The sequence below is a fragment of the Bradyrhizobium sp. LeoB3 genome (assembly GCF_055456055.1).
In genome coordinates this window covers 1-57,248 of the sequence record NZ_JBVBEF010000056.1, presented here as the reverse complement: position 1 = coordinate 57,248, position 57,248 = coordinate 1, and the positions used below count along the sequence as shown (strand labels likewise).

Annotated in this window: 49 protein-coding genes and 2 pseudogenes (1 of these 51 running past the window's edge); 20 read left to right on the top strand and 31 right to left on the bottom strand. The window is 63.7% G+C overall.

What is annotated here, in order from left to right; translation table 11 throughout:
• A protein-coding gene (gene hppD, locus ACZXDY_RS29190) for a 4-hydroxyphenylpyruvate dioxygenase (protein WP_464347879.1) crosses the window boundary here: on the bottom strand, nt 1-558 show its 5' end (the start). Its footprint begins 558 nt before the window's first position; 558 of the gene's 1,116 nt are visible here — the first part of the coding sequence; the start codon lies at nt 556-558; the stop codon falls past the left edge of the window.
• Nucleotides 559-679: 121 nt separating this feature from the next.
• Between hppD and ACZXDY_RS29185 the strand changes: the two genes are divergently transcribed.
• Both ACZXDY_RS29185 and ACZXDY_RS29180 read left to right on the top strand, forming a co-directional pair.
• Nucleotides 680-1,156, top strand: coding sequence for an Lrp/AsnC family transcriptional regulator (locus tag ACZXDY_RS29185; protein ID WP_456644055.1), 477 nt, complete (start codon nt 680-682; stop codon nt 1,154-1,156).
• Between the two features lie 85 nt (nt 1,157-1,241).
• Nucleotides 1,242-1,553: a DUF1272 domain-containing protein gene (locus tag ACZXDY_RS29180; RefSeq protein WP_028162348.1), complete on the top strand. Its 312-nt coding sequence runs from the start codon at nt 1,242-1,244 to the stop codon at nt 1,551-1,553.
• 42 nt (nt 1,554-1,595) lie between these two features.
• Here the strand turns inward: ACZXDY_RS29180 and fahA are convergent, their stop codons facing one another.
• The 5 genes from fahA to ACZXDY_RS29155 all read right to left on the bottom strand — a co-directional run bounded on the left by fahA (nt 1,596) and on the right by ACZXDY_RS29155 (nt 7,192).
• A complete protein-coding gene (fahA, locus tag ACZXDY_RS29175; protein ID WP_464347878.1) occupies nt 1,596-2,867 on the bottom strand; it encodes a fumarylacetoacetase in 1,272 nt (423 codons plus the stop codon).
• Nucleotides 2,868-3,022: 155 nt separating this feature from the next.
• Complete coding sequence (gene hmgA, locus ACZXDY_RS29170) at nt 3,023-4,369, bottom strand: homogentisate 1,2-dioxygenase (RefSeq protein ID WP_028162350.1); 1,347 nt, start codon at nt 4,367-4,369, stop codon at nt 3,023-3,025.
• Nucleotides 4,370-4,371: 2 nt separating this feature from the next.
• Entirely contained in the window at nt 4,372-5,328 is a 957-nt protein-coding gene (locus ACZXDY_RS29165; protein WP_028162351.1) for an MBL fold metallo-hydrolase, read from the bottom strand.
• Between the two features lie 12 nt (nt 5,329-5,340).
• Complete coding sequence (locus tag ACZXDY_RS29160) at nt 5,341-5,571, bottom strand: DUF2783 domain-containing protein (RefSeq protein WP_028162352.1); 231 nt, start codon at nt 5,569-5,571, stop codon at nt 5,341-5,343.
• A 7-nt stretch (nt 5,572-5,578) separates the two neighbouring features.
• On the bottom strand, nt 5,579-7,192 hold the full coding sequence (locus tag ACZXDY_RS29155) for an FAD-dependent oxidoreductase (protein WP_464347877.1): 1,614 nt from the start codon (nt 7,190-7,192) through the stop codon (nt 5,579-5,581).
• 132 nt (nt 7,193-7,324) lie between these two features.
• Here ACZXDY_RS29155 and ACZXDY_RS29150 point away from each other — a divergent pair, with 132 nt between their 5' ends.
• Nucleotides 7,325-7,858, top strand: a complete 534-nt coding sequence (locus ACZXDY_RS29150; protein ID WP_028162354.1) for a MarR family winged helix-turn-helix transcriptional regulator — start codon at nt 7,325-7,327, stop codon at nt 7,856-7,858.
• A gap of 218 nt (nt 7,859-8,076) precedes the next feature.
• Here ACZXDY_RS29150 and ACZXDY_RS29145 read toward each other — a convergent pair.
• The 4 genes and pseudogenes from ACZXDY_RS29145 to ACZXDY_RS29130 form a co-directional block, all read right to left on the bottom strand.
• Nucleotides 8,077-9,012: pseudogene (locus ACZXDY_RS29145) on the bottom strand (sensor histidine kinase); the annotation flags it as partial.
• Between the two features lie 427 nt (nt 9,013-9,439).
• On the bottom strand, nt 9,440-10,132 hold the full coding sequence (locus tag ACZXDY_RS29140; protein WP_028162685.1) for a response regulator transcription factor: 693 nt from the start codon (nt 10,130-10,132) through the stop codon (nt 9,440-9,442).
• Between the two features lie 203 nt (nt 10,133-10,335).
• Nucleotides 10,336-10,917, bottom strand: coding sequence for a hypothetical protein (locus tag ACZXDY_RS29135; protein ID WP_464347876.1), 582 nt, complete (start codon nt 10,915-10,917; stop codon nt 10,336-10,338).
• A 149-nt stretch (nt 10,918-11,066) separates the two neighbouring features.
• Nucleotides 11,067-13,388 carry a Tex family protein gene (locus ACZXDY_RS29130; RefSeq protein ID WP_464347875.1) on the bottom strand — a complete coding sequence of 774 codons (2,322 nt, stop codon included), beginning with the start codon at nt 13,386-13,388 and terminating at the stop codon, nt 11,067-11,069.
• 291 nt (nt 13,389-13,679) lie between these two features.
• Here ACZXDY_RS29130 and ACZXDY_RS29125 point away from each other — a divergent pair, with 291 nt between their 5' ends.
• The 3 genes from ACZXDY_RS29125 (at nt 13,680) to ACZXDY_RS29115 (ending at nt 17,531) form a co-directional block, all read left to right on the top strand.
• The gene (locus ACZXDY_RS29125) at nt 13,680-15,404 is read left to right on the top strand and encodes an ATP-dependent Clp protease adaptor ClpS (protein WP_028162688.1); all 1,725 of its coding nucleotides are present in this window, start codon (nt 13,680-13,682) and stop codon (nt 15,402-15,404) included.
• A 123-nt stretch (nt 15,405-15,527) separates the two neighbouring features.
• Entirely contained in the window at nt 15,528-16,094 is a 567-nt protein-coding gene (locus ACZXDY_RS29120; protein WP_464347874.1) for an alpha-ketoglutarate-dependent dioxygenase AlkB, read from the top strand.
• 180 nt (nt 16,095-16,274) lie between these two features.
• Nucleotides 16,275-17,531 carry a DUF763 domain-containing protein gene (locus tag ACZXDY_RS29115; RefSeq protein ID WP_464347873.1) on the top strand — a complete coding sequence of 419 codons (1,257 nt, stop codon included), beginning with the start codon at nt 16,275-16,277 and terminating at the stop codon, nt 17,529-17,531.
• An 11-nt stretch (nt 17,532-17,542) separates the two neighbouring features.
• On the opposite strand, the gene ACZXDY_RS29110 is transcribed toward ACZXDY_RS29115, so the two are convergent.
• From ACZXDY_RS29110 to ACZXDY_RS29100, 3 genes and pseudogenes are all read right to left on the bottom strand, one after another.
• Nucleotides 17,543-19,048, bottom strand: coding sequence for a CYTH and CHAD domain-containing protein (locus ACZXDY_RS29110; RefSeq protein ID WP_464347872.1), 1,506 nt, complete (start codon nt 19,046-19,048; stop codon nt 17,543-17,545).
• Nucleotides 19,049-19,159: 111 nt separating this feature from the next.
• Nucleotides 19,160-19,698, bottom strand: a pseudogene (locus ACZXDY_RS29105) (AAA family ATPase).
• A gap of 199 nt (nt 19,699-19,897) precedes the next feature.
• Complete coding sequence (locus tag ACZXDY_RS29100; RefSeq protein ID WP_464347871.1) at nt 19,898-20,371, bottom strand: Hsp20/alpha crystallin family protein; 474 nt, start codon at nt 20,369-20,371, stop codon at nt 19,898-19,900.
• A gap of 160 nt (nt 20,372-20,531) precedes the next feature.
• On the opposite strand from ACZXDY_RS29100, the gene ACZXDY_RS29095 reads away from it, so the two are divergent.
• Together ACZXDY_RS29095 and ACZXDY_RS29090 are read left to right on the top strand one after the other, a co-directional pair.
• Nucleotides 20,532-21,515 carry a zinc-dependent alcohol dehydrogenase family protein gene (locus ACZXDY_RS29095; RefSeq protein ID WP_464347870.1) on the top strand — a complete coding sequence of 328 codons (984 nt, stop codon included), beginning with the start codon at nt 20,532-20,534 and terminating at the stop codon, nt 21,513-21,515.
• Nucleotides 21,512-23,062: a bifunctional aminoglycoside phosphotransferase/ATP-binding protein gene (locus tag ACZXDY_RS29090; RefSeq protein WP_464347869.1), complete on the top strand. Its 1,551-nt coding sequence runs from the start codon at nt 21,512-21,514 to the stop codon at nt 23,060-23,062. Before ACZXDY_RS29095 ends, ACZXDY_RS29090 begins: the two co-directional genes overlap by 4 nt.
• Nucleotides 23,063-23,258: 196 nt before the next feature.
• Here ACZXDY_RS29090 and ACZXDY_RS29085 read toward each other — a convergent pair whose 3' ends face one another.
• Nucleotides 23,259-25,076, bottom strand: coding sequence for a PHA/PHB synthase family protein (locus tag ACZXDY_RS29085; protein WP_464347868.1), 1,818 nt, complete (start codon nt 25,074-25,076; stop codon nt 23,259-23,261).
• Nucleotides 25,077-25,210: 134 nt separating this feature from the next.
• On the opposite strand from ACZXDY_RS29085, the gene ACZXDY_RS29080 reads away from it, so the two are divergent.
• Nucleotides 25,211-25,759 (top strand): hypothetical protein, encoded by a 549-nt coding sequence (locus ACZXDY_RS29080; RefSeq protein ID WP_464347867.1) that lies wholly within the window; start codon nt 25,211-25,213, stop codon nt 25,757-25,759.
• Between the two features lie 112 nt (nt 25,760-25,871).
• On the opposite strand, the gene ACZXDY_RS29075 is transcribed toward ACZXDY_RS29080, so the two are convergent.
• Both ACZXDY_RS29075 and phbB read right to left on the bottom strand, forming a co-directional pair.
• Nucleotides 25,872-26,264: a hypothetical protein gene (locus ACZXDY_RS29075; RefSeq protein WP_130228145.1), complete on the bottom strand. Its 393-nt coding sequence runs from the start codon at nt 26,262-26,264 to the stop codon at nt 25,872-25,874.
• A 35-nt stretch (nt 26,265-26,299) separates the two neighbouring features.
• Complete coding sequence (gene phbB / locus ACZXDY_RS29070) at nt 26,300-27,025, bottom strand: acetoacetyl-CoA reductase (protein ID WP_464347866.1); 726 nt, start codon at nt 27,023-27,025, stop codon at nt 26,300-26,302.
• Between the two features lie 167 nt (nt 27,026-27,192).
• Between phbB and ACZXDY_RS29065 the strand changes: the two genes are divergently transcribed.
• The 7 genes from ACZXDY_RS29065 (at nt 27,193) to ACZXDY_RS29035 (ending at nt 38,543) form a co-directional block, all read left to right on the top strand.
• The gene (locus ACZXDY_RS29065) at nt 27,193-28,029 is read left to right on the top strand and encodes a universal stress protein (protein ID WP_464347865.1); all 837 of its coding nucleotides are present in this window, start codon (nt 27,193-27,195) and stop codon (nt 28,027-28,029) included.
• A 79-nt stretch (nt 28,030-28,108) separates the two neighbouring features.
• A complete protein-coding gene (locus ACZXDY_RS29060) occupies nt 28,109-28,831 on the top strand; it encodes a CBS domain-containing protein (RefSeq protein WP_464347864.1) in 723 nt (240 codons plus the stop codon).
• 293 nt (nt 28,832-29,124) lie between these two features.
• The gene (locus ACZXDY_RS29055) at nt 29,125-29,832 is read left to right on the top strand and encodes a hypothetical protein (RefSeq protein WP_464347863.1); all 708 of its coding nucleotides are present in this window, start codon (nt 29,125-29,127) and stop codon (nt 29,830-29,832) included.
• Between the two features lie 377 nt (nt 29,833-30,209).
• Nucleotides 30,210-31,265, top strand: coding sequence for a helix-turn-helix domain-containing protein (locus ACZXDY_RS29050; RefSeq protein WP_464347862.1), 1,056 nt, complete (start codon nt 30,210-30,212; stop codon nt 31,263-31,265).
• Nucleotides 31,266-31,635: 370 nt separating this feature from the next.
• Nucleotides 31,636-34,569, top strand: coding sequence for an ATP-binding protein (locus ACZXDY_RS29045; RefSeq protein WP_464347861.1), 2,934 nt, complete (start codon nt 31,636-31,638; stop codon nt 34,567-34,569).
• 341 nt (nt 34,570-34,910) lie between these two features.
• Nucleotides 34,911-37,754: an ATP-binding protein gene (locus ACZXDY_RS29040; protein WP_464347860.1), complete on the top strand. Its 2,844-nt coding sequence runs from the start codon at nt 34,911-34,913 to the stop codon at nt 37,752-37,754.
• Nucleotides 37,755-37,835: 81 nt separating this feature from the next.
• Nucleotides 37,836-38,543 (top strand): hypothetical protein, encoded by a 708-nt coding sequence (locus ACZXDY_RS29035; RefSeq protein WP_464347859.1) that lies wholly within the window; start codon nt 37,836-37,838, stop codon nt 38,541-38,543.
• Nucleotides 38,544-38,583: 40 nt separating this feature from the next.
• Here the strand turns inward: ACZXDY_RS29035 and ACZXDY_RS29030 are convergent, their stop codons facing one another.
• From ACZXDY_RS29030 to ACZXDY_RS28990, 9 genes are all read right to left on the bottom strand, one after another.
• Nucleotides 38,584-39,486: an alpha/beta fold hydrolase gene (locus ACZXDY_RS29030; RefSeq protein WP_028162705.1), complete on the bottom strand. Its 903-nt coding sequence runs from the start codon at nt 39,484-39,486 to the stop codon at nt 38,584-38,586.
• Nucleotides 39,487-39,636: 150 nt separating this feature from the next.
• On the bottom strand, nt 39,637-40,578 hold the full coding sequence (locus ACZXDY_RS29025) for an acyltransferase domain-containing protein (protein WP_464347858.1): 942 nt from the start codon (nt 40,576-40,578) through the stop codon (nt 39,637-39,639).
• Nucleotides 40,579-40,635: 57 nt separating this feature from the next.
• Nucleotides 40,636-41,523, bottom strand: coding sequence for a triphosphoribosyl-dephospho-CoA synthase MdcB (gene mdcB / locus ACZXDY_RS29020; RefSeq protein ID WP_464347857.1), 888 nt, complete (start codon nt 41,521-41,523; stop codon nt 40,636-40,638).
• Complete coding sequence (gene mdcG, locus ACZXDY_RS29015) at nt 41,520-42,200, bottom strand: malonate decarboxylase holo-[acyl-carrier-protein] synthase (RefSeq protein WP_464347856.1); 681 nt, start codon at nt 42,198-42,200, stop codon at nt 41,520-41,522. Before mdcG ends, mdcB begins: the two co-directional genes overlap by 4 nt.
• On the bottom strand, nt 42,175-42,897 hold the full coding sequence (gene mdcE, locus ACZXDY_RS29010; protein ID WP_464347855.1) for a biotin-independent malonate decarboxylase subunit gamma: 723 nt from the start codon (nt 42,895-42,897) through the stop codon (nt 42,175-42,177). Before mdcE ends, mdcG begins: the two co-directional genes overlap by 26 nt.
• A complete protein-coding gene (locus tag ACZXDY_RS29005; RefSeq protein ID WP_464347854.1) occupies nt 42,884-43,822 on the bottom strand; it encodes a biotin-independent malonate decarboxylase subunit beta in 939 nt (312 codons plus the stop codon). The genes mdcE and ACZXDY_RS29005 overlap by 14 nt, the downstream gene beginning before the upstream one ends.
• A complete protein-coding gene (gene mdcC / locus ACZXDY_RS29000; protein ID WP_028162711.1) occupies nt 43,819-44,136 on the bottom strand; it encodes a malonate decarboxylase acyl carrier protein in 318 nt (105 codons plus the stop codon). The genes ACZXDY_RS29005 and mdcC overlap by 4 nt, the downstream gene beginning before the upstream one ends.
• 13 nt (nt 44,137-44,149) lie before the next feature.
• A complete protein-coding gene (mdcA, locus tag ACZXDY_RS28995; protein ID WP_464347853.1) occupies nt 44,150-45,796 on the bottom strand; it encodes a malonate decarboxylase subunit alpha in 1,647 nt (548 codons plus the stop codon).
• Between the two features lie 129 nt (nt 45,797-45,925).
• Nucleotides 45,926-46,711 carry an alpha/beta hydrolase gene (locus ACZXDY_RS28990; RefSeq protein WP_464347852.1) on the bottom strand — a complete coding sequence of 262 codons (786 nt, stop codon included), beginning with the start codon at nt 46,709-46,711 and terminating at the stop codon, nt 45,926-45,928.
• A 197-nt stretch (nt 46,712-46,908) separates the two neighbouring features.
• Between ACZXDY_RS28990 and ACZXDY_RS28985 the strand changes: the two genes are divergently transcribed.
• Entirely contained in the window at nt 46,909-47,745 is an 837-nt protein-coding gene (locus ACZXDY_RS28985) for an alpha/beta hydrolase (RefSeq protein WP_464347851.1), read from the top strand.
• Nucleotides 47,746-47,752: 7 nt separating this feature from the next.
• On the opposite strand, the gene ACZXDY_RS28980 is transcribed toward ACZXDY_RS28985, so the two are convergent.
• Complete coding sequence (locus ACZXDY_RS28980) at nt 47,753-48,343, bottom strand: cytochrome b (protein WP_028162715.1); 591 nt, start codon at nt 48,341-48,343, stop codon at nt 47,753-47,755.
• A complete protein-coding gene (locus ACZXDY_RS28975; protein ID WP_464347850.1) occupies nt 48,340-49,398 on the bottom strand; it encodes a catalase family peroxidase in 1,059 nt (352 codons plus the stop codon). Before ACZXDY_RS28975 ends, ACZXDY_RS28980 begins: the two co-directional genes overlap by 4 nt.
• A gap of 192 nt (nt 49,399-49,590) precedes the next feature.
• On the opposite strand from ACZXDY_RS28975, the gene ACZXDY_RS28970 reads away from it, so the two are divergent.
• The 3 genes from ACZXDY_RS28970 (at nt 49,591) to lon (ending at nt 53,783) form a co-directional block, all read left to right on the top strand.
• Nucleotides 49,591-50,679: a mandelate racemase/muconate lactonizing enzyme family protein gene (locus tag ACZXDY_RS28970; RefSeq protein ID WP_464347849.1), complete on the top strand. Its 1,089-nt coding sequence runs from the start codon at nt 49,591-49,593 to the stop codon at nt 50,677-50,679.
• Between the two features lie 314 nt (nt 50,680-50,993).
• Nucleotides 50,994-51,398, top strand: coding sequence for an Hsp20/alpha crystallin family protein (locus ACZXDY_RS28965; RefSeq protein ID WP_464347848.1), 405 nt, complete (start codon nt 50,994-50,996; stop codon nt 51,396-51,398).
• Nucleotides 51,399-51,407: 9 nt separating this feature from the next.
• Entirely contained in the window at nt 51,408-53,783 is a 2,376-nt protein-coding gene (gene lon / locus ACZXDY_RS28960) for an endopeptidase La (RefSeq protein WP_464347880.1), read from the top strand.
• Between the two features lie 51 nt (nt 53,784-53,834).
• Here lon and ACZXDY_RS28955 read toward each other — a convergent pair whose 3' ends face one another.
• The 4 genes from ACZXDY_RS28955 to ACZXDY_RS28940 all read right to left on the bottom strand — a co-directional run bounded on the left by ACZXDY_RS28955 (nt 53,835) and on the right by ACZXDY_RS28940 (nt 57,170).
• Nucleotides 53,835-54,167, bottom strand: coding sequence for a c-type cytochrome (locus ACZXDY_RS28955; RefSeq protein WP_464347847.1), 333 nt, complete (start codon nt 54,165-54,167; stop codon nt 53,835-53,837).
• Nucleotides 54,168-54,176: 9 nt separating this feature from the next.
• Nucleotides 54,177-55,463: a molybdopterin-dependent oxidoreductase gene (locus ACZXDY_RS28950; protein ID WP_464347846.1), complete on the bottom strand. Its 1,287-nt coding sequence runs from the start codon at nt 55,461-55,463 to the stop codon at nt 54,177-54,179.
• Between the two features lie 159 nt (nt 55,464-55,622).
• Nucleotides 55,623-56,117: a YciE/YciF ferroxidase family protein gene (locus tag ACZXDY_RS28945; protein WP_028162721.1), complete on the bottom strand. Its 495-nt coding sequence runs from the start codon at nt 56,115-56,117 to the stop codon at nt 55,623-55,625.
• A 309-nt stretch (nt 56,118-56,426) separates the two neighbouring features.
• Entirely contained in the window at nt 56,427-57,170 is a 744-nt protein-coding gene (locus ACZXDY_RS28940) for a Crp/Fnr family transcriptional regulator (protein ID WP_028162722.1), read from the bottom strand.
• Nucleotides 57,171-57,248 lie beyond the last annotated feature (78 nt).

Below are 57,248 nucleotides of genomic sequence, written 5' to 3'. Positions count from 1 at the left end.
GCCGGTCCAGACATCCATGCGGCCGCGATGGACGTTATGGGTGAGGTGATCGATGTAATAGAGCCCCGAGCCCTCAGGCCGCGGGTTCTTCTCGCCGAGCCATTCGAACTCGAGATCATAGGCCGAGCCCTTCGCGCCATAGCGATCGACCAGATAGAGCAGGCTGCCGCCGATGCCCTTGATCGCGGGAACATCGAGCGTCTTCTGCGCGGCATTGTCGGCCGGCTCCGCGCCGAGCGACAACGCGCGCTCATAGGCACGCCTGGCATCGACCACGCGGAACGCCATCGACGGCGCGCACGGCCCATGCGCGGCGACGAAGTCATGGCCGTGGGTATCAGGCTCCTCATTGACGAGATAGCTGATGTCGCCCTGGCGATAGACCGTGATCTTCTTCGTCTTGTGGCGGGCGACCGCCACATAGCCCATCAGCTTGAACAGGCGGTGCAGCTCTTCCGGATGCGGATGGGCGTATTCGACGAACTCGAAACCATCCGTGCCCATCGGGTTGTCGGCGCTGATTTCGGCCGGCGGCGCATCGTGCGGAAATGGACCCATTGGCGATTCTCCCTACTTTGGTTGACGGAATCTCCGCCGACCGGGCCACAAGGTGCATGCAAAATGGCGCGCGATGGGCTAGCATCATGCACACTCTGTGCATCGTAACGGCAAATGGCGCATGATTCAGCTGGACACGTTCGATCTCAAGATCCTGGCCGCATTGCAGGACGACGGCCGGCTGACCAACCAGCAACTCGCCGATCTCATTGGTCTGTCGGCCTCGCAATGCTCGCGGCGACGGATGCGACTGGAAGAGGAGAAAGTGATCTCGGGCTATCACGCCGACCTCGCCGGCGAGGCGCTCGGCTTCGAGCTGATCGCCTTCATCCAGATCACGCTGGCGACGCACTCGCCTGACAACGCGAAGAAATTCCGGGAACTGGTCAACCGCGTCGACGCGATCCAGGAAGCCTATTCGCTGACCGGAGACGCCGACTATCTCTTGAAGGCCGTGCTGCGCGACCTCAAGAGCCTGTCCGACATCGTCAACAATGTGCTGATGCCGCACCAGAGCGTCGCCCATGTGCGCTCTTCGATCGTGCTGGACCGGCTGAAGGAGAGCGCGAAATTGCCGTTGAGGGCGTTAGGCACGTAGCATGGCGCAAACCGAGGGAATTCCGTCATTCGAATTGCGGGCCTAGTTTGCGATGATCCGTCCCGCTTCAGCCTGAGAAACGACCATGGCGCTGCAACTGCGACCGAACTGTGAATATTGCGACAAGGATCTGCCGCCGAACGCGACGGAGGCGATGATCTGCTCCTATGAATGCACCTTCTGCGCTGATTGCGTGGAGCACAGACTGTTCAACGTCTGCCCGAACTGCGGCGGCGGCTTCGCGCCGCGGCCGATCAGGCCTTTGCAGGAATGGCGCGCCGGCGTGTGCGTGGTCAAGCAAACGCCATCGGAGAAGCGGGTGCATTTGAAGTACAGTGTCGAGGATGTGGCGGCGCATTCGGTACGGCTACGCGATATTCCGCCGGAACAGCGGTGACTGGTCACACTCCGTGATTGCTAGCTGCCCACCCTACCAAGTTCACTCCACCGCCACGATCGTGCCCTCGACCTCACCGAAGCCGACGCGATAGCCGTCGCCCTGGCACCAGCCGCGCATGACGAGCGAATCGCCGTCTTCGAGGAAGGAGCGCTTGATGCCGCCTGCAAGTTCGACGGGCTCGGTGCCATTCCAGCTTATCTCGAGCAGGCTGCCGCGCTGGTCCTTCTCTGGCCCGGAGATGGTGCCACTCCCCAAGAGATCGCCGATATTCATGGCGCAGCCAGAGGAGGCGTGGTGCAGCAATTGCTGCACCGAGGACCAGTACATGTATTTGAAATTGGTGCGGCAGATCCGCGCCGGCTCGTTCATCCCGGCCGCATGCAGGCTTACGTCGAGCGTGAGATCATAATTGTTCGGCTGCGTCTGGCGCAGATACGGTAAGGGCGCGGGCTCCTGTATCGGCCCTTGCAGGCGGAACGGCTCCAGCGCCTCGCGCGTCACCACCCATGGGCTGATCGAGGTCGCGAACGCCTTGGCCTGGAACGGACCGAGCGGAACATACTCCCATTGCTGGATGTCCCGCGCGCTCCAGTCGTTCAGGATCACGAAACCGAAGATCATCTCTTCGGCTTGTTGCTCGCCCAGCATCTCGCCCATCGTTGACGGCTGGCCGACCACGACGCCCATCTCGAGCTCGAAATCGAGGCGCTTGCACGGACCGAAGCTCGGCGCGTCCACATTTGGCGGCTTCAACTGGCCGCGCGGCCGGCGCACTTTCGTGCCGCTCACGACGACAGTCGAAGCGCGGCCGTTGTAGGCGATCGGCATGTGCAGCCAGTTCGGCTGCAATGCGTTGTCCTTGCCGCGGAACATGACGCCGACATTGGTGGCGTGCTCCTTGGACGAATAGAAGTCGGTGTAGCCGGCGACCGTGATCGGCAGGTGCAGCTTCACGTCGGCCATCGGCACCAGCGCACGCTGGCGCAGGCGCTCATTGTCGCGCAGCTCGGGATGGTCGTGGCGCAAGAGTTCACTGATCCGCGCGCGGGTGCGCGACCAGACCTTTGGACCAAGAGCCATGAACGGGTTGAGCGAGGACGCGGCGAATACCGCGGGTTCGACCACATCGATGCGGCAGTCCTGCGCGAGCTGCCAGAGATCGAGCACGTAATCGCCGATCGCAACGCCGATGCGCGGAGCCAGACCGTCCTTGGACGAGAACACGCCGTAGGGCAGATTCTGGATCGGGAAATCGGACGCGGGATCGACGTCGATGAAGGAGCGAAGTTTTGGATCGTTGGGGTGGGACATGCTTTCCTGCCGGATCTTTATGATGCATTCTCCACTCGTCATTCCGGGATGCGCCGGAAGGCGCAGGCCCGGAATCCATTTTGCCGCAGACGCAGTGGACAGATGGATTCCGGGTTCGCGCTTCGCGCGCCCCGGAATGACCGAGAGAGCTTATACTATGGCCTGCCCGGATCGAACCGCTTCTCCAGTCCCTTCCAGCAATCGGCGTAGTCGTCCTGCAGCGTCGCCGACTTCGCCGCGAATTGGGTGACGCGCTGCGGAAAGCGGGTTTCGAACATGAAGGCCATGGTGCCCGTTAGCTTCACCGGCTTCAACTCGCCATTGCTGGCGTGATCGAACGCCTCGCGGTCGGGGCCATGCGGCAGCATGCAGTTGTGCAGCGAGATGCCGCCGGGGACGAAGCCCTGCGGCTTGGCGTCGTAGACGCCGTAGATCAGGCCCATGAACTCCGACATGATGTTCATGTGGTACCAGGGCGGACGGAACGTGTTCTCCGCCACCATCCAGCGCTCCGGGAAGATGACGAAATCGATATTCGCGGTGCCCGCGGTCTCCGACGGCGAGGTCAGCACCGTGAAGATCGAGGGATCGGGATGATCGAACGCGATCGCGCCGACCGGCGAGAAGGTGCGCAGATCGTATTTGTACGGCGCGTAATTGCCGTGCCAGGCGACCACATCGATCGGCGAATGCGGCAGCGTCGTCTTCCAAAGCGAGCCGCCCCATTTCACATAGAGCTCGGTCGGCGTGTCCTTGTCCTCATAACTGGCGACAGGCGTCAGGAAGTCGCGCGAATTGGCCAGGCAATTGGCGCCGATCGGGCCACGCTCCGGCAGCGTGAAGGCGCCGCCGTAATTCTCGCAGAGATAGCCGCGCGCGGGACCGTTCGGGATCTCGACGCGGAATTTCACGCCGCGCGGGATCACCACGATCTCGCCGGGCTCGGCATCGATGCGGCCGAACTCGGTGACGAGGCGAAGATTGCCCTGCTGCAGCACGAACATCATCTCGCCGTCGGCATTGTAGAAATGCTGGTCCACCATCGATTTGGTGATCAGATAGACATGCGCCGCCATGCCGGCTTGCGTGTTGGCGTCGCCGGCCGTCGTCATGGTCTGCACGCCCTGCAGGAACGTCTGTTCCTGCGACGGCATCGGCGCCGGATTCCAGCGGAGCTGCTCGATCGGCATCTCGTATTCGTGGCAGGGCGCGGTGCGCCACAGCCCGGCATCGGCTTTCTCAAACCGGCCGGAGTGTTTCACGGACGGCCGAATCCGATAGAGCCACGAGCGCTCATTGGCGCCGCGCGGCGCGGTGAAGGGCGAGCCGGAGAGCTGCTCGGCATAGAGCCCATAGGCGCAGCGCTGCGGCGAGTTGCGCCCGACCGGCAGCGCGCCGGGCAAGGCCTCGGTCTCAAAGCTGTTGCCGAAGCCGGACATGTAGCCCGGCGTGATTTGCGCGGAGCTCTTGGCGATCACATCAGGCGAGGTGTTGATGTTCATGGTCATCCTCCTCCTTGCAGCGCGGCCCACATTTCGCGGTCGCGCTTGTCGGTCCAGATCACGGGATCATCGATCCCGGACGCTTCGTCATGGGCGCGCGAGACGTTGAACGGCAGGCAATGCTCGTAGATCGCGAAGCTCGAGAATTTCGGATCCATCACCTCGCGCGTCGCCGCCATCGTCTCCTTCAGCGTGCGCCCTTTCGCCACGGAGGCCTCGGCTGCGCCGTAGAGCGTCGTGACGAAATCACGCGTCATCGCGATCGCCTCGCGCCCAGTGGCAAGGCCTTTCAACGCATCGCCACGACCGGGCGCGATCGCCTTGGGATTGAAGGCGCGGATCTCGTTCAGCGTCATCGGCCATTCGCGCAAATGCGCATCGCCGCAATAGCAGGCCGAGTGATATTCGATGAGATCTCCGGAGAACATCACCTCGGCATCCGGCACCCAGGCGACGATATCGCCGGATGTGTGGCCGGCGCCAAGCTGCATCAGCCGCACTTCGCGCTTGCCGAGATAGATCGACATCTCGCCCTCGAAGGTGAGCGTCGGCCAGGTCAGGCCGGGAATGCTCTGGGCGTCCTGGAACAGGCGCGGGAAGCGGCCATACTCCGAATCCCAATCCTGCTGGCCGCGCTCCGCGATCAGGCGATAGGTCTCCTGCGAGGCAACGATGCCTTGCGCCTTGTAGGCGGAGGCGCCGAGCACGCGCACCGCGTGATAATGGGACAGCACGACATATTTGATCGGCTTGTCGGTCACGGTGCGTACGCGCTCGATCACCTTGTTCGCCATCGCCGGCGTCGCCTGCGCGTCGAACACGAGGCAGCCGTCTTCGCCGACGATCACGGCGGTGTTGGGATCGCCCTCGGCGGTGAAGGCGTAGAGATCGGTGCCGATCTCGGAGAAGGTGATCTTCTTCTCCGCAAGATCCGTGGTGGACGCAAAGCCTTTTGCCATCGGGTGTCCTCGTTATTGTTGCTGCTGTTGTTGCTGCTGCTGGCTCGCCTCCAGCATCCGCCGCTTGGCGAGCGCGATCGCTTCGCGCAGCACGTCGATGTCGCCGATATGGTTGGCGAGCACGAGCACCAACGCGGCATCGAGATCGGCGCTCTGCGCCTCCGTCAGGCCGCGATGCGCCTCGACGACGGCACGGAAGGCATCGTCCGGTTTTGCGAAGTTCGAGCTGGTCGACAGCGCCATGGCAACCTCAATTGAATCCCGTCGCCCGCGCCAGCGCCGCCTCTAACAGCGGCTGCGTCGGGAGACGGAAGCGTGCGGCGATATAGCCATCGGGCCGCAGCAGATAGGCGGTGCCGGGTTCGGCATCGTACCGCTTGCCGACGAGACCGGTGGCATCGGCGAAACCATCGTCGCCACCGATCCGGATCGTATTTACGCCATCCGGCACATCCACCGCGGCGCCATTACCAAACTCCAGCAGCGTGAACCCCGTTCCCGCGCCGATAAACGCCTCGGTCAGGAACTGCGGATTGCCGCTGCGCCCGGCGATCGGCGCATCCGGCATGGACGCGCCCGGCCGTGGCCCGCCGCACCATGCGTCACCATCCGGCGTCGACAGCGGCGTGTCGTAAACCGACGGCACCGACAGCCGTCCACCATTGACCATGCGCTTGCCGAACTCGGTCTCCTTCGCCAGCGCCAGCACCGCCTGGCGCAGCCGCGCCTCCTGCCGCGAGTTTGGCGCCATGAAATCGGTGGAGCGGGTGGATTCGCGGATGTTCTCATCGGCCGCGGCGCTGCGCTCGATGTGATAGCTCTCGAGGAGCGATTCTGGAGACGTCCCGCGCAGCACGCAGTCGAGTTTCCACGACAGATTCTCAGCGTCCTCGAGCCCGGAATTGGCGCCGCGCGCACCAAAGGGCGAGACCTGGTGCGCGGCGTCGCCGGCGAAGATCACGCGGCCGTGGATGAACTTGTCCATCCGCCGGCACTGGAACTTGTAGAGGGAAATCCACTCGAACTCGAACTTGTCGTGGCCGAGCATGCGCGCAATCCGCGGCCGCACATTTTCCGGCTTCCTTTCATGCATCGGGTCTGCGTCCGGATGGAGCTGCAGATCGATCCGCCAGACATCGTCCGGCTGCTTGTGCAACAGCGCCGAGCGCCCGGCATGGAACGGCGGGTCGAACCAGAACCAGCGCTCGGTCGGGAACGCTGCTGTCATCTTGACGTCGGCGATCAGGAACTGGTCCTCGAACACCTGGCCGGAAAATTCCGCGCCGACCATTTTGCGCAGCGACGAGCGTGCACCGTCGCAGGCGATCACGAAGGAAGCCCGAATCCTGTAGGCGCCCTCCGGCGTCTCGATCGTCAGCGCCACGCCATCGTTGCGGCTTTCCAGCGCAACCACCTTGTTGCGCCAGCGCAGGTCGATCGCCGGTAACTCGCGCACGCGATCGACCAGATAGGCCTCGGCATAGAATTGCTGCAGGTTGATGAAGGCCGGCCGCTTGTGACCGTCCTCCGGCAACAGGTTGAACTGATAGAGCTGGGAGGCGCCATGGAAAATCTTACCGACGCTCCACACCACGCCCTTCTCGACCATGCGGTCGCCGACGCCAAGCCGGTCCCAGAATTCCAGCGAGCGCTTCGAAAAGCAGATCGCGCGCGAGCCTTCGCCGATCCGGTCGGCGTCGTCGAGCAGCACTACAGGTTGCCCGCGCTGGGCAAGATCGATTGCGAGCGACAGCCCGACGGGGCCGGCGCCTACCACGACGACCGGATATTCAGCCGTGTCGGCTGCCACCCGATCCTGGTCGGGATGCCTCAGATAGCCGAACTGGTTGTTGGCCTGCGCCATCCGCTCAAACCCTTGCCGCTTCCTCGTGGCCCTGTTAAATTAGTCTCACGTGCAACGATCTTAAACTCCCTGACGGCACTGCCGTCAACTCCCCTCGGAGGCATTTTGACGAAATCGGTTTCGAGCGACGACATGGCGGCGACGCGATCCGAACCCGACTCGGTCGCGCCGCAGGAGGACGCGGCGGCCAAGAAAAGGCTCGACCTCTTCCACTTCATGCCGTTCCGCCTGAACCGATTGGCGGCGGAGGTGAGCTCGGCGCTTTCCGCCGAATATCAGGCGCGCTACGGGCTCGACATTCCCTCATGGCGCGTGCTGGCGACGCTCGGCTTCCGCCGCGAAGCCTGCAGCGCGCAATACATCGCCGATTGCACGCGGACACATAAGTCGACCATCAGCCGCGCCGTCACCACGCTGATGGAACGGCAGATCATCGAGCGCGTCGAGAATGCCGACGACCGCCGCGAATTCCGCCTGCAGCTCACCCGCAAAGGCAAGGCGCTGTACGAGGAACTGATCCCGCGCCTGCTCCGAAGGGAGCAGGAGATTTTCTCATGCCTGTCGGCGCAGGAGCGGCGGCAACTCGGAAAACTGCTCGGCAAGATCGAGCATGGACTTGAGCTGGTGCAGACCAGCGAAGAGGCGGACGCGAAGGAAACGTATTAGAGCATGATGTCATTTGGTTGAATCGGCGTGACCGCGGTTGTCCACCTCTCCCATAGGGAGAGGTCGGCGCGCAGCGCCGGGTGAGGGGTTACGGTTCCTCGATGGAGCTCATCCCCCTCACCCGGATCGCATCTCACGATGCGATCCCACCTCTCCCCGATGGGGAGAGGTAAGGCACTTCCGACGTGGCGCCAACTCGACCTTAATCTCATCATGCTCTAATTCGCTGGCGCTGAGAACCAGAGCTTGAACTGAACACCCGGTGACTGATCGAGCAGCTCGATCCGGGCGCCATGGAGGTGGGCCACGGCGGCGACGAGGCTCAGTCCAAGGCCGTTTCCAGGCGTGTAGCGGCTCTGCTCGAGCCGGTAAAACCGCTTGAAGACATGGTCGCGTTCGCCGGGAGGAATTCCGGGCCCGTCATCGGTGATCGCAATGACGGCCTCCTCATCGACGTTTTCGCAGGCAACGACGATCTTGCCACCGGCGCGACCGTGCTTGATGGCATTGTCCACGAGGTTGGCGATGGCATCGAACAACAGATCGCGGTCGCCGGTCACCCGCACCTCGCGGTCGCCAGTGATGGAGAGATCGGTACCGTCGCGCTCCGCCGCGGCGTCATAGAGCTCGACGACCTCGCTTGCGATCTCGACCAGGTTCACGTTGCGAAACGCGCCCTTGCGCACCTGGGTCTCGATGTGCGCGATCCGCGTGATCGAGGAGAACATCCCCAGGACGGCATCGAGGTCCGCGATCGTGTCGCCGATCAGCGCTAGATCTTTCTCGCCGATACGTTCGCCGTGATAGGCCTTCTCCAGCCGTCCGCGCATCCGGGTGAGCGGCGTCCGCAGATCATGGGCGACATTGTCGCTCACCTGCTTGACGTCTCCCATCAAGGCCTCGATGCGGTCGAGCATCAGGTTCAGATTCTCCGCCACACGATCCCATTCGTCATGGCTGCCGCGCAGCGGAATGCGCTTGTCGAGGCCGCTTTGCATGATAGCCCGGCTGGTGGCGTTGATCTCTTCTATTCGTCCCACTGTCCGCTGCGTGACCAGGATGCTCGCCACCACCGCAACCACGAACATCAGGAAAATGATTGCAATCACCGCCGCCCAGATCTTGGCGGCGAAGCTGTCGAGGTCGCTGATATCAGTTCCCACCAGTAGACGATCGCCGCCCGGCAGCGTTGCAGACATGGCACGAAACCGCGATTGTCCTGCGGCATCCGGCGCACGAGGGGCATGAAACTCCGTCCATCCCTGCGCAGTCGTGGCCGCCGAAGGCCATTTGTCGAGATTCCCGGCGAGAACGGCGGACGCATGATCGACCAGAAGATACAGTTTTTCTGCGGAACTGCTGTCGGCCACCCGGTTTCGGATCAGCTCAATCAATTCCTTGCGTCCTGATCGCTCGTAAGCGCCGAGCAAATTGGAATATTCGGCCATGATGGCCTGATCTGATCGGCTGCGCACGAAAGAGGCGGTCGACAGATAGACATAGGCGAAGATGGCGGCGGCGATTACGCCAAAGGTCACGATCGCGGCCAGCGCCAGCTTGAAGGTCGTCGACCTCAGGGTATCAGCCAGGAGCACGGAGACAGTACCCCATGCCGCGGACGGTATGGATCAACGGATAGGCCTGCTGGTCGTCGACCTTGCGACGCACGCGTCCGACATAGACGTCGATGATATTGGTCGAGGGATCGAAGTGGAGATCCCACACGTGCTGCAGCAGCATCGCGCGGGAGACAACGCGGCCTTCGTTGCGGACCAGATACTCCAGAAGCTGGAATTCCCGCGGAAGCAGCGGAATGGCCTTGCCGCCGCGGTTGGCGGTGCGCGAGATCAGGTCGATGGCGAGATCGCCGACCCGCAGGATGGTGTCCTTGGCGATGGTCTCGCTGCGCCGGCCAAGCGCTTCCAGCCGCGCCAGCAATTCGACAAAGGAGAAGGGCTTGACCAGATAGTCATCGCCGCCGGCGCGCAGGCCACGGACCCGATCATCGACCTCGCCGAGCGCGCTGATGATCAGGAAGGGAGCAGCGACGCCACCGTCGCGCAATTGACGCATGACCGTGAGGCCATCGATGTCGGGAAGCATGCGGTCGATCGTGATCACCGCATGATCGCGAGACGTGCCGCGCCGCAGGGCTTCGTTGCCGCTCGCGGCCAGATCCACCTCATAGCCGCTGCTCGTGAGTTGCTCGGCGAGTTGGCCGGCAGTTTCCGCGTCGTCCTCGACGACGAGAATGCGGCGATGACCTGCCGTCATGGTCTTCTTCCGGAATGACTGGCCACGAACGCGCGGCGTTCCTGCAGCCCAGGACGTCGCGCAGCTGGCTTTGTCGGAGACGCTCATCGTACTCCGATGGTTGCGCGGGACGGCTCACATGAATGTGACGGTCACCCAAGGCCCACCCGGCGAGGCTGCGCCGGAAGGTGCCGTGTCGCGCTCATCACACCGTGGTTCGGCAGTCAGTAGTAACCGTCGTACCCGCAGACGTTGACCCACTGCAGCCCGTAGCCCGTCCACACTTGAGTCCAGCAGTCGTCGTAGTAGCCAGCGTAGGCGGCGTAGCCGAAAGGCACGCCGATGAACGCAAAGCGATTGAAGCGGTTGCGGAAGAAGCGGTTATGGAAGCCATGCCGGAAGGCTGCGCTTCGAAAAGCTGCGCCTCGAAAGCCGGGGCTCGCGAAGCGCGGCGCGAATGCAGCATTCGCATTCGCGAACCGCGCACCGGCAAACCGCCCACCCACAAAACGCGGTCCTCCGCCGATGGTAGCAAAACGCGGTCCTCCGCCAATGCTCGCGAAACGCGTCCCTCCACCCATGCCGCCGAAGCGCGGACCTCCGCCTATGGCGTGCATCCCGCCTCCGAAGCTACCGCCGCGGAAACCTCCGGCCATGCCGCCGCCGTGAAAGCCGCCGCCCATGCCGCCGCCATGGAAGCCACCGCCGCCGCCCCCGAAGCCACCGCGAGCGAAGGCCGGCGACGCGAACGCAAGCGCGGTCGTGAGCGCACCCGCGATAAGGGAATTGACGAGCTTGCTCTTCATCCCGATTCCTCCCTGGTTGAATTGCAGCGACGCATCGCGTCGCAACAGGAGAACGATCAGGAGAGCTAAAAGCTCCTTCGACTTCAACTGACAAAGGCGACAGATTCTGACACGGAAGTTAGCTTCCGTGCCAGACTAAGCAGTTCCGCTCAGCGTAACGGCTTGCCGTTCTTCTCGCTGGCGCGGCGGAAGGCGTCGGCGAAGGCGTTGCCGGGTTGTTCTTGCTTGCGCGGGGCGGAGGACGTCATCGGCCCGCGAACACGGTCGCTCGACGAGCCCTTCGAATCCTTCTTGCCGGTCTCATCATCGAGCCGCAGCGTCAGCGCGATGCGCTTGCGGGCGACTTCGACGTCGAGCACCTTCACCTTGACGATGTCGCCGGGTTTGACGACCTCGCGTGGATCCTTGATGAAGGTCCTGGACATCGCCGAGATGTGCACCAGACCGTCCTGATGCACGCCGATATCGACGAAGGCGCCGAAGGCGGCGACATTGGTGACGGTGCCCTCGAGGATCATGCCGACTCTGAGGTCCTTGATCTCCTCGACGCCTTCCTTGAACACCGCGGCCTTGAACGCCGGTCGGGGATCGCGGCCGGGCTTTTCCAGTTCGCGCAGGATGTCGGTGACCGTCGGCAGACCAAAGGTCTCGTCCACGAACGACTGCGGCTTCAACTGGCGCATGATCTCGCTGTTGCCGATCAGCGCCTTGATGTCGCTCTTGGTCGCCGTGAGAATCCGGCGCACCACCGGATAGGCCTCGGGGTGCACGCCCGAGGCATCGAGCGGATCCTCGCCGTCGTTGATGCGCAGGAAGCCCGCGCATTGCTCGAAGGCCTTCGGCCCCAGCCGCGGCACCTCCTTCAGCGCCTTGCGCGACTTGAACGGGCCGTTCGAGTCGCGGTGCTGCACGATGCTTTGCGCCAAGCCGGGCCCGATGCCCGACACCCGCGACAGCAGCGGCACGGAGGCGGTGTTGACGTCGACGCCGACGGCATTCACGCAGTCTTCCACGACGGCGTCGAGCGAGCGTGCGAGCTTGCTCTCGCCGAGATCGTGCTGATACTGGCCGACGCCGATCGCCTTGGGATCGATCTTCACGAGCTCGGCGAGCGGATCCTGCAGGCGCCGCGCGATCGACACCGCGCCGCGCAGGGTGACGTCGAGCCCCGGTAGTTCCTCGGATGCATAGGCCGAAGCCGAATAGACCGACGCGCCGGCCTCCGAGACGACGATCTTCGTCATATTCAGGTCCGGCAGCCGCTTGACCAGTTCGGCTGCGAGCTTATCGGTCTCGCGCGAGGCGGTGCCGTTGCCGATCGCGATCAGGTTGACGCGGTGCTGAATCGCGAGCTTGCCGAGGATCGCCAGTGCCTCATCCCACTGGCGCTGCGGCTCGTGCGGATAGACCGCTGTCGTCGCCAATACCTTGCCGGTCGCATCGACGACAGCGACCTTGACGCCGGTGCGGTAGCCGGGATCGAGCCCCATGGTCACGCGCGCACCGGCGGGCGCCGCCAGCAGCAGGTCGCGCAGGTTGGAAGCGAACACCCGCACGCCTTCGGTCTCCGCCGCGGTCCACAGCCGCATGCGCAGGTCGATGTTGAGATGCACCTGGATCTTGGTGCGCCACGCCCAGCGCACGGTTTCGATCAGCCATTTGTCGCCGGGACGGCCGAGATCGGAAATGGCGAAGCGCTTCATAATCTTCAATTCGTAAGCGCTGGGCACGCCAGCCACCGGCGGCTCAGCCTCCGGCTGCATCTGCAGATCGAGAATCTCCTCCTTCTCGCCGCGGAACAGCGCCAGGATGCGGTGCGACGGCAGCTTGTGCAGCGGCTCGCTGAAGTCGAAATAGTCCTTGAACTTTTCGCCCTCGGTCTTCTTGCCCTTGCGCACGGTCGAGACCATGCGCGCGTTCGCCCACACCTCCTCGCGCAGCGCGCCGATCAGATCGGCATCCTCGTCGAAGCGCTCGACCAGGATCGCGCGCGCGCCTTCCAGCGCCGCGGCCACGTCGGCCACACCCTTGTCGGCATCGACAAAGGCTGCCGCCTGCGCTTTCGGATCATGCTGCGGCTGCGTCATCAACAGCTCGGACAACGGTTCGAGCCCGGCCTCCTTGGCGATCTCGGCCTTGGTGCGACGCTTCGGCTTGTAGGGAAGATAGATATCCTCGAGACGCGCCTTGTTGTCGGCAGCCATGATCTGCGCTTCGAGCGCGGCATCGAGCTTGCCCTGCTCGCGGATCGAATTGAGGATCGCGGTGCGGCGCTCCTCGAGTTCGCGCAGATAGGTGAGCCGTTCTTCCAGCGTGCGCAACTGCGCGTCATCGAGCGCGCCGGTCAATTCCTTGCGATAGCGGGCAATGAACGGCACCGTGGCGCCGCCGTCGAGCAGCGTGACGGCCGCCTCGACCTGCTGCTCGCGCACGCCAAGCTCTTGCGCAATCTGCTGATGAATCTTTGCCACGCAATTCCCCTGAACAACTTCGACGCAACCGAACCGCCGGTCGCGAGGCGCCGCTTATGGACCATGCCCGCCGATTTGATCAAGCGGCGGTGAGAGACAGTTCACAAGCGCGGCCCGCGCGAACGGCGAATCGGTATCGCGGTCTGTGCGCCGTCAATCTGCCGAAGATGTGTCGAATCGTCTTCCAGCGAAGTGCTCGAAGATTTCCTGCCTGGCCTGCTTGACGAACGGCACGTTTCATGATGTTCTTTTTTTGTTCTTCGATCTTAAGTTGCGTTAAAGAGGTATTTCATGGACGACGGGTATACCGGCGCCGAATCGTTTCAGTTTACCTTCCACAATGATGATACGCCTCGAGAGTTCGTCAGAGAGCTCTTGCGCGCCGTGTTCGGCAAGTCGGAGCGGGAGGCGATCCTGTTCGCGGCGGAGATCGACCAGCAGGGCAGCGCGACCTGTGGCCCCTATCCGTCTCGGGTCGCCGCGGCCTTATGGAAAACCGCGCAACAACGCATCAACGCGGCCGGGCATGGTCTTCAGATCACCAGCGAAGCGGTAAGGACCAGCGGCCCCTGCGATTTGTGCGGCGCGCCGCCGCCGGTGCAGGAGGTGCAGCTCGACGACAAGATCGCCTGCCTCTGCAGCGACTGCCTGCTCGCGGCAAGGGATGCATCCGAAAAATTGCAGGGCGACGAGTTCAGATACACATACGTCGCGATCGATTGGCATTTTGCCGGCATTCCACGCAATCAGCTCGTGACGCGGGCGCGCGGCTTTCCGGGTCACATGCGTGCGGACGTTCAGGTCGCGCTGGATCGATTGCTCTCTTCACCGATCCACTTCTTCGGCGTTCACGAAGAATATCGCTACGAGACGCTGACCTTTGCGGGATTGATGAACGACGGGCGCAATGCGCCAGTGATCGCTCCCCCGCAGTACTATGACGTCGATGTCGGCGAGCCGGCAGCGGTAAAGTGTCTCAACAACGGATTGTGGCTGTGCCGCGCCGGCGAACTTCGCTACGCGGTGCTGCTGTCCATTTATCGCGAATCCCGCAACGAGGACGCGATCCGGATCGAGATCGCGGTGCCGACCGGCGCAGCCGGCGACACCTTCGTTCAGCGCTGTTTTTCGGAGCTCGAGCAAGCGGTGCAGGCAGCGCGCTCCTATCGCGGCAAGGTTCTTTCGCTCGACGGCGGAGCTGAATATCGCGGACGTTCAAGGGGCATAACGGTGCACCGGCTGCCGCCCGTCGATCGCGAGGCCGTTATCCTGCCTGAACCGACCCTAAGACTGCTTGAACGCAACGTGCTGAACTTTGTCGGCAGCCGCGACGCGCTGCGCCGGCTTGGCCAGTCGACGCGCAAGGGCATCCTGCTCTATGGGCCGCCGGGCACTGGCAAGACTCACACCATCCGCTATCTCGCCACCAATCTGCCGGGACATACGACGCTGATCATCACCGCCGAACAGATCGGGCTGCTCGAAGCTTACATGAATCTGGCGCGACTGCTGCAGCCGACGATGGTCGTGATCGAGGACGTGGACCTGATCGCCGTCGACCGCGAGTTGATGGGTCCGTGCGAGGAATCGCTGCTCAACAAGCTGCTGAACGAGATGGACGGATTGAAGGAGGATGCCGACATCCTGTTCGTGCTCACCACCAACCGTCCCGAAGAGCTTGAAAGCGCGCTGGCCGGCCGGCCCGGCCGCATCGACCAGGCGATCGAGGTGCCGCTGCCGGATGCGATCGGCCGCGGCAAGCTGGTGCGGCTCTACGGCAGGAGCCTGCCGCTCGAGGACAGCATCGTCGACGAGGGGGTGCGGCGCACCGACGGCGTCAGCGCCGCCTTCATCAAGGAGCTGATGCGACGCCTCGCGCAGGCCAGCATCGCGCGCGACGGTGGCAAGTCGGTAATATCAGCCGACATCGACGAGGCGCTCGACGACATGCTGTTCGCCGGCGGCCGGCTCAATGTGAAATTGCTCGGCGGCGCGCAGGAGATGGCCGCGGAGTGACGCGCCCTGGGTGGAGGGCCGTCGCGCGGACTCCGGTTGGAGCGACGGCGGCGGGCCCCTTCTTTCGGCGCCGCTCCACCCTATATCAGGGCTGCCCCTCGCACGCTCAGAAGGACCGCCGGCTTGACCGAGCAGCTCGCCTTATTTGCCGACAATTCCTCCGCGCCGGAGGGATTGCGCTATGCCGCCGATTTCATTTCGTCCGAGGTCGAGCGGGAACTGATCGCGCGCATCGCGGCGCTGCCCCTGCAGCCGTTCCAGTTCGGCCAATATCAGGGCAAGCGGCGCGTGGCTTCGTTCGGCTTCCGCTATGATTATACGGAGCGACGGCTGCGTGAGGCCGATTTCATCCCGGACTGGCTCAGCCCCGTGATCGAGCGGGTCGAGGCCTTCGGCGGACCAGGCACCGAGATCGCGCAGGTGCTCTGCACCGAATACGACACCGGCGTCGGCATCGGCTGGCATCGCGACAAACCGCATTACGACCGGGTCTTCGGCCTGTCGCTGGGATCGCCATGCAAGTTCCGCTTCCGCTGCCCAGCCGGCGACAAGTGGGAACGCTTCACCTTGGAGGCGCAGCCCCGATCGATCTACCTGCTCTCGGGTGAGGCAAGGCAAGTCTGGGAGCACAGCATTCCAGCCGTCGAGGCGCCGCGCTATTCCATTACGTTCCGCACCATGCGGGACTAGTCGCGAGGGACGCTTCGATCACCTCTCCCACAGGGAGAGGTCGGCGCGCAGCGCCGGGTGAGGGGTTCCGGTCCCTCGATAGAGCAGATCCCCTCACCCGCGCCTTCGGCGCGACCTCTCCCTATAGGAGAGGTGAAGCAAGAACTGCTACACTCCACCTGATTCAGCACCAGGAGCCTCATGGCACGACGAACCGGTAGCGCCGATCTTCCGCTCCATAACGGGCGCGTGCCCGCGTGGCTCGGCCAGCGCATGTCCACGCTCGGCGCGATCATCACGCAGGCGATCGTCCACCATTACGGGCGCGAAGAGTTCCTGCAGCGGCTCGCCCATCCGTTCTGGTTCCAATCCTTCGGCGCGGTCATGGGGATGGACTGGCATTCCTCTGGAATCACCACCTCGGTGATCGGCGCATTGAAGCGCGGGCTCGCGCCGCTGCAAGACGAGCTTGGCATCTATGTCTGCGGCGGCCGCGGCAGCAACTCGCGCCGGACGCCGGACGAATTGACCGCGCTCGGCGAACGCACCGGCTTCGATGGCGTGGCGCTGACGCGTGCCAGCCGGCTGGTGGCCAAGGTCGATAGCGCCGCCGTCCAGGACGGCTTCGAGCTTTATCTGCACGGGTTCTTCGTCACCGAGGACGGCAAGTGGACCGTGGTGCAGCAGGGCATGAACGGCGACAAGCGGCAGGCGCGCCGCTATCACTGGCATTCCGAAACTCTGAAGAGCTTCGTCGACGAGCCGCACAGCGCCATCGATGGTCCCGCGCAGGGCGAGATCATCAACCTGACCGATCATCGCGCCGAACGCTCGCGCTCGGCGCAGCTCGATCTGCTCGGCGCGCTCGGGCCCGACGGCATCGCGCGCGAATATGCCGCGCTGTCGAAACAGCCCGATGCGCAGCCGGAACTGCCGCATTTGATCATGCCCGCGCATCATGACGTGCGCGCCAGCGACGTGTTCACGCGCCGCCTGCACGGCACATTGGCGGCGGCCGCCAAATGCGGCCCGCGCGATTTCCCGGAATTGCTGCTGACGCCGGGCGTCGGCGCACGCACCGTGCAGTCGCTCGCGATGGTCGCCGAAGTCGTTCATGGCGCGCCCTACCGGTTCAAGGATCCCGCGCGGTTTTCGCTCGCCCATGGCGGCAAGGACCGCCATCCCTATCCGGTGCCGATCAAGGTCTACGACGAGACCATCCGCGTGCTGAAATCCGCCGTGCAGCAGGCGAGCCTTGGCCGCGACGAAGAGATGCAGGCATTCAAGCGCCTCGACAGTCAGGCGCGCCTCTTGGAGCGAACCGCAACCGGCCCATCGTTCGATGCGTTCGTCGCGCAAGAGCGCAACCGATCGCCCGCGCTCGGCGGCCGCTCGGTGTTCGGATGGGAAGCGGAGATCGCCGGCAGCAAACGCGCGACGCCGGGCAAATCGACATAGACGCAGTCGGTTCACACCACTTGCAGCCGATGTGCCTCCTTGAGCGCTGTCTTCATCAGCGGCCTGACCGCCTTGTCCTCCCGGCCAACCACGACGCCGGCCGCGAGCGCGCGGGCCCGCCTGTTCTCGCGCGGCGCCTGCAGCGCTGCCGCCAGCGCCATCTTCCGATGTGCAACAAAGTCGTTCAGCGCGCCGAGCGCATCCTGGATCTTCTTGAGATGGCTGGACAGGCGCTTGAGCCTCTTTCGCTCCCGCTTGGCCGGAAAAAGCGACTCAAAAAAGTCCACCGCATACCTGATCTTCTTGATCCTGATCCGGAGCTTGTGCCGCGCGCGCGGCTGCAGGCGGTCAAGGTGCCGGCCTTGCTTGCGCGCCTTCCTGGTGCGACGGTGCAAGACGTCGGCCGCAAATTTTTCGATCGGAACATGCATATGTTCGTTCGCCGAAGCCGGCTTCGACTCGACCCACTCCAGCGTGTCGACCAGCAGCCTACGGAACCGTTCCGAGTTCACCGCCCTCTTCGCGCGCGCAAGGGCATCGGCGCGCTTCTCGTCGAACTCGTCCTTGATGGCCCTGCCGCCGCGGCTCAGCGCGCGGTCATGCGTGACCGGCTCGACCTGCTCCTTGATGAAAACATCGATTTCTCGCGCTGGCGCGAGCTCAGCCGTGAGCCACTTCAGTTCGCGCTTGACGGCTGCCGTTCCAGCACCAGGCAGCACCTTCGAAAACAGCGAGATTGCCGCGCGGAGCCTGCGCAGCCCGACCCGCATCTGGTGAACGCCTTCCGCATCAAGATTGCGGACCGCATCCGCATTTCCGGAGAAATGACGAACCGTCGCGCGGGAGATGACCTGGAACGCCTCGCCCGCCGTCATGTCGGCGGAGAGTTCGATCGGCTCAGCGGAAACGACCTGTTCCTCCCTGCCCTGCGCGAGGCCATAGCCGCGGTCTGATTTTGACCGCAGGTCGAGCTCGGCTCCCGACCGTCGCTCGATCGCTCTGGCAACACGGAACAGGTCGGCAAGCCGGCCGCTCTTCAGCTCGAGTTCGAGTTCCTCGATGGGGCTCGCACGATGGCCGGCAATGATCTTCCCTCGATCGATGGCGAGTTCGATCTCGCTCCTCCTGGTGCGGACGGGAACGGTGGTGCGATGAACCGCCGTCTTGAATACGGGCTTCAGCTTGCGGCGCAGCTTTCCGTTGGCGAGTGGCTCGAGCGGCGTGTCATCGGCCTCACGAAGATCCGGCGCGTCATTCTTGATCTCCGCTTCCCATTCGCCTCGGCCAAACTGCGCGCCGTTTGCCGACTTGATCGTCTGGATGTTCGTACTGCCGTTTTGCCGCACGCGAAGCGTCAGACCGCGACTCTTCAGCTTGTGTTTCCCGGTATCGAAATAGGTCGAGACAAGATCGCTGTCCGATCGTTCGCCCATTTTTCCACCAGGAATGCGCCAGCCGGCGAGAGATTTGAGGTTGCGGGCGGCGACGCGGAATTTCAGTTCCGTCTCGACGGCCATGCTTGCTCCGTACTGCTGTTGGATGCGGACTGCGCAAATCCCAGCGCTATAACGCCGAAAACGGTGAAGAGTGCCGCGGCCCGGCGATCATTGTTACAGCACAGCCCCCCATCATCCCGGCAATCGGAACGCTCCGCTCTGCACCGCCCTGCTCACCTCGCGCGCTGTCAGTTCCGGTCATATCCGTCGGCTTTGAGTACATGCCGTTCGAGATCTCCCAACGAGCAGAATTGCTGATGCAGCACCGTGATCTGTTCTGCATCGGTCAATGTATCGCCTCCGCGTGCGCGACAGCGTTGGATGGCAATCTCAAGCGGGGGCCTGAGAACGATGTAGTGCAGAGCGACCCTGAGTGCGTGGAAGTGCCCCAGGAACCACGGCCCGACAATACCATCCAGGAGAACAAAATAGCCGCCTCTGGCGTATCCCTCCGCCACGTTTGCGAGGATACGAACCACACTCCGATTCTGCTCGTGCGCCTCCGGCAGATAGGGCGGAATCGCACCGTGCTTGATGAAATGCCAGAAATCGTCGGCGTGAAGATGCACCTTGGCCATCCCCGGCTCGTGGGCAAGGATTTTTGCCGTGGTTGTCTTTCCCGATCCTGGCGGACCGGTAAGGATAAGAACTTCGCCTCTACCATCGTTCATCGCGCTGCAGCATACAGCGCAACGTTCAGCGATTCCAGCGACTCGTCATTCCGGGGCGCGCAACGCGCGCGCCCGCAATCCATTATGCCGCGTGCGCAAGTGGTGAAATGGATTCCTGGTTCGAAGCTGCGCATCGCCCCGGAATGACGGAGCCGGTTTGACGACGTCTAGCCCGCCTCCGTCGCCCCTACCTTCCGCATCACGACGTCGTCTTGATCTCGATCTGCTTGCTCTGCCTCGGCTCGGGCTTGCGCACGGTCACCTTGAGGACGCTCTTGGAGATCTCGGCGGAGATATCTTCCGCTTTCACACCCGCCGGCAATTCGACGGAGCGTGCGAACGAGCCGAAGCTGCGCTCGACCAGGTGGTAATCCTTGCTCTTCTCCTCGCGCTCGTTCTTCTTTTCGCCGCGAATGGTGAGAAGGTTGTCGGTGAGATTGAGCTCGACGTCCTTCTGCTCGAGACCGGGAAGTTCCGCCGTCATCTCGATCGCCTTGTCGGTCTCGCTGACATCCATGCTCGGCAGGCTTCTGCCGGCCGCGGCGAAGGCCGGGAAGTTGCGGGAAAGGCCTTCGAACAGGTGATCGATTTCCTGCTGCAGGAACGCGAATGGATTGGCTTCGCGACGGGCGACATTGCGATCAGTGGTGACGGGGACCATAGGCTTGATCATGATTGCCTCCTATGTAAGCCGAACTGGTGTCGGAACTTTACGGCCTGGCCGAAGGACGGCGTTGAGCGAAATCAAGCAAGACCCGGCACATGCGCGGCAGACTGGAAATAACGCGCACAGGTAAGCACGTTTCCCTTGTGGCCACAGAGAGGGATTTTTGATGTACGCCATGCTTCTTCAAGCACCCAACAGGCCGCTCGTGCGTGAGCAGCGTCCCGATCCGTTGCCCGGACCGGGCGAGGTGCGCCTCAAAGTTTCCGCCTGCGGCGTCTGCCGCACCGACCTGCATGTCGTCGACGGCGAATTGCCTGACATCCGTTATCCCATCATTCCCGGTCACGAGGTCGTCGGCCGGGTCGATCTGCTCGGCGAAGGCGTTGACGGCCTCGCGCCAGGTGCGCGCGTCGGCGTGCCCTGGCTCGGCTTCACCTGTGGCACCTGCCCTTATTGCCGCGAGGGCAAGGAGAATCTCTGCGATTATCCGCGCTTCACCGGCTACACGCGCGATGGCGGGTTTGCGAGCCACCTCATCGCCGATGCGCGCTATTGCTTTCCGCTCGGCGAGGACGGCGACGATGTCGCGCTGGCGCCGCTGCTCTGCGCCGGCCTGATCGGCTGGCGCTCGCTGGTGATGGCCGGCGACGGCAAGCGCCTCGGCATCTACGGCTTCGGCGCGGCGGGCCACATCATCGCTCAGGTCGCGCGCTGGCAAGGCCGCGAGATCTTCGCCTTCACGCGCGACGGCGATACGGAGGCGCAACAACTCGCCCTGTCGCTTGGCGCCGATTGGGCGGGCGCTTCTGGCGACAGGCCGCCGGCCGAACTCGACGCCGCCATTATCTATGCCCCTGTCGGCGCCTTGGTGCCGCAGGCGTTGCGCGCTTTACGCAAAGGCGGCCGCGTGGTCTGCGCCGGCATCCACATGTCGGACATTCCGTCCTTTCCTTATGATATTCTCTGGGAGGAGCGGCAGATCGTCTCGGTCGCCAATCTGACACGCCAGGACGGCAGGGATTTTCTGAAAGTGGCGCGCGAGGCGAACATCAAGACGACGACGACCACCTTTCCTCTGGATCAGGCCAATGAGGCGCTGGCGCACCTGCGCAGTGGCAATCTGGTCGGCGCGGCGGTGCTGCGGCCATGACGCCACCGTCCTCGCATCAAGGCACGACCGACCAGGACCGCGTGCTGGATTTTCTCGGCAAGCCGTCCGGCGGGCATGATACCCGTCGCGTCGACACGCACGGCTCGATCGTGTTCCTGAAGCCCGACCGCGTCTACAAGGTCAAGCGTGCGGTGCGGCTGCCCTATCTGGATTACTCCTCGCTCGACAAACGCAAGCACGCCTGCGAGGAGGAGATCGCCATCAATCGGCGTTTCGCGCCGGAAATCTATCGCGGCGTGGTGCCGATCACGGAAGGCGAAGCTGGCCCCGAAATCGGCGGCAAGGGAGACGTCATCGAGTGGGCGGTCGAGATGGCCCGGTTCGACGAGAACCAGACGTTCGACCATCTGGCGGTTCGAGGCGAGATCACGCCAAAATTAGCCGAGCCGCTGGCCGAGGCGATCGCCGCGTCCCACGACAGCGCACCGGTTTCGGATGGCGAGACCTGGCTCGCCTCGCTCCCCGGCATCATCGAACGCAACACGACAGCGTTTCGCAGCCATCCCGCACTTGCAAGCGCCGAGGTCGAGCGCCTGCATCTGCTGAGCTGCGATCTGCTCACCAAGAACAAGGTGCTTCTCGAGCAGCGCGCCGCCGCTCGTAGGGTGCGCCGATGCCATGGCGACGCGCATCTCGGCAACATCGTGATGATCGATGGCAAGCCGCGCCTGTTCGATGCGATCGAATTCGACCCCGTCATCGCCACCACGGATGTGCTCTATGACCTCGCCTTTCCGCTGATGGACCTCTTGCATTTCGGCAACCGTGCTGCCGCGAACCGGCTGTTGAACTCCTATCTGCAGGCCACGTGGCAGCAGAACGCCGGCGCGCTTGCCTTGCTGCCGCTGTTCCTGTCCATCCGCGCGGCAATCAGAGCCAATGTGCTCCTGACCAAGCATGCGCAAGGCGGCGGCGCCGCCGTGCTGTCGGATGCGCAGTCGTATTTCGAACTCGCAGGCGATCTGATCGCGCCGGGAAAGCCGTCGCTGATCGCGGTCGGCGGCCGCTCAGGCACCGGCAAGAGCGTGCTGGCACGCGCCATCGCCGGACTGGTCCAGCCTGCACCCGGCGCGGTGTTGCTGCGCTCGGACGTGATCCGCAAGGAGATCTTCGGAGTCGGCCCGCTGGTCAAGCTCCCCGAGTCGGCGTACGCGCCCGGAACGTCCGAGCGCGTTTATGACGCAATGCTCGATCGCGCGCGAGCTATGCTGGCGCAGGGATTTTCCGCGCTGGTCGACGCAGCGTTCCTGAAGGAAGACGAGCGAAACCAGCTTCGCCCGCTTGCGGCCTCCTGCGGCGTCGATTTCTTCGGGATATTCCTTGTTGCCGAGACCTCCATCCGCCTCGCACGCATCGGCGCACGCCGGAATGACGCCTCCGACGCAACCCAGGACGTGGCGCTGTTTCAGGACAGCATCGACACCGGCGCAATCGATTGGACGATCGTCGATGCGTCGGGAACGCCGGAGGAGACATTGGAGCAAAGCATCCCGCATCTTCCGCGGGGTGACGTACTAGAGGACTAGATCGGAGCGATGACGGTCCTTCTCCCTCTCCCCGTTCTTACGGGGAGAGGGTTGGGGTGAGGGGCTCTCTCCACGCAGACGTTGACCGACGGACTCGCAGAGACTCCCCCTCACCCGAAATTCAAGCTACGCTTGAATTTCGACCTCTCCCCGCAAGCGGGCGAGGTGACGCGGGGTTCGCGCCGTAACCAGGCCACTAGTGCTGCAGCACGTATCGGCCGGGCGCATCCTCCAGCGCGGTGGCGTCCTTGCCGGCGCCGCCCATGGGTGACGGCGCAACCGGTTCGCCGGAATGGGCATTCAGGAACGCGACCCATTCGTGCCACCAGGAGCCTTCGCGCTTTGGCGCGACCTTCAGCCATTCATCCGGCCCGATATAGAGGCCGTCCTTCAGCTTGGTCAGGACCTGGTACGAATGCCACGGCTCGTTGGGCGCCGCGACGACGCCGGCATTGTGTCCGCCGTTCGTGAGCACGAACGTCGTATCGGCATCGGCGAGGAAATGGATCTTGAAGGTCGATTTCCAGGGAGCGACGTGATCGCGAAGCGTACCGACGACGAACATCGGCGCATGCAGATCGGACAGCGAGATCGGCTTGCCGTCGACGCGATAACGCCCTTCGGCAAGGTCGTTGTCGAGGAAGAGCTGGCGGAGATATTCCGAATGCATCCGATAGGGCATGCGTGTTGCATCCGCATTCCATGCCATCAGGTCGCTGAGCGGCTGCCGCTCTCCGATCAGGTAGTCGCGGATCATCCGCGACCAGATCAGGTCGTTGGAACGCAGCATCTGAAAGGCGCCGGCCATCTGCGTGGTCTCGAGCACGCCGCGCTGCCACATCATATCCTCGAGGAACGAGACCTGGCTTTCGTTGATGAAGAGCGTGAGTTCGCCGGCCTCGGTGAAGTCGGTCTGCGCGGCCAGCAGCGTCACGGTGCGCAGGCAGTCCGGCTTCTCCTTGCTCAGCCGCGCCGCCGCGATCGACAATAGCGTGCCGCCGAGGCAATAGCCGGTGGCGTGAATGGGCTGGCCGGGGACGATCCGGTTGATGACCTCGATCGCGGCATCGACGCCGAGCCGGCGATAGTCCTCGAGACTGATGTTGCGGTCCTCGGGCGTCGGGTTGCGCCAGGAGATCATGAACACGGTAAAGCCGTTCTCGACCAGGAAACGCACCAGCGAATTGTGCGGCGACAGATCGAGGATGTAATATTTCATGATCCAGGCCGGCACGATCAGGATCGGTTCGGGCCGGACTTGCGATGTGGTCGGCGAATACTGGATCAGCTCGATCAATTCGTTGCGGTAGACCACCTTGCCCTTGGTGACAGCGACGTTCTGTCCAACGACGAACCTATGTTCCGGCCCGTGACCGGTCACCAGCGCCTTCCAATCCTCCAGCCAATTGTGCAGGCCGCCGACGAAATTGCCGCCGCCGGTCTCCATGATCTTGCGCAGCACTTCGGGATTGGTCAGCGCGAAATTCGTCGGCGCCAGCACGTCCAGCCACTGCCGGATCGCGAAATCCGCAATCGCCGCATCCTGCCGCGCCACGCCATGGACATCGGTGGTGGCCGATTGCCACCACTGCTCGGTCAGCAGGAACGCCTGCGCCAGCATGTTGAAGGCCGGCAATTCCCAGTCCGGCTCGGAAAACCGCCGGTCGGTCGGCGCCGGCGCGATCAGGCCCCAGGTGCGATAGACCGGATGCGGGTTCGCGAGTGTCTCAAAAAACTGCATCGCGTCGCGGATCACATCCCGTGCAAGCGTCAACCGCTTGCCCGGCGAGATTGCCAAATGGAGCTGCCAGTCGAGCAGCGCCAGCGTAAGCGCGGCGGGAGACAGGCCACCAGTCCAGCGGGCGATCACGGCATGGGCGAGGTGATCGATCACGTCGAACGCCGATACCGGCTCGGACGGTGCTGGTACCGCGGGGACCGCCGCGCCGACTTGCAACGGCGGCTTGACCGGCTCGAATGGAATGACTTTGGAATCCATGGCCTGGCTTGTCATACCAACCTCCATTGACTCCATTTACGCTAGTGCCGCCAGCGACGGTTTGAGCTGCGTCAAACTGGTTTGCCACGGCCTCCCGCATGGATCGGGCGGTCCGAACCGCATGCAGCAAGCGCCCATGGGTTATCGGCATGAGCGGCGACATCGGCAGTTTCGTCATCATCGTGCTCGTGATCGGCATGTCCTTAACGCTCGACATCGTCCAGGAGCACCGCGCCGAACTGACCGCCGAAGCGTTGCGGCAGTCGGTGGCGATCCAGGCCGACGTCGTGCGCGACGGGGCTATCGTCTCCCTTCCCGTCAGCGAGCTGGTGCCGGGCGACGTCGTTCACCTCCGCACCGGGAGACCTCGTGCCGGCGGACGGGATCGTGCTGGACGCGCACGAACTGCAGGTCAACGAGGCCTTGATGACGGGCGAGCCGTTTCCGGCGAGCAAGACCACCGCGCCATGCGCGGCACCCTGCCCGCTGAAGCAAGCAACGCGCTCTTTGCCGGGACCAGCGTGGTCAGCGGCGCCGTGATGCTGATCGTCGAAACCGGCCATCGAACGCGCTTCGGCGTGATTGCTGCCGAGCTCGCCACCAACGCGCCGCCGACGGCGCTCGACGGGAGCGTGGTGAATTGCATCCGCAATGGATGCTGCACTCCCTCTCCCGCTTGCGGGAGAGAGCTGGGGTGAGGGTGTCTCCGCATTGGGATTCCCTGAGTGGAGAGAGCCCTCACCCGCTGCGCCAAGGCGCAGCGACCTCTCCCGCAAGCGGGAGAGGTGAGGTCCGCAGCGCGCTCCAAATTCACGCGAAGCCGAAAAATTCCTTGCCGCGGGCGATGATCTCCTTGTCGGTCGGGTGATCACTCGCCTCGACGCGAAGGATGATGTTCGGGTAGGTGTCCTGCAGATGATGCAGCAGCTCGGTCTTCTCGTTCCCCGGCCCCATGATCAGGACGTCGGTGCAATTCTGCAGCACCTGCCCCACGCTGACCAGGAAAGCGGGATCACTCTCGACCTTGCCTGAGCCGATGCTGTTGGCCTTGTGGTGAAGATGGGTCGAGGACAGATGCGCCGGCACCACGATGGAATCCACGCCCGTGAGGCCCATCGAGAAGATCTTTGCGGTGAGATGATCGATCCAAACGACCGCATGCGCATGCGTCGCGGTCGTAGTTCGTGTCGCAGAGCTGGACATTGCTTCTCCTTGCGTCAGTGATGGTGTTCGATGGCTCAGCTCATATATTGGCCGCCATTAATCGACAGCGTCGAGCCGGTGATGAAGCCGGCCTCGTCGGCGGCGAGAAAGACGACGGCGCGCGCGATCTCCTCGGGCCGACCGAGCCTGCCGACCGGAATCTGCGGCAGGATCACATCCTTTATGACCTCCGGCGAGACCGCATCCAGCATCTCGGTGTGGGTATAGCCGGGACAGATCGCGTTGACGGTGATGCCGACCTTCGCGCTCTCGAGCGCAAGCGCCCGCGTGAAGCCAAGCTCGCCGGCCTTCGCGGCCGAATAATTGGTCTGTCCGAACTGGCCCTTCTGGCCGTTGATCGAGGCGATGTTGACGATGCGGCCGAACCTGCGCGACCGCATGCCCTCGATCACGGATCGGCACATGTTGAACAAGGCGTTGAGGTCGGTATTGATCACCGCGTCCCATTGCGCCTTCGTCATCTTCTGCAGGCTGCTGTCGCGCACGATGCCGGCATTGTTGACGAGAATGTCGATCGGACCGAGCGCGGCTTCCACCCGCTTCACGCCGGCGCCGCAGGCGGTGAAATCGCCGACGTCCCATTGAAACACCGGTATAGCTGTTTCAGCGTGAAACGCCTCGGCCGCCTTGGTATTGCCGGCATAGGTCGCCGCCACGCGGTAACCTTCCGATTGAAGCGCCCGGGCGATCGCGGCGCCAATGCCCCGAACGCCGCCCGTAACCAACGCAACGCGTCCCATGTCGATCCTCCCTTGCCTCTGCAACCTGGCCGTGAACCAATAAAGAAGGGAGGCCAAACGCCCTTTGATGTGGGTCAACAAGGGGAGGAAACTGCGCTGACATAGTGAGTTCGCCAACGACGGGAAGCGCCCGCAGGCGGCTTTCGTCCGTCATCAGGGAGAGATTCATGTACAAGAACATTCTGGTGCTGGTGCCCACGGAATTGTCGACGCGTCCGGTCGCCGATGGCTCGATATCGCTCGCGGCCACGTCCAAAGCCGAACTTGAAGCGCTGGCGATAGGCTACGAGGCAAGCAGCATACCGATGACGGCGGAAGGCGGCGCCGCGGTCGGCTCGATCAATGAGATCGAGCGTCAGCGCGCGTTTGAGCGCGCTGACGGCGCGTTGCGCATGTTCGAGGCGCAGGCCAGGAATGCAGGCATCACCTACCGCTGTCGCGCCCTCAGCGCGCTTCCGGGCGAGGCGGTCGAGATTGTCGGCGCGGCCGCGCGGCTGCACGACCTGACGATCGTGTCGCAGCCCGAGGTCGATCGCGACACCTTTGACAACAAGCTCGCCCAGGAAACGCTGTTCGAGGCCGGCGGCCCGGTGCTGTTCATGCCTTACACATTCAAGGGCGCGTTCACGGCAAAGCGGATCGGCATCTGCTGGGATGGCAGCCGCGTTGCGGCACGCGCCCTGCACGACGCCATGCCCTTCCTGAAGGCGGCAGAGACGCTGACGGTCATCACCGTCAACGAAGACGACAACGTGCCGAGCGAGGCGTCGCCGACCCATCTCGCGCGATACCTGGCGCATGTCGACGTCCCGGTCCATCTGACTTCGCTCAGGATGGATGATGCCGAGATCCAGCCGGGCATCCTGTCGCTCGCGGCCGATGAGTCGCTCGATCTCCTGGTGATGGGCGGCTACGGGCATTCGCGCCTCAAGGAAACCGTACTCGGCGGCGTCACGCGCGACATGCTGCGCTGCATGACCGTTCCGACGCTGATGTCGCATTAGATTCTTTGTTTGACGCGTTTTCTTTACGCGAACCGGTATCCACTTCGCTTGAAAACGCTCTGGATTCGAGACACATGCCGTGCGCGCCCACCAGATCATGACCAGGGACGTCATCACCGTCAGCCCTCATGCATCCATCATGGATGCCGCCAACATCATGCTGCGCTGTCACCTGAGCGGCCTGCCGGTGATGGGCGAAGACGGCATGCTCAAGGGCATCGTCTCCGAGAGCGACTTCCTTTGCCGCGGCGAGATCGGCACCGGCCGCCGGCGCCCGGGCTGGCTGCAGTTCTTCGCTGGGCCCGGCCGCGCGGCGATCGATTTCGTGCATGAACGCGGGCGTCACGTCGAAGACGTCATGACGCCGGATCCGATCACGGTGGACGAGCAGACGCCCTTGGACGAGCTCGTGCGCATCATGGAAAAGAGGCGCGTGAAGCGCCTGCCGGTGATGAGCGGCAAGATGCTCGTCGGCATCATCACGCGCGCCAACATCCTTCAGGCGGTCGCGAGCCTTGCCAAGGAAATTCCCGACCCGACCGCTGACGACCAGCATATCCGCGATCGTATCCTGCGTCAGATCCAGGGCACAGACTGGCGACCCGCCGGCTTCCAGGTCACCGTGCGCAACGGCGTGGTTCATCTCCATGGCGTCATCTTCGACGACAGCACGCGCAAGGCGGCCATCGTTCTCGCCGAGAACACCGCCGGCGTTAAGGCGGTCCACGATCACCTCTGCTTCGTGGATACTTATTCGGGGTACTATGTGGAGCCGCCGGAAGACGTCAGTGCGGCGAGGTGAACCGCCCCCGGGAGCGCTGCCGATTCCGTGATATCTAACTACGCCTCGTGAAGCGATCTTTCGAAAGCGGCCGATCTCTTTCGGAAATGCACGCAACGGGGGCGCTGCAGGATCGATCGTCTGGGATCGATGGCAAGCGCATATCGAAAAAGTACGGCCGACATTCCGGATCGAACGAAAAGTTCTTGCCCATTCTGGCGAAGCCTTATCGGCTGACGTACCCTTCGTGTAGATATGGGTGCGGCTTCAATACAATCGCCGCACGGAAATTCGTTCAGGATCGGACTATCGCCATGCTCAACGATGGGCGAGCATTTGACCGCGAGACAACAACAACAACAACGGCCGGCAGCTCGAACATCTCGTCGGAGCGGGCGCTGGGTATCGCGCATATATGGCGCTTTGCGCCGCGTTGGCATCAACGCACAAGGCGCATCGTCACGGGAATAGCCGGGCTCGCCGCGGTGGGCACCGTATTGGGCGGCCTGACCGGCTATTGGACGACCTACAAGGCGCTCAATGACTGGATCAGCCGCAGGCAAGTGGTGATGCCGGCGCCGCGCCTCTCCATTGCCGTGCTGCCCTTCGAGAATCTCAGCGGCGATCCGGCGCAGGATTATTTCGGCGACGCCGTCGTCGAGAACCTGACGACGGACTTATCCGTCAACATCCCGGCTCTTGTCGTCATCACCGGCGGCTCGGCACTGACAGACAGAAACCAGAGGATCGATCCCAAACGGATCGGTCAGGAGCTGAATGTCCGCTACCTGCTGCTCGGTTCGGTGCTTCGCTCCGCCGACCAGCTTCGCATCAATGCGCGGCTGGTCGACGCCGAAAACGGCGAGCAGTTGTGGGCGGATCGCTTCGACGGAAGCGCGGCCGATTTATTGAAGTTGCAGGATCAGGTCACGTCCCGCATTTCCAGCTCGCTTCAATTCACCTTGCCGATCGCCTGGATGCGCAAGACGCAGATGACGACGACCACGCTATTGTCGATGTGACGCCAAGCGGCGGCATCGCAAGGGATGCCTGACAATCCCTACAATATGGTCGGATATTTTTTCTTCAGAAGCGAAGCAAATTGTCTGGCGGCCCATGCGTTGAGGCGGATAACCCGAAAGCTATACGAAGGTATAGAACGGGCATACTAACGACTTCCCTCACGGCTTTATCCGCGGCCAACTCTCTCAGAACTAAAGCAAATTCGCCTCGACGCGGAGGCGAGCACGCTGCCGCCATTTGCAATATCTAACACCCGCTAAGCATCTATAACGGGCATCATAGCGCGAAGGGCATATGCTCTTCAGAATTGCAACTGTTGCATTCGCAGAGTTCCTCGGTCGCAGGCGATGCCGACCGAAACTAGAAAGGATGAGCGATGCTTACGCAGGCTATCAACGAGAGGCTGAGCCATCCTCACGTCAGCCTCCCGGTCGGCTCGGAATCGCACCACGTCCATCCTGATGCCGAAGGGCTCCGCCAGGAGCACAAGTGGCGCGACCTGAAACAGGATGATGCGGCTGCGATCGGGGAGATCGCGATTTCGCGCTGGGCGGGTTCGCAAACCGGCTCCCGATACGAGGAGGCGGCAACGCCGCCCGGTCGATATGTGGTGGCGATCGCCCTGAAGAGCACGCGCCTCACCCTGACACGGGGGCGGCAGATCATTTTCGACGGGGTCATGCCGGCGGGCACGCTGCACGTCACGGCGCCTTCGACCCAGCTTGGTGCGCAGTTTCACGCCCCCTACGACTTCCTGCACTTCCATGTCTCGGCCGACTATCTTCACGGGCACCGCGCCGCGGCCGAGCCCTGTGCGACCGGCGAGGATCTCGGCGACCTCATCCTGCTGCGGGACTCCTTTGCCGAGCAGCTCGGCAGGGCGCTGATCGAGCGCGGCAATGCCAGGGACCCGGCTTTCACCCGCTGCATTGGTCAAACGCTGGCCATGCATATCGCCCGACTCGAGACGCCGCGGAGCAAGGTCAACGCGCTGCCGAAATGGCGGCTCAGGCGGGTCGAAGAGTACGTCAACGCAAACTATCATCGCAGCGTCAGTCTTGCCGATCTGGCCAAGGCCGCCGGCCTGTCCCGCATGCATTTTGCGGCCCAGTTCCGGGCGGCGACAGGCTTTCGTCCGCGCGAGTATCTGCTGCACCGGCGCGTCGAGCGCGCGAAATGGATCCTCTCCGACGGCGAGACGCCCCTGGCCGAGGTCGCATTGGCAGTGGGCTTCTGCACCCAGGCGCATTTCTCGACTGTCTTCAAGCGCATCACCGGGGAAACGCCGGCGCGCTGGCGAACCGCCAGCCGAAGCGCATCGCCCTCGCCGATCGACCAGAGCGTCCGGACCAAGATCCCGTTCGGCCGGCCACGGGCTCAAGTACGGCGCGCGGATCATCTCATTGCCGCCGGCGGTCACCCCTCGCTGTGACAGCACCTGAGGCCGTGTCGCAAATTGCGACACCGGCCGCCCCATACTCGCTTGCAATCATTCGATTGAAAATCGGCATCATGGCCGTGGCAGCTCGCGTGCGCATGCTTTTGCCGCGCGGCGCGATATTATTCCTATTTCGATCTATCGGACACAGCGCTGTCGGGTAACACCTTTGGCTATCCTGTAACACCTTTGGCTAAGGTTGCTAGGCGTTCGGAAAGCAATATGATGCGCTGGATTGGTCCCTCGACGATCTCAGGTCATTTGGAGTTCGGACGGGCACCGCGACGTGTTGCTCCGGTGCGCATCAAGCTGATGCGGTGAGGGACGGAGAGCGTCGGCCACCTGCTTGATTGAGGTCCCGAACATGGGCGACCGCACGCAACGCGCCGTCCGCGAGGCCGGTCGGGATTCGGCCGCGCCGGAGACCGTTTGCTTCGGTCCGTTTCGGCTGCATGCAGGGCAAAGAACGCTGGAGAAGGACGGCACTCCGATTCAGCTCGGCGGCCGGGCGCTTGATCTTTTGATCGCCCTGGTCGAGCGTGCCGGCACGGTGGTCAGCAAGAATGACCTCTTGGCCAAGGTGTGGCCCGACATCATCGTCGATGAAGGCAGCCTCAGGGTGCAGGTCGCGGGCCTTCGGAAAGCGCTCGGCGACGGCGAGGCCGGCGCGAGATACCTGACCACCGTTTCGGGGCAGGGCTACTGTTTCGTCGGACGGCTTTCGCATCCGAGTAATCAGGAGCAGTCCTCGATCGGGCCGAACTCCGAACCGGCCCACAATCTGCCGGCGCGGCCGATGCGGATGGTGGGACGCGACCAGACCGTTCGCGACATATCGGCCAAATTGAGGAGCGAGCGTTTCGTCACCGTCGTCGGCCCCGGCGGCGTCGGCAAGACCACGGTGGCGGTCTCCGTCGGCCATGAATTGCTCGAAGCGTTCGCCGGTGCGGTCCGCTTCCTCGACTTTGGGACACTCCATGATCCCGCACTCGTTCCAAATGTCGTCGCCTCGGCGCTCGGCCTCCTCGGCCAGGCTGGTGATCCATCGGACAGTCTGGTGAACCTGCTCCGCGACAGGCGGATGCTGCTGATCCTGGATTGTTGCGAGCATGTGATCGAGACATCGGCCGCGCTGGCCGAGCGGCTCTATGCGGAGGCGCCGCAGCTCCATATCCTGGCCACCAGCCGGGAGTCGCTGCGGGTCGAGGGCGAGCATGTTCACCGTCTGCAGCCGCTCTTGAGCCCGCCTGATGACGCCGGCCTGACGGCCGCACAGGCACTTGCCTTTCCTGCGGTCCAGCTATTTGTGGAGCGCGCGGCTGCGAGCGGCGGACATCTCATCGAGTTGAGCGACGCGGACGCGCGCCTGGTTGGCGAGATCTGCCGCAGGCTGGATGGCATCGCACTGGCGATCGAGCTCGCCGCCAGCCGCGCCAGTGCCTCCAATATCAAGGACACGGTCGCGCTCTTGAACGACGCATTCAAGCTCCTGGGCGAGGGACAGCATGCCGTGCTGCCACGGCATCAGACCCTGCGCGCGACGCTCGACTGGAGTTACAAATTGCTGTCGGAGCCCGAGCGCATGGTGCTGCGGCGAGCGGCCGTGTTCGCCGGCAGCTTCACCTTGGAAGCCGCGCGCTCGGTTGCTGGCGCAGAGGACGCCGACGACGGGCAGGTGATCGCGGCCGTTGCCAGCCTGGTGGCGAAATGCATGCTTGCGGCAAGCGCGAGCGGCACATCAACGCGATACAGATTGCTCGACACGGCACGGGCCTATGCCCTGGAACGGCTTGCCGCCAGCATGGATGCCGATGCGACGGCGCGGCGGCATGCCCGCTATTTCCTGCATCTGCTGCAAGAGATCGGTAGCGGCTCGGTCCCATCATCGGAAGCGAACCGATTTGCGGCGATCGCGGACCAGTTCGGAAACATACGCGCGGCGCTGACCTGGTGCTTCTCCGAACGCGGCGACCGCGCAACGGGCGTCGCGCTGGCCGCAGCGGCCATGCCGTTTTTCCTCAAACTGTCCCTGTTCGCCGAGTGCCAGCTCTGGGCCAAGCGCGCGATCGCACAGCTTGACGTGGCAAATCACAGCCTGAAATACGACCTCGACCTTCACGCCGCCCTGGGCCTGGCGCTGTTGCTCACGAAGGGGACCACCGACGACGTTCACGCTTTTCTGATGCGAGCGCTTCGAATAGCCGAAGAGATCGGCGACGTTCCCAGCCAGCTTCGCCTGATCGAGCGGGTTCACGTATTCCAGATGAGGGCAGGAAATTTCACGGAAGCGCTGGCGCTCGCCACACGCGGCGAAGCCGTCGCGTCCGATCACGGCGACCGCATTAAACTTGCGCATATGCGGATCGCGCTCGGCGTCTCCTGCCATCTTGCCGGAGACGCGCGGCTGGCGCGGTCTTATGTGGAGTCGGCGTTGTTGCAATTGCCGGGCTCGGAACCTGATGTCGATGATCCCCTGAACTACGACTACCTCAGTCGCGCACGAATCACGCTGGCTCGCATCCTGTGGCTTCAGGGATATCCCGATCAGGCGGTCGACACGGCGCGGCGGGCCATCGCCGACACGATGCGTATCGGTCATCCTGCCAAGCTCTGCATGGCGATGCTTTGGGCATTCTCGATCTTTGTCTGGAACTCGGAAACGGAGAGCTACGAAGAATACGCCGACAGGCTTATCCTGGAGGCGAGCAAGCACGCGCTCGGGCCGTACCAGACGATTGGCTACGGAACAAAAGGCGTTGTCCTGGTGGCGCAAGGCCAGGTCGAGACCGGGATTGCGCTGCTGCGGGGCGCGCTCGAAGTCATGCACAGCCATCGATATGGCTCGCTCGCGGATTTCCGCATCGCGCTGGCGCAGGCGCTCGCCACCATCGGGCGGGAAAAGGAGGCGCTTGATACGATCGATCTGGCAATCGCCCGCGTCGGGCACAACAAGGATATGTTCTGCATGCCCGAGCTGCTGCGCGCAAAGGCGGAAGTGCTGCTCTCCGCACGAAGCCCCGATCCGGTGCAGGCAGAGCGCTGCCTGAAGGAGTCGATTGACCTGGCCCGCCGTCAATCGGCGCTCGCCATGGAACTGGTTGCCGCGACCTGCCTCGCGAGACTTTGGCTCGGGCAGGATCGCGCTGCCGAGGCGCGGCAGCTCCTCGCCCCGACCTATGCCCGCTTTACCGAAGGGTTCAACAGCCGCGCGCTCAAGACGGCACGGGCGCTGTTGGATGAGCTGAGCGCGCAACATTTGGATTCGTCGACGGATGCAAGACTGGCGGTTCAGGGATAAGGCACCGAACGCATCCGCCTGGCGCCGATCTGCGTCTATCCGGCAACCGCGATCATGCGAACTCGAAATGAAGGTGCAGATCCGAAAGACCCGAGCCATCCCATCCGCCATGGTCTGTCGCGTAAGCATTCAAGACCACCAGCTTGCGCCATCGGCTCGCAGCGCCCTTCCCAAGGCAACGAGCCCACGGGGGCCGTCCTATCCCCCCGCCCCATCCCCGGGACGGCCCCCTTCTCTCCCCATGCATTGTCCCGTGAGCGGATCCCGTCCAAACTGGTGCCCTAATCCGGGCACAAATCATAGTTGGGCCAAAGACGGCTCTCGCAGCAGGCAGGTACCGCGTGCAGGGCGACAATAGCGACGAATCTGCACTGGCGTTCGGACCGTTCCGACTGCTGCCGAAAGCGCGACTGCTCGAAAAGGACGGCAATCCCGTTCATATCGGCGGCCGCGCGCTCGACATCCTGATCTTCCTCGCCGAACGCGCCGGTGAGGTCGTCGGCAAACGGGAATTGGTGTCCCGGGTATGGGCCGATGTGAACGTCGACGAGGGCAGCCTCCGCTTCCACGTCAGCGCGCTGCGCAAGGTGCTCGGCGACAGTGCGTCCGGCGCGAGATATGTCGTGAACGTTCCTGGTCGCGGCTATTGTTTCACCGCGCCGATCGTGCGCGCGGAGACGAAGCCTGCCGCAACGCCGGCCGGCAGCCCTCCCCTTCCGGCGCAAATTGCCAGGATGATCGGGCGCACGGAAACCGTCGAGACGATTGCCGCCGAGCTCGCCCGCCACCGCCTGGTCACGGTGGTCGGACCGGGCGGTATCGGCAAAACCACCGTCGCCCTGGCGGTGGGGCACCGTCAGCTTGCCGTTTTTGCCGGAATGGTCAGGTTCGTCGATTTCGGCGCGCTGCGGGACAAGCGCCTGGCGCCGAGCGCGCTCGCATCGGCATTGGGGCTTTCGGTTTCCTCCGACAATCCGCTGCCCAGCATGCTGGCGTTTCTGCGCGAGAAACGCATGCTGTTGATCTTCGACAGTTGCGAGCATCTCTTGGAAAGCCTGGCGATGCTCGCGGAAAGCATCATCCGCGAGGCGCCTGAGGTTTCCATCCTGGCAACCAGCCGTGAATCGTTGCGCGCCGAAGGCGAGCAGGTGCATCGGCTGTTTCCGCTGGATTGCCCGCCGGAGCGCGCTGCCATCACCGCTCCCGACGTGCTGGCCTATCCCGCGGCGCAATTGTTTGTCGAACGCATCGCCGCGAGCCTCGGCGGGTTCGAGCTCGGCGATGCCGAAGCGCCGCTGGTGGCGGAAATCTGCCGCAAGCTCGATGGCATTGCGCTGGCGATCGAGCTCGCCGCCGGTCGCGTCAACGCCTATGGAATCCAGGGCATAGCCACACTGCTCAACAGCCGCTTCTCGCTGTTGTGGCAGGGCCGGCGCACCGCAGTGCCCAGGCATCAGACGCTGAGCGCGGCGCTCGGCTGGAGCTACGATCTATTGACTCCCATCGAAAGCGTCACTCTGCGCAGGCTGTCGGTGTTCGCCGGCACCTTCACGCTGGAAGCCGCCCTCGCGGTAGCCTCCGAGGATGGGACCGACGAAGCCGAGGCGGTTGAGGCGATCGCAAACCTGGTGGCAAAGTCGCTGATCTCGCTGCCGTCTACGGCTCAGCCGGTGCGCTATCGGCTGCTCGACACCACGCGCGCCTTCGCCGCGGAGAAGCTTGCGGAAAGCGGCGAAGCCACAAGGATATCGCGCAACCATGCGATCTATTTCCGCGATCTCCTTGCGGGCATCGCGGCGAGAGCGGCAGCATTCTCGACCGGCGACAGCTTCACTCCCTATGCGGATCATCTTGCCAATGTCCGCGCGGCGTTGGATTGGAGCTTCTCCGACCAGGGCGAGCGCGCGATCGGAATCGGGCTTGCCGCGGCGGCCGCCCAATTCTTCCTGCAGCTTTCGCTGCTGACGGAATGCCATCGCTGGGCGCGACAGGCGCTGACGGCGTTTGATCCGCAAATTGCCGACCCGCGTCAGGAGATGGAGCTTCAGGCCGCGCTTGGCGTGTCCTTGATGTTCACGCAAGGCAACACCGAAGAAGTCCATGCGGCCCTCACCCGCAGCCTGCAACTGGCAGAGTCCCACAACGACCTGCACTGGCAGCTATGGCTGTTGCGAGAGCTTCATATCTATCTGACCCGGATCGGCGATTATCATGGCGCGCTGGCGATGGGCGAGCGCGGCGCGGTGGTTGCCAGGACATTGAACGATGCCGGTGCCATCCGTACCGCGGAGTGGATGCTCGGAGTCGCCAACCACCTGATCGGGAATCAGAACGATGCCGTCTTGCAATGCGAGAGCGCCACGACCCATGATCCGTCTCGCCTGCAGATCAACATGCAGCGGCTCGGATATGATGACCGGATCGTTGCGCTGGTAGCCCTTGCGCGAAGCCTCTGGCTGACGGGACGTCCCGACCGCGCCATCGCGGCGGCGAGATATGCGGTCAGCGAGGCCGAGCGCACAGAGCAGCCGCTCACCATCGGCATCGGCCTGATATGGTCGATCTACGTGTTTCTCTGGGTCGGCGATTGGGAGGACGCCGACAAGCTGATCGAACGTCTCATCAATCATGCGGCCAGGCATTTTCTCGGGCCCTATCAGGCCGTGGGGCTCGGACTGAAGGGCGAACTGTTGATCCGCCGCGGAGAAGCCAAGATCGGCATCGAACTGCTGCGCCAGGGCGCCGGAACATTGCGGCAGATCCGGCACAAGATCCTGAGCACGGTGTTCGCGGCAGCGCTCGCCGAAGGCCTGGTGCAGGTGCGGCAATACGAGGAGGCGCTCGGCATCATCGATGAGGCGATCGCGCAGCGCGACAGCGCCGGGCAGTCGTTCGATCTGCCAGAGATGCTGCGCGTCAAGGGATACATCCTGGCTTCCTCGGCCCGTCCTTACGAGGCCGAAACCTGTCTGATGCAGTCACTCACGCTGTCCCGCGAGCAAGGCGCACTTGGATGGGAATTGCGGGCGGCCGCCACCTTGGGACGGCTCTGGCGTGAACAGGGCAATGCAGCAAAGGCACATGCACTGATCGCTCCGCTCTATGCACGATACAGTGAAGGCCTCGACAGCGCCGATCTCAGGTCCGTAAAATTACTGCTCGATGAGTTGACTGCGGGTATCTAACAACATCTAACGCGCAAATTCGCCCGCGCTGGGCCATGCTCCCTGCACGATTTTGGGGCTGGTCGAAGACGGGATTTGCGAATGGCATTGCTTGATGACGCCCTCGATGCCTGCGGTGGGTTGGAACGATGGCGTCGGTTGAAGAGATTCACCGTCCACCTTTCCATCGATGGCGCGCTGTTCTCCCGCATCGGCAATGCAGGGCGGCTCAAGGACATGGTCATGGAAGGTTCGACCGAGGTCCAGACGCTGCAATTCACCGGCTTCACCGCTCCCGACAGATGCGGCTTGTTTCAGCCCGACTGGGTCGCCATCCAGAGCCTGCAAGGCGAGATCCTGCGTTCATGTGGCGACCCGCAGACAGCATTTTCGGATCACCACGACGAAATGCCGTGGGACGATCTGCGCCTGGCCTATTTTTGCGGCCTCTCGCTCTGGAACTGTCTGACGACCCCCTTCCTGCTGGCGCAACCTGAAATTGAGACCGAAGAGCTGCCCCCCTGGAACACCGGCGGCCAGATCTGGCGGCGTCTCCGCGCGCTGTTTCCACCGACCATCGTTACGCATTCGCGGGAGCAGATCTTCTACTTCGATAGCGATGGGCTGCAGCGGCGATTGGACTACGAGGCCGCGGGCACGCCAATCGCGCACCTGACCTGGGCGCATCAGAAGTTCAACGACATCGTCATTCCCACGCTCCGCCGATGCCTGTCGCGTCAGCCCGATGGCACGCTGGTTACCAAGCCCGCTCTGATCGACATCGAGATCTTCGACGCGTCGTTCGAGTAGCAGCCAGCGAGCCGTGTCGACCGTCGCGTCGCGTGTGCGATTACTCCTTGCCCTGAACGAAGAGCTGAATCAGTGCGACGAGAACATCGGGCGCATCCTCCTGGCTGAAGTGGCCGGCATTGGGCAGCTTGATGATGGGCCGGTCCGGCCATATTCCCCTGAAGTCGGCGATTTGGACCGCCGGCGAGATAGCTCTGTCCTTCATACCGACGGCGAGCATTGCTGGCTTTGACTTCAGATTGTCGACGAGAGGAAAACCTTCAACGACGTATGGGATAATCCGACCGAGCAGCACATCGAGCGGGAACTCGATCGCTCCGATACAGTCCTCCCTTGCAGGAAAGGCCGAACCATAGGCCGCGAGCCAATCGGAATTCACTGCCGACAGATTCTCAAGACCAATGATCTTCATGATGCTGAGAATGTTGACGTCCAGATGTCCCAACACCTCGCCAAGCGTGCCGGCTTCGTAGTGCTTGCGGACAAACTGAAACCAGGGCGTCTGCGCGTCGAACTCCGCGTTGCCATAGCCCGCCAATGTGTTGAGGAGGAACAAGCGCTTGACGCGGTCGGGGTGTCGCAGCGTGAAGGCCGAACCGATCGGCCCGCCCCAATCCTGCATGACCAGGGTGATGTTCCTCAGATCGATCGCTTCGATGAGGTTCGTAAGGTTGTCGACATGGGCTTTCAGCGAATACTCGCGATCGCGAGGAGTCTCGCTTTTGCCGAAGCCCATATGATCGGGAACGATGACCCTGTGCGTCGCAGAAAGCGGCGGAATAAAGTGTCGATATAGATAGCCCCAGGTCGGCTCACCATGCAGACAAATGATGGGATCGCCGTCGCCCTCGTCGATATAATGCATACGAAAGCCGTTCCCGTCAAAATAGTGCGGCGCAAAGGGCCAGGTTGCACCAAACGTCTCGGCTGCAGGAATCGTCATTTGCCGGATCTCCTCATGCGCGGGTGTCAGTTGCAATTATATACGTCGAATGTGCGCTACCAACGACGAACCGTCGTAATGCCGGCATGACGATAATCTTTGCGTGAGAAGCCGCGCGCCGGCGACCGAAAATATTCGGTTCCGATTGAATCAGAACCGAATATCCAGATGGGTGGTCAGCCAGGCGCGAACGCCGTCCAGCGTGCGGAAATCGTCCAGAGATCGTGTCGCGACGTCATGATAGGCGCCAGCCACCATCTCGCTCAGCGCCCGGCCCGGCCCGAGTTCCAGAAACACCGTCGCTTCGCTCTCCATGCAGGCCTGCAGGCAATCGGCCCATTGCACCGTCTGCGAGATCTGGACCGCCAGCTTGTCAAGACCGGTTTTGACATCGATGACGGGCGCAGCGTCGATCCCGCTCAGGAGCCGCGTTCCGGCTGGCAGTACCATCACGGCAGCATGGCTTAGTCTGTCGCGGAATTCCGTCGATGCCTTGGCAAGCCGCGGGGTGTGGGAGGCAACTTCCACCGGTACGTCGACGACCCTGGCCGCCTTCATCGCTTTCGCGTCATCGGCGAGCGCTTTCAACGCTGCGCGGCTTCCGCCGAGAATGAAGGCGTCGCCCGGATTGACGATGGCGACAGCGGCATCGTGCCGCTCGCACAAGGTGTCGATGACATCGCGGGGAAGGCCGCGAACGAAGACCATTCCGTCACCGGGCAGCGTGGCAGCGTCCATCGCTTCCGCGCGGCAGGCCACCAGGTCGAGCGTATCCGTCATGCTCGTAAGGCCTGCGACGCCCCAGGCCGCGACCTCGCCAACGCTGTAGCCGGCAACGATAAGGCGATCGGGCATTTGGGCGCGCAGCACGGAAGCCGCGGCAAGCGCCTGCAGCGTGCAGAGGATCTGGCCGATGCGATTGTGGTGCAGCACTTCAGCGCTCTCGCTGCGGACGATCTCGCGCGGATCACGGCCGCCGAGCAGCATCGCCGCATGGGCAAACAGGCTGGCCGCCTCCGGCACATCGCCGGTCAGGGCGAACATGTCGCGGTGCTGCCGTCCCTGCCCCGAGCAGAGGATTGCGAGAGTCATGGCCAACCCAGCATCACGAAGAACACCCGCGCCAGCGCAAGCAGGATCGCATGGACATCAGGGACACGACCTTTCGTGGGCGTCGACGAACAGGGTCATGGCCAATAGATCGGCCGATCCGCCGGGGCTGAGCCGGCGGACGACGAAGCTATCGTGGATGGCACGAGCGCGCTCCTGCCAATCGGGCGCACCTACGCCGCCCCGGCCGAGAAATTGCCGCGCCACACGGCGCGCAAACAAGAGGCCGTCCAGCCCGCCGCGATGCAGCAGGTTGGTGTCCTCGACCGCGGCGATCAGCGCGAAGCATGTTTCGACCCGCGCGGCCTCCGCGTCGGCAGCAACGAGAGCTCCCCTGTGCAAGGCCGGGAGGCCGACCTGGTAGACACTGGGAAATCCCTTGGCCGCCTCGACGCGCGCGCCACCGGCATCGAAGCGACGACGGGCTTTCATGCCATGGCTGTGGAGCAGCACAGGCCCGCCGAGGATGCTGCCGCCCCACAGTCGCGTCACGGTTGCTCCGAGCGACAAAACCGGATCGACCTGCCCGCTGCTCCTTGCGCCCGCCGCCGCGCACAACAGGCCGAGGCCGAAGATCGCGCCGCGATGGGTGTTGATGCCCGACGTCGCAGCAAACATCGCCGCCTCGGCCTCGAGACCGATGATCCTCAGCCGCTCCATCGCCCAGCCGCCGGCACCTGCTTCCGCCAACGCGGCAAAATACGGGCCGATGGTCTTGGCACTGACGCGCAGCGTCTCGGCGTCCATATCCTCGTGACTGCCACGATCAACATGGCTCACAAGGCCGGGCTTCGGCCATGTCTCCACTTCCAGCAGCAGGCAATCGACGGCGCTTGCCGCGATCGCCGCCGCATCGGGCGCGCATGGCGCCATCACCTGTGGACGAGGCGCGCGGTGCTGCGCGCTCCATGCCAGAGCCGGCGTCATGACGGCATCTCCCCGGCGAGGAAGAGATTCGTATCGAGCAAGGCGACGCCGCCGATGGTCTTGACCAGCACCTGGTCCGCGCCAGCTTGCAGCTCCCGCCAGTTCACGGCGGCGCCGTCGTCGCGCACCAGTTCGCCATCGAGGCGCATCGGCGCCGGCGCCTCGATCTCGGCCATGCCGGTGACAAGAGCGGCAACATCCGTGTCACGATCAATGCGCAGCAGCAGATCGAGGTCGGAGCGATCGGTCAGATAATCCAGTCCGGTCAACACGCGCCAGGCCAAGCCGCCGAACACCCTTGCTTCCACCGAATGAAGCGAAGCGAGTTCATCGAGACGTTCAAGCGTCGGCTGCCACGTCGGCGGCGCCATCCGAGCCGCCGCTCCTAACGAGGGTGGGGGCGCGATCGATATCACGTCTTCGGTCTGCAGCAGGAAGGAAAGTCGCCGCTTGCCGGCAAAGGGCGGCAATGGCAGGCCCGCCGCCACGCCGTGCTGCTCGCAAGGCGTGGCACGCCGCCCGATCAACGGCCAACCGTTCGCGACCCATCGTGCGACCAGCGGATCGGGCGCCAGATCGCTCCGCACCGCGAGCGTTGCGCACCAGGTCTCGGGGCGGACGAAGATCAGATCATGGCGCCTCATCAGTCCCTCAGCCGGTTTGCATGGCAAGCTCACGCACGCGCTCCGCGATCTCAGCGGCCTTCATGCGGCCGCCGCGCTCCTTGCCGAGCGCGTCTCGTCGGTCGCGCGCATCGCCCACGTTGCGCAGCAGTTTTTCCAATTGATCGGCCGGCGAGACCTTGTCGTCCCAGATGACATGCACCGCGCCGAGCTGAACCAGATTTTGCAGGCCGGGAGCGAACACCGGCGTGGACTTGGCTTTCTCCTCGAGCACCTCGATCGGCAATTTCGTCACCTTGGACATCGACGGCAGGTCCATCACCGCCGGGTCCGCGCCCGGCAGTCCCACCAGCACGCGGGTCGCCAGCGCGGTGGCGAGGAACGCTCCCGCCGCCGAGTGGCCGTACAGCAGCCCGATCGTGGGCCGCCCCTGGATATCGGCGTGGATCAGCGACTTGGCGAGATGAGCCAGGAACTCGTTCAGTCCCAAAAGCTCGTCGCGCTTGCTCATGCGCTGGCTGTCACTGTCGACGATGACCAGGATCGGACCGCTTCCGCGCTTGATCGCGCCAAGAACGGCGCCCGAGAGCCTGATCGCCTCGTCGACACCAAGCGCGGTTCGATCAGCGACTCCGATGACCAGCGCGCGGTCGCCGGATCGCAGCGTGCCGGACCCGAGCAGAACGCCACCGTCATTCTTGACGTCGTGGCCGTCGGGAAACATCGAGGCTAGGATCCTATCGAGCGTCACGGGCAATCCTCCGGACCTTGTCGGCAAGTTCGATGAACTGATCGGCCGGCAGCGCTGGAACGGACGCAGCGTCGGCAACGCCCTCCGCCGCCCAGATCTCGACCGCATCCCGGCAGGTGCCAAAGCGCTGCAATCGATCTTCGAGGCGGGACTGTTCGGCATTCAGCGTATCGATGCCGAAGCCCGCGGTGGTCTCAAGCAATTCCAGGGCAGCCTCACGGAAGGCTTGCACCGTGTCGTCGGCGAAGAGCTCGGCGCCGCCGATCAGCCGCCGGTGCTTGCCGCCCATGGTGCGCCAGACCAGGGCACGGTCGCGCGAGTCGAACTCTTCGACGCCGCGATTGGTCTCGATGACCTCGGGACCGGAGACGGCGATACGTCCCTGCTCGGACACTGCCAGCGCCGAACAGCAGCCCGCGATCAGTCCGCCGCCGCCATAACATCCCGAGCGGCCACCGATCAGCCCGATCACCTTTACGCCGGCGGTCCGCGCCTCGATCACCGCGCGCATGATCTCGGCAATGGCAAGCTCGCCCGCATTCGCTTCCTGCAGGCGGACGCCGCCGGTGTCGAACAGGATCACTACCGGGATCGACTTGAGCTCCTTCGCCGCACGCAGCAATCCCGTCAGCTTGGCGCCGTGGACCTCGCCGAAAGCGCCGCCCATGAAGCGGCCTTCCTGCGCGGCGATGAAGACCGGCGATCCCGCAAGTCGCCCGCGGCCGATGATGATGCCGTCGTCGAACTGCTCGGGAAGGTCGAACAGTTTCAGATGCGGGCTGACCTCGCGCCTTTCGGGGCCGATGAATTCGACGAAGCTTCCGGGATCGATCAGCAGCCGGATCCGTGCCCGCGCCGAGGCCTCGTAGAAGCTCGTCGCCCTCGCCTGCTCCAGCGACGGCTTTTCCAGATCCGCGACGCTCATTGCTCGTTCTCCGCCATCAGCCGGACAGCCTGGGCGAGACGCAGCGACACGGTGTCCGGCCGCGCGCCGCCGTCATTGATGGAGAATTTGAGCCCGCCCGGCGAGTAGCGTTCGACGAAGTCTGCGACCACGGCGTCCCAGACCTCGCCGAAGCCTTCGGCCGCGGTCTTGATCTCCAGTCGGCATTCCGTTTCAGGCAGCACGCGTTCGGCCAGCACTTCCAGATTTCCGGAAGCCACCACACCGATGATCGCCATTTGCCTGGTCCCGCCGGCACGAGCGCGGGCTTGATGGTGAAAGCTCAAATCTTCCATCGCGGCTATCCTCTCACCAGTTGCGGAATTGCGAGGGCGGCGCGTAGAGGCCGCCCGACCACCGCACGAGATCCTTGATCGAGCGCGCCGCCAGCATGCTCCTGTCGGCGTCGAGCGGATCGATGCCGAGATCCTCCGGCCGGCGGATCACACCGCGCTCGCGCAAGTGCTGCACCATTTTCCTGTCCCTGCTGCGGCCGACATCGGTATAGCCAGCGACACCGCGGATCGCCTGTTCGCGCTCGTTCTCATCCCGGCACAGCAGCAGGTTGGCAACGCCTTCCTCCGTGACGATGTGGGTGACGTCGTCGCCATAGATCATCACCGGGGCGAGATCGAGCTTGAGCTTCTCGGCGAGCGCGAGCGCGTCCAGCTTCTCGACGAACAGCGGCACGTTCTTTTCGCCAAAGGTCTCGCCGATCTGCACCACCAGCTTGCGGCCACGGCGCAGCAGCGCCGAGCCGTCGGGATCGGCCTCACGGCCGGCCTGCAGCCATGGCGTGCTCGGATGGCGCCGCCCGCGGGCGTCGGCGCCCATATTCGGCGCACCGCCGAAGCCCGCAATACGCGAGGTGGTCACCGTCGATGAATTGCCCTGCAGGTCGATCTGCAGCGTCGAGCCGATGAACATGTCGCAGGCATAGAGGCCGGCGGTCTGGCAGAAGGCGCGGTTGGAGCGCAGCGAGCCGTCAGGCCCGGTGAAGAAGACGTCGGAGCGGGCGCGGATATACTCGTCCATGCCGACCTCCGAGCCGAAGCAATGGATCTGCTCGACCCAGCCCGATTCAATCGCGGGGATCAGCGCCGGATGGGGATTGAGCGCGAAATGGCTTGCAACCTTGCCCTTCAAGCCCAGCCGCTCGCCATAGGTCGGCAACAACAATTCGATCGCGGCGGTGGAGAAGCCGATGCCGTGATTCAGTCGCCGCACGCCATAGGGCGCGTAGATGGCCTTGATCGCCAACATCGCTGTCAGGATCTGTCCTTCGGTAATGGCGCCGGGATCGCGCGTGAACAACGGCTCGACGAAGAACGGCTTGTCGGCCTCGACCACGAACTGCACGCGGTCCGCCGGGATATCGACGCGCGGCACCTTGTCGACGATCTCGTTGACCTGGGCGATGACGACGCCATTCTTGAAGGCCGTCGCCTCGACCACCGTCGGTGTGTCCTCGGTGTTCGGCCCGGTATAGAGGTTTCCGTCATGGTCGGCGCTGACGGCCGCGATCAGCGCAACCTGCGGCGTGAGGTCGATGAAGTAGCGCGCGAACAATTCGAGATAGGTATGAACGGCGCCGAGCTCGATCTTGCCGCCGAACAGCATGCGCGCGATGCGCGCCGCCTGCGGTCCGGAATAGGCATAGTCGAGCCTCTTTGCTACGCCGCGGTCGAACAGGTCGAGATGTTCCGGCAGCACAATGCCGGACTGCACCATATGCAGGCCATTCACCTTGGCGAGGTCGACACCAAGCAGCGCGCGGCACAGAAGGTCTGCCTGCTTCTGGTTGTCGCCCTCCAGGCACACCCGATCGCCCGGCCGGATCACCGCTTCCATCAGGCGGGTGGCATCACTCGCTGCGACGATCTTGCCCTTCGCCAGTTTCGCGCCCGCTTCGATACGGGCATCGCGCGCTTGCCGGCCTTGTTGCCAATTCTTCATTCGCCATGCTCCTGGATCCGGCATTTGAAACGATATGCTTCGGATCCGACTGCATCAGTGAGGCGCTCCGGCGGGCATGCGTCAAGATCCTGTCCCGCCGGAGCCCATGCGTCATTCGCAACCGTCTTGTCAGCGCGAGGCCAACTTTTCAGCGTTGCGAGCAGCTTCGGTGATCACGGCCGCCACTTCCTTCGGATGGGATTCATAGACGGAGTGGCTGGCGCCCTTGATCTCGGTCGTGTGGCTCTTCGCCCGCGCGTAGTACCAACGCTCGAGATCAGGATTGATGATCTTGTCGCTCTCGGCGACGATGCCCCAGCTCGGTTTGGTCTTCCAGGCAGCCGCGGTCAGCGGCGTGCTGAAGACCTGGGCCGCAGCCAGGACCTGGGAGCGCGACTCGAACTCCGCCTGTTCGCGCGGCAGATCGGGCGCGAAGAGCTTGGGAAAATCGGCAGGGTTCAGATAGGTGTATTGATCTGGCGTCTTCTTGATCGCGCCTTCCGTCTTGGCCAGCACGCTCGGCGTCTTCTTGCCAAGTTCGCCCTCATCTTCGCCGACATCAGGCGCATGCGCGGCGACATAGACCAGACCGACCACGTTTGGATGAACGCCCGCCTCCGTGATGATCGAACCGCCATAGCTGTGGCCGACGAGCAGCGTCGGACCGTCCTGCAAATCGAGGATTCGTTTCGCCGCCGTCACGTCGTCGGCGAATGAGGTTTCCGGCTCCTGCACCATGGTGACATGGAACCCCTCCTTGGTGAGGATTTCATACACGGGCTTCCAGCCCGACGCATCCACCCAGGCCCCGTGCACCAGAACGATGTTCTTGAGCGGCTCGGCACGCGCAGGGACAACTGTCGAAACAAGCGAAAGAGTGGCCGCGAAGGCCAGGCAGGCTTTGACGTGCTTCATGTCCGAAGACTCCAGGTTGCGTCGCGCAAAACATAGAGGCGGGAACCGTCTCGCGTATTTCTGCAACGAAAGGCGTTTTCGACTTTGCACGCCGCCGAGTGATATCGGCCCCATAATCCACTCACGCTGGCCGCGGAGCGCAACTATTGTAAGCGCTTCCCGAAATGGCCGGACGCGCCCTCATATGGTTCATCAACATGCGTAGACACAAGTTCACTCGAGTTCTCGGCCTGGTTGCGGCAGCAGCCGCCGTCGAGATGCTGTTGCCATCGATCGGCTCGACGCAGGAATTCCGTCGGGATCAGGCCGCGAGCGAAGCAGCACCGCCGCTCGTCGTCGAGCTGCGATTACAAGGCGGCCTACGTCAACGCCTGCTGTATATATCACCGCCCAAGCCGCTTGCCGCGATCGTGATGCTGCCGGGCGGCGCCGGAAATATCGACATCGAAAGCAATGGTGATATCAGGCATGGCGACAACTTTGTCGTCCGTTCGCGCGAGCTGTGGGTGCAGCGCGGATATGCCGTGGTCATTCCCGATACGATCAACCACGCCAATCTCCGGGGCGATCGCAGTTCTCCGGAGTATGGCGGGATCGTTGTCGAACTCGCCGAGTTCGCGCGATCGCAGGCTGGCGTTCCCGTGTTCCTGCTCGGCACGAGCCAGGGCGCGATCGCAGCGGTGAATGGCGCCACCCACGCGCCGCAGGGAAGCGTTTCGGGTCTGATTCTCACGGAATCCGTGTCCAGGGTCGGCAAGAGCGGCGAAACCGTTTTCAGCGCGAAACCGGAGAACGTGCGCGCGCCGCTTCTCATCGTCGCTAACAGGAGCGACCGGTGCAACGTCGCGCCGCCCGGCGACGCGCCGCGCATCGCTGCGGCGATGGGCCATTCCCCCGAGGTCCAGGTCCGATTCGTCAGCGGAGGAATTAACCGGTCGCGGCACGCTTGCGGATCCTTGTCGCCGCACGGCTATTACGGAATCGAAACGCGCATCGTCGATCTCGTTGCCCGCTGGATCAGCGAGCATCGCTGATCCCGCTCTAAGGCCGTGCAGCCAGCTCGCTGCGGTTCTCGGCCCGCGTGGCTTCGTCGTGGATCGGCACCGGCGCCATCGCCTCGAACACGCCATCATGCCGGACCAGCGCGTGGAACAGCGCGGCGGCGACATGCATCAGGATCAGCGCAAAGAATGCGAAGGCCAGATAGAAATGCGCGTTCCACAACAGCGTACGGAGGCTGTCGCTCTGCGGCAGGATCGCAGGGAGATAGATGCCGCCGTACAGTTCAACAGGATAGGCCGATGCCGACAGCATAGCCCAGCCGAGCAGCGGCATGCCGATCATCAGTGCATAGAGCGCGTAATGCGACAGTTCCGCAGCGAGCTTCATCGGCTCGGGCAGATCGGCCGGCAGTGGCGGCGCGCCATAATAGAAGCGCGTGACCAGACGGATCAGCGCCAGCACCAGGATGACACTGCCGAGCGTCTTATGGATCGAGACCAGCGGCACGTATTTCGGCATGACCGTAGACACCATGCCGACGCCAATGAACAGCATCGTCAGGATGCAGACGGCCATGACCCAATGCAGCAGGCGCTGAAGCGGAGAGAAGTGATGACGGATAGCGTTCATGGCTTCGGGCCCGTTACGTTTCGTGGATAATCCTTGGCCTCCGCGGTGCGGAGATCGTACGACTTGGCGTAGACCGATGAGCGGGCCGCCGGGAACGGGTCGTCCGACGTGCGCATGCCCGGCGGCAGCACGATCGGATCGAAGTTGATATCGCGGCAAGGACCATCCGCCTCGGCCTCGATCCGCGACACGACCAGCGTGCCGATCTCGATGGTGCGACGATCCTCCGGCCAGACCTTGGTCGGATCCGCGGTGGGATCACCGGGGTTGGCGACGGTCACCGTCATGGTCCAACGCTGCGGGCCGCTGCGGACGCGCTCCGTGATCTCCTGTTCAAGGAAGTCAGGATCAAGCTTCTTGAGATCATCCTGCGTCACCGGAACGACTTGCGCCTGTGGCAGCAACGACCATCGCACCGCGTGATCGGCACCGGAACTGTCGGTGAAGATGAAACTGTTGAGGCCGTTGAAGCGATCCTCGGCATAGCTGCCGGTCCAGGGCGCAGTCTTGGCCCACGCCCCGAACGGCGCAAACTCCGGATGCGCTTCGGCGAACACCTTGATGGCGTTGGGGTCCTTGCTGCCCGCGGCGACCAGGAGTTCGTGAAAACCTTCCGGCGTGGAGGCAGCAAAGACCGGCGCATTGATCATCGCCATGCGCCATTCCTGACCATTCGGCGGCATGATCCGCAATCCCAGGCCGCGCACGCGGACCGACGCATCCGCGGCATCCGGATTGGGCGTGCCCAGATTGAAGCGTCCCAGTGCCGGATGCTGGCCGGCGGCAAGCACCGAGGCGCGCGAGATCGCCGCGCCATTGCCGTTGGATTCGAAAACGCCGGTGAAGCAGATGCCCTTGGCGTGATTGCGGCGGTGGCCGAGCGCCGGGCCGCTTGGCGGCGCCAGCGCCTCCAACATCTTCCAGGGCGTCAGTCGCTCCGGCGAAAGCCATCCGGCGGTGTAGGCGAAGGCGGCCGCGCTGCCGGCAACGACGACGCCGATCAGCACGAGTGATCCCAGCACCGAACGTGCGGGAGATGGACGCGGCTCGGGCATTCGGACCTCACGATGACGATGGATAATTCTATCCTGTAGCCACCAGTATCCCTCCGGAGCATCGGCCAGTCTTCCCGAACCTGCCTGGACTCTTTCAAAATCGCACGGCAGGCATGGGGAGCCCGCTCCCCGCCGGAGGGATTGTCGATCGGCCGCCCCCGTCCTAACCTGCGAAAAACGGGTGGAAACGCAATGGCACGGATCAAGACTATCGAGACCGGACTCTACCGGATTCCGCTGTCGGTCACGCTGTCCGACAGCACGCATGGCGAAATCAAGGCGTTCGAGCTTATCACGGTTCGCGTACGCGATGCGGACGGCGCCGAAGGCGTGGGCTACACCTACACAGTCGGTCGCAACGGGGGCGCCATCGCCGACATTCTCCGGCGTGAAGTTCCCGAACTGATCGAGGGCCGCGAGGCCGACGATACCGAGGCGCTGTGGCACCACGTCTGGTGGGGCCTGCATTACGGCGGGCGCGGCGGTCCCACCGTGCTCGCGCTTTCGGCGCTCGACATCGCGCTTTGGGACTTGAAGGCGCGGCGCGCCGCACTGCCGCTCTGGCGCCTGCTCGGCGGATTCGATCAGCGCGTCCCCTGTTATGCCGGCGGCATCGACCTCGATCTGTCGGTCGAAGCCCTGCTGAAGCAGACCGATGACAATCTGGGCAAGGGCTTTCGCGCTATCAAGATGAAGGTGGGCCGGCCTGATCTCGGCTCCGATGTCGCGCGCGTGCAGGCGATGCGCAAGCATCTCGGCGACGGCTTTCCCTTGATGGCCGATGCCAACATGAAATGGACGGTGGAGGAAGCCATCCGCGCCGCGCGGGCGCTGCAGCCCTTTGATCTTACCTGGCTCGAAGAGCCGATCATTCCCGACGACGTCGCCGGCCACGCCCGGATCCTCGCCGCCGGCGGCGTGCCGATCGCGGCCGGCGAAAACTTGCGCACGCTCTGGGAGTTCAAGAACTACATCGCCAATGGCGCCATCTCCTATCCCGAACCTGACGTCACCAACTGCGGCGGCGTGACCGCCTTCATGAAGATTGCGCGGCTTGCCGAAGCCTTCAATCTTCCGGTCACCAGCCACGGCGCGCACGACATCACGGTGCACCTGCTCGCGGCCTGCCCGAACCGTTCCTATCTCGAGGCGCACGGCTTTGGCCTCGACCGCTATATCGAGCATCCGCTCGTGCTCGAAGCAGGCATGGCACTGGCGCCGATCCGCGCCGGCCACGGCGTCAACTTCGACTGGACAGCGTTGGAGCGCCTCGCCGCGTGAGCCGCGATGGATACTGCGCTCCCTCTCCCGCTTGCGGGAGAGGGTTGGGGTGAGGATGTCTCCACGATGGGACTATGATGACAGGGTGATTTGGGCCATCATCCCCGCTATCAAACAATTGAATCAGAACTCTCCACAGGTCGTCCCGGGCTTGACCCGGGACGACGGCGAGAGTGCTGTTGAGTGCAGCCGACAACGGTTCCGGCAGACCAAGGGTGATCGGCTGCCATTGTACCTGTGCAAGCCGTGCGCTTTCGGGGTAGGTTTGAGGCAAACGACGAGCTCTGAGAATTCTAATGGAGGCGGAACGACAAATGCCGACAAAAGATCCGGTCAACTGGATGCTGTCTGAAGCGATCGAATCGCTCGCGCGCGCCGAACGCCTGCATCAAAGATTGTTCAGCCTGCAGCCGGGCGGCACGCGCGAGGTCCATTGGGAGCCTCCCATCGACGTGCTGGAGACCGATCGGGAATTGTTGATCTTCGTGGCGCTGCCCGGCGTCGATCCCGATCAGGTGGTGGCGATCATCGAGAACGGCGTGCTCATCATCAAGGGGCACCGGATATTGCCCGCCGAGCTCCGTGATGCGCTGATCCACCGGCTCGAGCTGCCGCAAGGCGGGTTCGAACGCCGCATTGCCCTGCCGGCCGGACGCTATGGCGTGAGCCGGACCGCCTCGAATGGATGCGTCGTGTTGCGCCTGTCGAAAGCCGTGTGAGAATTCATGATGTCGCCTGATAGTCAAAATCCCGGTTCGGCCGCAGCCGGTGCGAAAACGGAATCGGTCGCGATTCCCTCGGATGCGCTGATCATCGTCGCGGTCCGCAACATCGTGCTATTTCCGGCCGTGATCGCTCCGGTCACCATCGCCCGCGCGAAGTCGATCGCCGCCGCGCAGCAGGCGCTGCGCGAACAACGGCCGATTGGAATCCTGCTGCAGCGAAACGCCGAAGTCGATGATCCCGGTCCTGACGACCTGCACCGCGTCTGCACGATCGCCAATATCGTCAGGTACATCACCGCGCCGGACGGAACCCATCACATCGTCTGCCAGGGCGTGCAGCGCGCCCGCATCCTGGATTTCCTGCCCGGCACGCCGTTCCCCGCGGCGCGCGTGCTTCACATCCCGGAGCCGGCGACGACGTCGCCCGAGATCGAGGCGCGCTTTCTGAATCTGCAGAGGCAGGCCGTCGAGGCGGTTCAGCTCCTGCCGCAGGCGCCGCCCGAGCTGGTCGGCGCCTTCCAGGCAACGACATCTCCCGGCGCGCTCGCCGATCTCACGGCGTCCTATATGGACATCAAGCCGCAGGAGAAGCAGGAGATCCTCGAGACCATCGACCTCACCTCCCGGATGGACAAGGTTTCGCGCTATCTCGCCGAGCGGCTCGAAGTGCTGCGGCTGAGCAACGAGATCGGCCAGAAGACCAAGGCCGCCCTTGACGAGCGGCAGCGTGAAGTGCTGCTGCGCGAGCAGATGGCCACCATCCAGCGCCAGCTCGGCGAAGGCGAAGGCAAGGCGCAGGAGGTCGCGGAGTTGAGCGCGGCGATCGACAAGGCGAAGATGTCGCCCGAGGCCGAGAGCCAGGCGCGCAAGGAGCTGCGGCGCTATGAGCGGATGCCGGAAGCCGCAGCCGAAGGCGGCATGGTCCGCAGCTATCTCGACTGGCTGATCGATTTGCCCTGGGCGCTGCCGGACGAAAAGCCGATCGATATCCGAGAAGCGCGGCGTATCCTCGATGAGGATCATTTCGGGCTGGAAAAGATCAAGGCCCGGATCATCGAATATCTCGCGGTTCGCAAACTGGCGCCGCACGGCAAGGCGCCGATCCTCTGCTTCGTCGGACCGCCCGGCGTCGGCAAGACCTCGCTCGGGCAGTCGATCGCCCGCGCCATGGACCGGCCGTTCGTGCGCGTCAGCCTCGGCGGCGTCCACGACGAAGCCGAGATCCGCGGGCACCGCCGCACCTATATCGGCGCCCTGCCCGGCAACATCATCCAGGGCATCAAGAAGGCCGGCTCCCGCGCCTGCGTCATGATGCTGGACGAGATCGACAAGATGGGTCGCGGCATCCAGGGCGACCCGTCGGCGGCGATGCTCGAGGTGCTCGATCCCGAGCAGAATTCGACCTTCCGCGACAACTATCTCGGCGTCCCCTTCGACCTCTCGCGCGTCGCCTTCATAGCGACCGCGAACATGCTCGATACGGTTCCGGGACCGCTGCTGGACCGAATGGAGATCATCAGCCTGCCCGGCTACACCGAGGACGAGAAGCTCGAGATCGCGCGGCGCTATCTGGTGCGTCGCCAGCTCGAGGCCAACGGCCTGAAGCCGGACCAAGCCACGATCGAAGACGAAGCGCTGCGGTCGATCATCAAAGGCTACACGCGGGAAGCCGGCGTCCGTTCGCTCGAACGCGAAATCGGCAAGGCGCTGCGCTATGCCGCGGTGCAGATCGCGGAAGGCAGCTCAACCAAGGTGACGCTCGGCGCACGGGATCTGACGACCGTGCTCGGCCAGCCACGCTTCGAAGGCGAGATCGCCTTGCGCACCAGCGTGCCCGGCGTCGCCACCGGGCTCGCCTGGACGCCAGTCGGCGGCGACATTCTCTTCATTGAAGCAACGCGTGTGCCCGGCAGAGGCGGGCTGATCCTCACCGGCCAGCTCGGCGACGTCATGCGTGAAAGCGCGCAAGCCGCGTTGACGCTGGTGAAAAGCCGCGCCACGCAGCTCGGGATCGATCCGTCGTTGTTCGAGAAAAGCGATATCCATGTCCATGTGCCTGCCGGCGCCACGCCGAAAGATGGTCCGAGCGCCGGCGTCGCCATGTTCACCGCACTGTCCTCGCTGCTCACCAACCGCACGGTGAGGCACGACACGGCAATGACAGGCGAGATCTCGCTCCGCGGCCTGGTGCTGCCGGTCGGCGGCATTAAGGAGAAGGTCGTCGCGGCCGCAGCCGCCGGCCTGACCAGGGTGATGCTGCCGGCACGCAACCGGCGCGACTTCGACGACATTCCGCAAGGCGCGCGCGACAAGCTGGAGTTCATCTGGCTCGAGCACGTCGACGATGCGATTGCGCAGGCGCTCGAGCCGGCGAAATAGCCGGCCAGCGCGTAATAGGGACGCACCGGGCGCGCGGCTCTCCGCGTGCCCTCAATCCTTGCCCTTGGTCTTCACCAAATAGCTGACGATCGCCGGCACGTCCGCCTCGCCGATCGGCGCCTTGTAGACGTTGATCATCTTGCGCACCACGGCTTCCCAGGCCGCCTTGGGCAGCGGCGGCTGGTTCAGCACCATGTCCGGCGAATGGCAGGCGAGGCAATTGTTGTTGATCGCCTCGGCGCTGGAGCCGCCGGGAAACAAGGCATCGCCTGCCGGCAGCTCCACCGTCGTCGATTTGATCACCGGCAGATCCTGAACCCAGGCCGGCGTCGAGCACAGCAGCGCGGTTCCGAAGCAGCCGATCGCAGCGAGACCTTTCAGCATGATCAGCTCCTACACTGCCTTGACCTGCACGGTCTCGATGACGTTGCGCATGAAGCCGCTGCCGTTCCAGTTCGGCGTGTCCGGCTGGACCTCGCCTGCGGAATTGGTGCAGCGGACCATGAGCGCGTGATCGCCTTTATCGGCAAGCGCAACATCCGTCTGCCACTGGCGAAAGCCGTATTTGCCGAAATCATCGCCAAGCCTGGCCGGCTGCCATGACTTGCCGCCGTCGCTGGAAAACTCGACCTTGGCGACGCCGGTGTCACCACCAAAGGCGATGCCGCGAAGGGGCACGCGCGTGCCCGCGGTGAAGGACGCGCCGTCGGTGATATTGGTGAAGAACGAGCGCGGTACCATCCGGTTGATCGGCACCATCTTCACCCCGCTCTGGCCCGGCGTGATGCTGGCATGCGGCGTGTCGGGGATCGTATAGGCGACGGCCATCCAGTAATTGTCGTCCACCTTGTCGAGCACCTCGATGTCGCTGAGCATCTTGACCCAATAGGTCGAATACCATCCGGGCACGATCAGGCGCAGCGGAAAGCCGTTGAGCAACGGCAGTTGCTCGCCATTCATGGCGTAGGCGATCATCACTTCGCCGTCGCGGGCATGATCGATCGCAAGCGATTTCCTGAAGGTCGGAGCCTCCGGCACCACTGGCTCGTCCAATCCCTTGAAGCGGACCTGAACGGCGCTGGCCTTGACGCCGGCGCGATCCAGCACGTCCTTCAGCCGTACGCCGGCCCATTTGGCGTTGCCCATGGCGCCATTCGCCCATTGCGCGCCGGGCACGCGTGGCGAGAAGAAGCCGCGCGAATTGCCGGAGCATTGATTGACCGCGGCAAGCTCCACCCGGGGCAGGTCGCGCAGGATGTCCGTTATCGACAGCGACAGCGTCCGATCGACATGCCCACGCACCGCGAGCCTGAAGGCGTTCACATCGACCGAATTCGGGATCTCGGCCCAGTGCCAGCGCACGTAGAACTGATCGTTCGGCGTGAAGACGCCGCGGTCGAACACGTCCAGCGGCGTTTCGAGCAGCGGCGGCCGCACCCGCTGCAGGATCATGTCGCCTTTTTGCGGAAAAGCATGCGTGACCGGCCGTTCCCGCGGCCCGCTCGCAAACGGCAATTTGACCATTTCGTCGGCGAAGGCCGACGATACGGCGAGCGACAGACCGGCAATTCCAATGTTCTGAAGCACGGTCCGGCGCGACGGATGTTGAATGGGGGCGGAGCGAACGGGATGCAGGTTTCGCAGCGATTGGCTGAGCGCATCTTCCTTGTCGTTGCGCATCGGAGCTTCCTCCTTGGGCAAGCGGTACTGAGCCCATCGGCACCGCCCATTGCAAATCCGAACGATACCATACCCAGCCTAATGTCGAGCTGACATCTGGGTATTTCGAATTTGCCCGCCATCGGGGCGGCAATTGCGCAACGTCGCGGGAGCGGACGATCAGGCCGCCAGTGCGTCCTGGTTGATTTCACCCTTGGCAAGCGTCGTCAGCAATTCGTCCGCGCGCTTTTCCTCATCGAGCGCGTTGTGCAGCAGCCGCTGGTCCTCCCGAAGGTTGAGCTGGCCCGCGAGCGCGGCCACACTGCCATAGGCTGCGATCTCGTAATGCTCGAGCTTCTGTGCCGAGGCGATCAGACCGGCGTCGCGAAGGTAACCATCCTTCAGGATTACGCACATCTTCTCGGTCTCACGGATCAGCGCCTGCATGGCCTGATCCGTATGTTGCTCGGCGGCGGCCTCGTGCTTCTCCAGGATCGACCGCAGCCGTTCCTCCTGCATGATGGTTTCCCGCTGGTGCCGCTCGAGCGCAGCCCTTAGCGAAGGATGCGAGGCCACTTTGGCCATGCGCAGCAACGCCTCGCCAAGCTGCTGCTCGACGCTGACAAGTTCCTGCAATTCGGCAAGGTACATGTCCTTGAATGTCGTGATCTCCATGATGGTATCCTTTCGAGCGGACCGCCGGCCAGCCGGCCGCCGCGGACCTCAAGTGCAATCGCCGATCGGGTTGAAAGATAGCCCCGGCGTAGCTGCACGCCCTCTCCCGCTTGCGGGGGAGGGCTGGGGCGGGGGTGCCTCCGCATTGGGACTCCCCGAGTGGAGAGAGCCCTCACCCCGGCGCAACGCGCCGACCTCTCCCGCAAGCGGGAGAGGTGAAGATTCAGCCTGATCGGATCATACTCAAGCTGAGCACTCAACAAAGGGAACCGGTTCCCGGTTCCTAAAATGGGATAGGAGCGACGCCGCTCACGCTCGATAGAGATGAAGGTAGTTCGGCGAGAACAGCGCCGTGCTCTTGAGCACGTCCAGGTCGGTGATCGTCAGCGTCCGTTCGCGCAGCAGGATCAGGCCGGAGCTGCGCAAGTCCTGCAGCGTGCGGTTGAGATGGACCACCGAGAGGCCGGTCGCGTCGGCCAGATCCATCTGGGTCACCGGAAAGGCGCAGGAATTGCCGTCGATCAGGCCGACCGGCCGCAGCCGTTCATAGATCTCGCATAGCAGATGCGCTACGCGCTCGAGCGCCAGCCGGCGGCCGAGATTGATCGCCCATTCGCGCTGGATCGCGTTGTTCACCAGCGTCTCGCACCAGAACGCCTCCGCGACCGAGCTGTCGTGCGCCACCAGTGCTTCGAATTGCGCGCGCTTGACCTCGGCATAGACCACTGGCGTGAGGCTCGCGATGGAATGATCCATCACCGGGAGCAGATAGGTGTAAGCGTCGCAGGTTTCGCCTGGCAGGATGAAATTGACGATCTGGCGCCTTCCATCCTCCAGCGTCTTGTAGCGGCACAGCCAGCCCGACAGCAGGATCCGCACGCCATGGACCGCATCCCCCTCGCTGATCAGGTCCTCGCCCGGGCCGACGTGCTGCATGCCCTCGCGTATCGCCCGTTCGAGCGCGGCGATCCCGTCGTCCGACAAGCGCCGCAGCGCATTCAGCCGCCGGATCACCGGCTGCGCCGGGTTTCCCTCAATGGGTGGGGGATGCATTTAGAGCGTGATGTTTTTATACGGAAACATATCCTGAGTTTTTGAGATAGTTGGCGCACTCCTCGGGTGAGAAGAGAT

Coding starts and splice junctions, on each gene's coding strand:
- ACZXDY_RS29030 (WP_028162705.1), bottom strand. CDS start 39,486: ATGACGATTCCTGCAGCCGAGACGTTTGGTGCAACCTGGCCCTTTGCG.
- ACZXDY_RS29160 (WP_028162352.1), bottom strand. CDS start 5,571: ATGGCGCTGTCGACCAGCTCGAACTTCGCAAAACCGGACGATGCCTTC.
- ACZXDY_RS28975 (WP_464347850.1), bottom strand. CDS start 49,398: ATGCCCGAGCCGCGTCCATCTCCCGCACGTTCGGTGCTGGGATCACTC.
- ACZXDY_RS29140 (WP_028162685.1), bottom strand. CDS start 10,132: ATGACGGCAGGTCATCGCCGCATTCTCGTCGTCGAGGACGACGCGGAA.
- ACZXDY_RS28990 (WP_464347852.1), bottom strand. CDS start 46,711: ATGAAGCACGTCAAAGCCTGCCTGGCCTTCGCGGCCACTCTTTCGCTT.
- ACZXDY_RS29125 (WP_028162688.1), top strand. CDS start 13,680: ATGGACGACGGGTATACCGGCGCCGAATCGTTTCAGTTTACCTTCCAC.
- ACZXDY_RS29180 (WP_028162348.1), top strand. CDS start 1,242: ATGGCGCTGCAACTGCGACCGAACTGTGAATATTGCGACAAGGATCTG.
- ACZXDY_RS29080 (WP_464347867.1), top strand. CDS start 25,211: ATGAGCGGCGACATCGGCAGTTTCGTCATCATCGTGCTCGTGATCGGC.
- ACZXDY_RS29025 (WP_464347858.1), bottom strand. CDS start 40,578: ATGACTCTCGCAATCCTCTGCTCGGGGCAGGGACGGCAGCACCGCGAC.
- mdcB (WP_464347857.1), bottom strand. CDS start 41,523: ATGACGCCGGCTCTGGCATGGAGCGCGCAGCACCGCGCGCCTCGTCCA.
- ACZXDY_RS29155 (WP_464347877.1), bottom strand. CDS start 7,192: ATGGCGCAGGCCAACAACCAGTTCGGCTATCTGAGGCATCCCGACCAG.
- ACZXDY_RS29035 (WP_464347859.1), top strand. CDS start 37,836: ATGGCATTGCTTGATGACGCCCTCGATGCCTGCGGTGGGTTGGAACGA.
- ACZXDY_RS29095 (WP_464347870.1), top strand. CDS start 20,532: ATGTACGCCATGCTTCTTCAAGCACCCAACAGGCCGCTCGTGCGTGAG.
- ACZXDY_RS29090 (WP_464347869.1), top strand. CDS start 21,512: ATGACGCCACCGTCCTCGCATCAAGGCACGACCGACCAGGACCGCGTG.
- ACZXDY_RS29100 (WP_464347871.1), bottom strand. CDS start 20,371: ATGATCAAGCCTATGGTCCCCGTCACCACTGATCGCAATGTCGCCCGT.
- ACZXDY_RS29185 (WP_456644055.1), top strand. CDS start 680: ATGATTCAGCTGGACACGTTCGATCTCAAGATCCTGGCCGCATTGCAG.
- ACZXDY_RS29005 (WP_464347854.1), bottom strand. CDS start 43,822: ATGAGCGTCGCGGATCTGGAAAAGCCGTCGCTGGAGCAGGCGAGGGCG.
- phbB (WP_464347866.1), bottom strand. CDS start 27,025: ATGGGACGCGTTGCGTTGGTTACGGGCGGCGTTCGGGGCATTGGCGCC.
- ACZXDY_RS29135 (WP_464347876.1), bottom strand. CDS start 10,917: ATGAAGAGCAAGCTCGTCAATTCCCTTATCGCGGGTGCGCTCACGACC.
- ACZXDY_RS29110 (WP_464347872.1), bottom strand. CDS start 19,048: ATGGCCGTCGAGACGGAACTGAAATTCCGCGTCGCCGCCCGCAACCTC.
- ACZXDY_RS29065 (WP_464347865.1), top strand. CDS start 27,193: ATGTACAAGAACATTCTGGTGCTGGTGCCCACGGAATTGTCGACGCGT.
- ACZXDY_RS29165 (WP_028162351.1), bottom strand. CDS start 5,328: ATGGCAAAAGGCTTTGCGTCCACCACGGATCTTGCGGAGAAGAAGATC.
- fahA (WP_464347878.1), bottom strand. CDS start 2,867: ATGTCCCACCCCAACGATCCAAAACTTCGCTCCTTCATCGACGTCGAT.
- ACZXDY_RS29055 (WP_464347863.1), top strand. CDS start 29,125: ATGCTCAACGATGGGCGAGCATTTGACCGCGAGACAACAACAACAACA.
- ACZXDY_RS28955 (WP_464347847.1), bottom strand. CDS start 54,167: ATGCTGAAAGGTCTCGCTGCGATCGGCTGCTTCGGAACCGCGCTGCTG.
- ACZXDY_RS29045 (WP_464347861.1), top strand. CDS start 31,636: ATGGGCGACCGCACGCAACGCGCCGTCCGCGAGGCCGGTCGGGATTCG.
- mdcC (WP_028162711.1), bottom strand. CDS start 44,136: ATGGAAGATTTGAGCTTTCACCATCAAGCCCGCGCTCGTGCCGGCGGG.
- ACZXDY_RS28945 (WP_028162721.1), bottom strand. CDS start 56,117: ATGGAGATCACGACATTCAAGGACATGTACCTTGCCGAATTGCAGGAA.
- mdcA (WP_464347853.1), bottom strand. CDS start 45,796: ATGAAGAATTGGCAACAAGGCCGGCAAGCGCGCGATGCCCGTATCGAA.
- ACZXDY_RS29115 (WP_464347873.1), top strand. CDS start 16,275: ATGGCACGACGAACCGGTAGCGCCGATCTTCCGCTCCATAACGGGCGC.
- ACZXDY_RS28980 (WP_028162715.1), bottom strand. CDS start 48,343: ATGAACGCTATCCGTCATCACTTCTCTCCGCTTCAGCGCCTGCTGCAT.
- hmgA (WP_028162350.1), bottom strand. CDS start 4,369: ATGAACATCAACACCTCGCCTGATGTGATCGCCAAGAGCTCCGCGCAA.
- lon (WP_464347880.1), top strand. CDS start 51,408: ATGTCGCCTGATAGTCAAAATCCCGGTTCGGCCGCAGCCGGTGCGAAA.
- ACZXDY_RS29150 (WP_028162354.1), top strand. CDS start 7,325: ATGGCGGCGACGCGATCCGAACCCGACTCGGTCGCGCCGCAGGAGGAC.
- ACZXDY_RS28985 (WP_464347851.1), top strand. CDS start 46,909: ATGCGTAGACACAAGTTCACTCGAGTTCTCGGCCTGGTTGCGGCAGCA.
- ACZXDY_RS28950 (WP_464347846.1), bottom strand. CDS start 55,463: ATGCGCAACGACAAGGAAGATGCGCTCAGCCAATCGCTGCGAAACCTG.
- ACZXDY_RS29050 (WP_464347862.1), top strand. CDS start 30,210: ATGCTTACGCAGGCTATCAACGAGAGGCTGAGCCATCCTCACGTCAGC.
- ACZXDY_RS29075 (WP_130228145.1), bottom strand. CDS start 26,264: ATGTCCAGCTCTGCGACACGAACTACGACCGCGACGCATGCGCATGCG.
- ACZXDY_RS28970 (WP_464347849.1), top strand. CDS start 49,591: ATGGCACGGATCAAGACTATCGAGACCGGACTCTACCGGATTCCGCTG.
- ACZXDY_RS28965 (WP_464347848.1), top strand. CDS start 50,994: ATGCCGACAAAAGATCCGGTCAACTGGATGCTGTCTGAAGCGATCGAA.
- ACZXDY_RS28940 (WP_028162722.1), bottom strand. CDS start 57,170: ATGCATCCCCCACCCATTGAGGGAAACCCGGCGCAGCCGGTGATCCGG.
- ACZXDY_RS29085 (WP_464347868.1), bottom strand. CDS start 25,076: ATGACAAGCCAGGCCATGGATTCCAAAGTCATTCCATTCGAGCCGGTC.